Origin of the sequence: Shewanella mangrovi (genome assembly GCF_000753795.1) — a bacterium.
In the GTDB taxonomy this organism is placed as follows: domain Bacteria; phylum Pseudomonadota; class Gammaproteobacteria; order Enterobacterales; family Shewanellaceae; genus Shewanella; species Shewanella mangrovi.
This window is the reverse complement of record NZ_JPEO01000011.1, coordinates 1-57,671: the sequence shown is the minus strand read 5'-3', so window position 1 is coordinate 57,671 and position 57,671 is coordinate 1. Positions and strand designations below refer to the sequence as shown.

The window sequence follows — 57,671 nt, the reverse complement described above, 5'->3', positions numbered from 1 at the left end:
GCGCATGAGCTTGTTGCTTTACTGCAAGATGGTCAGCAAGAACAAGCGGATGAAATGGTGCGTGAGTTAGCACAACCCATTCAAAAAGAACTGTTCGATGAAGTGGGCAAACTCACTCGGCAATTACACAATGCGTTAGTTGACTTTCAAGTGGACAATCGTCTGGTTGAATTGGCGAATAACGATATCCCTGACGCGAAAGAGCGCCTTACCTACGTCATAGACATGACTGAACAAGCAGCCAATAAAACTATGGATGCTGTTGAAGAATGTCTACCTCTTTCTGATGCACTTACCAGCAACCTTGCTGCCGTGAAGCCTAATTGGGAACGTTTGATGCGTCGTGACATCTCCCTCAATGAATTTAAAGGCCTGTGTCACGATGTGCAGCATTTCTTAGGGCAGTGTGATGCGGATGCGAATAGACTGCGTCAGCTACTCAATGAAATTCTAATGGCGCAAGACTTCCAAGACCTCACAGGGCAGATGATTCGACGTGTAATCGATCTGGTCAAAGAGGTCGAAACCAGTCTTGTGTCGTTACTTACGGTATTCGGTGCGCAAGCCGATGAACAATATGAATCATCCGTTAAAGCGAGTATTGAGGCTGAGGGCCCAATCATTAACGCTGATACTCGCCAAGACGTTGTGACTGGACAGGATGAAGTCGATGACCTGTTATCCAGCTTAGGATTCTGATTAGGAGTCAATTTAATGGCCTTTGATGTTGATGAAGAGATTCTTCAGGACTTTTTGATTGAAGCTGGTGAAATTCTTGAATTGCTTCAAGAACAGCTGGTGGCTTTGGAAAATAATCCTGAAGATACCGATTTGCTCAATGCCATCTTTCGAGGCTTCCATACTGTCAAAGGTGGAGCAGGTTTCTTAGGGTTAGCCCCTATGGTGGATGTTTGCCACGAAGCAGAAAACACCTTTGACTTGCTAAGAACGCATAAACGAGCCGTCAGCGCAGAGTTGATGGATATCATTCTGCAAGCGCTAGACGCCATCAATGTCATGTTCTCGCAGACGCAATCTGGTCAAGAACAAGAACCTGCGGATGAATCCTTACTGGCTAAACTGAAACTTTTAAGCTCTGGTGCACCTCTGCCTTCGGAAATGGGCGGTGCGGTGGAAGATGTTGCGGTAGAAGAGACCGTTGAAGCTGACAGTGCCGACGATTTGTTTGATGAAATGCTTGATGTCGTGGCTGCTGAAGTAGAAGAGCAAGTATCGGCGACGGCCGTGTCTGCCAGCTCTGATAGTATTGACGACATTGATGAAGCAGAATTTGAAGCGTTACTGGACGCATTGCATGGGCAAGGCAAAGGGCCTTCTGCGCCAGCTGCCCCGGTCGCTGAAACTAAACCAGCAGTGGCTGCTAACAGTACTGACGATATTACCGATGATGAATTCGAATCTTTGTTAGATGAACTACACGGTAAAGGTAAGTTTTCCGGCAATGCGGAAGCTAAAACGGCGGAAGTAGCGCCATCACCGACCGTTGATGCTGATGAAATCACCGAGGATGAGTTTGAAAAGCTCCTTGATGAATTGCACGGTAAAGGTTCTGCACCAGGTACAAATCCTAACGAAGCTAATAATTCTGCCTCTAGCGCAGCGGCAAAAGCATCACCGGCACCTGCTAAAGCGGCAGCCGCAAAACCAGCGGCGCCAAAAGTCGAGGCTGCTAAGGTCGTACCTAAAACAGCCCCAGCGGAGCATGATGCGCCAGTGCCTGCCAAAGCCGCAGCTAAAGCGCCCGCAACCACCGGTAACAGTGTACCGCAAGGTGAAACTACTGTAAGGGTAGATACTGCGCGTTTAGACCAAATTATGAATATGGTCGGTGAATTGGTACTCGTGCGCAATCGCTTAGTCAGCCTAGGGATCACGCGCGAAGATGAGGAGATGTCTAAGGCACTGTCGAACCTTGACTTGGTGACCTCGGATTTGCAGGGCGCGGTGATGAAAACCCGCATGCAGCCTATCAAAAAGGTATTTGGTCGCTTCCCTCGTGTGGTCAGAGATCTTGCCCGCAGCCTGAATAAAGATATTGATTTAAGAATGATCGGTGAAGAAACCGATCTTGATAAGAACTTAGTCGAGGCGCTCGCCGATCCGCTCGTTCACTTAGTGCGTAACTCCGTCGACCACGGTATTGAAATGCCTGATGTGCGTGAACAGTCAGGTAAAGCGCGCACAGGCGTAATCACCTTATCTGCCAGCCAAGAAGGCGACCATATCCTGTTAAAGATTGAGGATGATGGTGCCGGGATGGATCCGGATAAGCTCAAGCAAATTGCGATTAAGCGCGGTGTGCTGGATGAAGACACGGCTGCCAGAATGTCGGATTCTGAAGCCTATAATCTGATTTTTGCGCCTGGATTTTCTACCAAAACCGAGATCTCAGATATCTCAGGCCGCGGTGTGGGTATGGACGTGGTGAAAACCCGCATTACTCAGCTTAACGGTACGGTGCACATCGACTCCATGAAAGGTCAGGGCACGCGCTTAGAGATCAAAGTGCCGCTGACGCTTGCGATTATGCCGACGCTGATGGTCGAAGTCGCCAAGCAGGTGTTCGCGCTGCCGCTGTCGAGTGTGAATGAAATTTTCCATTTGAATCTGACCAAAACCAATATCGTTGATGGCCAGTTGACCGTAATTGTTCGCGAAAAAGCAATTCCATTATTTTATTTGGAGCATTGGCTTAGTCGCAGTGCAACGCATTTCCGTCATGGCGATAAGAAGTTTGGCCATGTGGTGATTGTACAGCTTGGAACTAAGCATGTAGGTTTCGTGGTGGATGCATTGATTGGACAAGAGGAAGTGGTGATTAAACCTCTAGGCGCATTGCTGCATGGTACTCCTGGAATGGCAGGCGCGACCATCACTTCTGATGGCGGCATAGCGTTGATTCTGGATGTCCCAGGGCTACTAAAGCATTACGCCAGAGCAAAAGCTTAAGCCATGGATAGGGATTTTAATGGGTATTAAAGTATTAGTTGTCGACGACTCCAGTTTTTTTCGTCGTCGTGTAAGTGAAATTGTTAGTCAGGATCCTGATCTTGAAGTAGTGGGCATGGCTGCAAATGGTGCTGAAGCTGTGAAAATGGTGGCTGAGTTACAACCACAGGTCATCACCATGGACATTGAGATGCCTGTGATGGATGGAATTACTGCGGTTAAGCGCATTATGGAAAGCCATCCTACTCCTATCTTAATGTTCTCTTCTTTAACCCACGAAGGGGCAAAGGCAACGCTAGATGCATTGGATGCTGGAGCTCTCGATTTTCTTCCTAAGCGTTTTGAAGATATTGCGACCAATAAAGATGAGGCGATAGCGCTATTACAGCAGCGAGTTAAAGCGTTAGGGCGACGTCGGGTATATCGTCCAGTTAGGCCGTTGTCGTCGAGAACGCCAACAAGTGCCTCGACATCGGTGCAACCACGTCTGCAACGCAGCCAGACGTTGTCATCAAGCAGAGAAGAGCCTCGCGCTGAGAGCCACCGCTCTGTGCCTGCGGCGCCAATTAAAGCGAGTGGTAAACGTTATCGTACCTTACTGATTGGCACCTCAACCGGTGGCCCGGTGGCATTGCAAAAGATTTTGACACAGTTTCCAGCGAATTATCCGCATCCGATTCTGTTAATCCAGCATATGCCTGCGGCATTTACGCCAGCATTTGCAGCGCGTTTAAATGGCTTATGTCAGATAGAAGTTAAAGAAGCGAGTAATGGCGACATGATGCGGCCGGGCTGCGCTTATTTGGCGCCTGGTGGCATGCAGATGATGATTGAGCGCAGTGGTACGACTGGCCGATTAAAAGTCCTCGCTGGTACACCGGATATGAATTACAAACCCTCAGTGGATATTACGTTTGCGTCTGCGTCTAAGATTTTTGGTGGTGATGTACTCGCAGTTGTATTGACGGGGATGGGCGCGGATGGGCGTGAAGGTGCGCGGATGTTGAAATCTGCTGGCGCTACCATCTGGGCCCAAGATGAAGCTTCTTCCGTGGTTTATGGAATGCCACAAGCAGTAACCGCGGCTGGTATCTCAACTCAGTCTATTGCACTGGATAGCATGGCTGAGTCGATCATTCGAGAGTCGGGACGTGGCTGATACATCAGCAAACACTGCTTATAGATTGACGATTTTTTTATTGGTGGTCGCCTCAATGGCGCTTGCCACTGCTGCGTGGCGTTTTTATAGCCAAAATCAGCAACTGCAGCAGCAGGTCGATAAGCTGCAAGATTCTCAAGTGATGTTGATGGTGCCTAAAGAACAGGCGGAGTTGATTGCTAATTGGATGCAACTGCATCCTGAACAGGTTGCGTCGCTACTACAAGCCGTAAAACCGGTTTCTAAAGGGCAAATGACGCAACAACAGGCGTTAGATAGCGATAATCCGGACACTCGTAACAATACAACGCGTGAGCCAATCACAAATCAGTTATCCGAGGCTGAGACCGCAGATAATGAAGCACAAGTTCTAACGGGTGACGCGTTGTCGACGATAGGAAATATTGCACAAGGCGTTAACGTCGTTTCGCTTGAACATGGCGGTATAATAATTACAACGCGAAATATCGATAATCAATAATCGATTGATATTGCTAGACTAACAGCACAAGGGGCCTAGTAGTGAACGTCTGGACCATAGCCAATCAGAAAGGTGGAGTAGGAAAAACCACTACTGTTGCCAGCCTCGCAGGTGTGTTAGCTGCGCGCGGTCAACGTGTATTAATGATTGATACCGATCCGCATGCATCGCTTGGCTATTATCTAGGTATCGACTCTGAAGAGATCCCAGGCTCCTTATACGACGTTTTTTTATCCCATCAACACCTGTCTCGCGAACTCATCAAACAACATATTGTGCCAACGTCTGTTGAAGGTATTGATCTTCTGCCTGCAACAATGGCGTTAGCGACGCTTGATCGCTCTCTAGGACATCAAGAGGGAATGGGATTAGTGCTCAGAAATCTAGTCAAATTGATGACGCAAGATTATGATGTCGCGCTTATCGATTGCCCACCAGTCTTAGGGGTATTGATGGTAAATGCGCTAGCGGCAAGTGATCATATTGTGGTGCCGGTACAAACTGAATTTCTGGCCATTAAAGGGCTAGATCGCATGATAAAAACCATGGAGCTTATGGGCCGTTCAAAAAAAGTGCGTTATAGCTTCTCTATCATCCCGACTATGTATGATCGCCGTACCAAGGCCTCGCCGGCAGCGTTGCAGCATTTAAGTGAGGTCTATGGGGATAAACTATGGCCGGATGTTATTCCTGTCGATACCAAATTTAGGGATGCCAGCTTGGCTCATTTACCAGCATCACATTATTCGCCTCAATCCCGCGGGGTTAAGGCGTATGAACGCTTATTAGAATATTTGCAAAACGGAGACTTCACGCATGTCAAAATCGGTTGATGAGACTGTTTTTGATTACTTTAGCTTGCTGTTGTCTGAGCCTGAAGAGGTTCAGGCTCAACAAGCAGCAGTACAACGCCAAGTCAACGTTGCGGAAGAGATAGATACAGCAGCTATTGCTAAGCGTCATGCTAAACCGGTCAAGCAAGAAGTTGTATCAGCTATACCGCAACCTGAAGTGGTGGCTGAGAAGCAACAAGCAGTAGAAAGAGCCTTGGCTCTTGATAATAAACCTGCTTCTAGCAACTTAGATAAGCAAGCGTTGGAAAAGTTACTCTCCTCTGTGGTGCCTGAGGTGAAAACTGCCAGCATTACAACGGAAAATACCAAGGTTGAAACATCAGCTGATCCACAAGTAGATGCTGTGCCTATCACAAAAGTCGCTGAAAAAATTGCTGAAAAACCGGCGACTGCAATAATTGAAGAGCGTCAGTCCGAGACTGAAGAAGAGACAGCACCAGCAACGCAAGCTTCTGTGGCGCCACCAATAGAGCCGACTGCACTTGATGAGCAGCTGGATGATGAATTTCAGGTACTGTTTTTTAAGGTCGCAGGCTTAACGTTAGCTGTTCCGCTAATCAGTTTGGGTGGCATCGTGCAAGTTGAGCACGTCAATCATATTATCGGACGCCCTAAGTGGTTTTTAGGTGTCCAGCAATATCGTGATTCGCAACTTAACCTTGTAAACACTGCCGCGTGGGTTATGCCAGAAAAATATGATGAGAAACTGGCGCAATCTGTAAATTATCAATATCTTGTAGTATTGGAAAATAGTAATTGGGGGCTCGCCTGCGAATCCCTCATTAATGCAGTAAAAATTGATAAGTCTCAGGTCAATTGGCGTGGTAAAGCGGGTAAGCGCCCATGGCTGGCCGGAGTGGTAAAAGAACAGATGTGTGGCATTTTGCATGTTCAATCGCTAATAGACATGCTCAATGCCGGTTTGGGTTGTCAGGATCCAATAAACTGAGGTAATTATGACTGAATCAAGAAACGTAGCTGCCGTTGCGGCAAAAGATGACGCCGTGCTCCAGTGGGTAACGTTTAAATTGGATAACGAGACCTACGGTATCAACGTGATGCAGGTGCAAGAAGTGCTGCGTCATACTGAGATTGCGCCAGTTCCCGGCGCCCCGCATTATGTACTCGGGATTATTAATCTTCGCGGTAACGTTGTTACGGTAATCGATACTCGTTCACGTTTCGGTTTACCGTCAGCAGAAGTCGATGATTCTACCCGTATTGTGATTATTGAAGCGGAAAAGCAAGTTATTGGTATTTTGGTTGATAGCGTTGCTGAAGTCGTGTACCTACGTCGTTCTGAAATTGATAATGCACCAAACGTTGGCACTGAAGAAAGTGCTAAGTTCATTCAAGGTGTGAGCAATCGTGGTGATGAGCTATTGATCCTCGTTGACTTGGACAAGCTCTTGTCTGATGAAGAGTGGGCTGAGCTATCCCAAATATAATGTGATTGGATGCCAAAGGAGTTGCCGCCAATGATAGGCGATGAGCTGTTAATTGCCTTAGTTGCAGTATTTATTGCCGTTGTGGTGGCACTTGTTTTTTTCCAACGCAAGCTCCGTCGTCAGCTTAGCGCTAAAGTCGATGCATTGACCTTATTGGTTAAAGAGGCCGATAAGCAGCGCGATTCGTTGCGGCAAGAGGTACACGAGTTACGCAACGGTACTATTGGTGTCGGGCGACGAGTGCTAGAACTTGAAAAGCAGTTATCGTCGCAAGATGCGCGACTCGATGAGGCGATTCAGCAAGAGCCGCAAGCACGCATGTATAGCCGTGCAATTAAAATGGTGCAGCTAGGTGCTGGCGTCGATGAGTTAATGCGAGAATGTGAGTTACCGAAGGCCGAGGCAGAATTGTTGCTTCGATTACATAGCAAGTAGCGCGCTTAGGCTTTCATGACGATTTTTTGATGCAAATTGTGCCACTGCTCAGGAAATTTGCCATCAAGCATATAAACAAAGGCGATTAGCTCAGCGATCAGCAAATACAGCTCTTTAGGGATTTCTTCACCGACTTCAAGCATCTGTAAAAAGTTACTTAAATGCTCATCCTCATGTATAAAAACCCCCGCTTCTTTTGCTAACGCAATAATTTCTTCAGCTAATAACGCTTTGCCCTGAGCTGTAATCTGTGGTGCAGACTTACCATCATAGAATAATGCGGTGGCCTGTTTTGCTCGTTTAGAATCCGATTCGTCTGTCATCGTTAAACCTTCACTTTTACTAACACATGATCGCCGGGCAACACGCTCGCTGGCACATTGCCCATGCGCATTTGAATGTTATCTACGTTAAATCCAACCTGAGATAACTTATCATTTAAAAGTGATTCAAAGGTGGTAATACGTTGTAATAACGACTCACTGCTGCTTGTAAGTTCCAATCTAAGTGATTTACCTTGTACAAATGCGTTGACTAGCATTGCACCGTTCGTCAGCGCAAATTTGAGTTGTAAGCGCCAACCTCTGGCCGCTTGCTCGCCAGTATTAGCTTCATCGTACTCAAATTTTCCCTCAAATTGCTCGGTATGATTATCCAGCTGATAAGGTAGAGCAAAATAAAAACCTTGACCGGCAAGCTCTTGGGAAGATTGTTGAAATAGGCGAATGGAGCTAACGAGATGGCTGATACTCTCAAGTCCTCTGCTGCGTTCCAATGCTTCAAGTAACTTTCCGCTTAAACCACTACTGGCCTGTAGCGATTCTAAATATTGTTTCAACCGTTGTGTAATTGGCGCCGAAGCCGTTGGGTTATTCATGCGGGCGCCCAATAGCAGTTGAAACATAAAGGCAATAGAGTCGCTTTGAGAAGGCGGTAAAGTGGTAAAGACACGCGATGCTTGAAAGTTAAGTGATGCAAGCAGCTCTTGTTGTAGCTTTTCTGGCTCAACTAATTCGGTCAATAAACGAGGTGTTAGTTCTGGTAACGCCTTCATCAGCGCTGCCGCTAGGTTGTGCTTGGGCAACGCTACTGCATCGGTTTGTGGTGTCAATCCCATTCTGTAGAGGGCTTTTGTCAGCACGTTATTACTGCCAAACTCAGCTTTCTTTAGCTGAGATGTTAATTCGGAGCTGGCAACATTTTGCTCGGCTGCCGTCTGTCCGGCTTTAGCTGGCGTTAAAATCTCAGTCGGCGCGGCCTTTATGCTAGCCTTTGTTGGCTTATTGGCTGAAATTTGCGGGACTAAACCGTTGTCAGGTTTAATTTGCGCGTCATTACCTTTTTTTGAGACGTTACTGTTAGCAGCAGCTAGGTTATCCTGCAGCTGCGTTGGATTAGGAGTGTTTTTAGGTGCCTGCATCTGACCTTTGTCGGCAGTGGTTGTAGGTGAAGGCGCTGCCGCTTTGATCTCTGCGATGGCGTCAGGCGTCAGTTTTGACGTCGTGCTGGCTGATGGTTCTACGTTGGCGGTGTTCGTCCATGACTGGCGTTCTAAACGATGCATCCAACTGGATGCAACCTGCGCTAAATCGTTTTTTGCCACCACAATTTGCGGCATCGCATCAGCATCTGGTATTGCAGTCGGTGTTTGGGACGTTGGCATAGGCGCAGGTGCTGCTGGCGTAAGCTGAACGAATATCTCACTTTTAATTGGTTGTAATTGCAGCGATAGTATATTGTTTGTTAAAGATATTTTTGCAGTGTAATTGCCATCATTTAACTGCACATTCGCTGGTAGATTAATCGTGTTACTTGCTGGGAAACTGAGTTTATTGCCTGAAATTGTGGCGACGGGTAGCGGATAACCTTGCTCACGTTTTGCGAGCGTTTGTAGTTGTGATAACTCACTATCAGTGAGTTTAGCCGCTGTGAGTAACTCTTTTGGAAGGGATAAAACAATCTTTTCGCCGAGCTGCAGCATTGTCCCTTGTAATATGTGATTTGAAGTCGATGAAATCTTCAATACGTTATCTGAACTGGCCAGTTGTAACCTTGTTAACTCATCGAAAGTCGCGCTGTTGGCAAGGGTGAAGCGCTGACCTTGAATAACGACGTCAATAGAATCATCAGTATATGAGACCAATACCGGAAGCAGCGCTGCATTTTTTATGGTCGCATCGCTACTGATGTTAGCTGTCATTGACAGAGGTATTGTCTCGTTGATTGACTTCATTGTTTCAAATTACCGTTTTAAAAGACCTTTTTGGACCTATTTATTAAAATATAGATTTGACCTTGCCAGCATGCGCAGTATCCTATTAAAGGTGAGCTTAAATAGGGAAATAAAGTTCAACAACCGCTAGGAATACTATCGTCATTATCGACAACATCCTTTAGCTAACTCCAGCATTTTATTTGTAGTAACTTCAATTAAAGAGTGTGATATGAAATTCAATCGGCTATGGCTGATCGCCGCATTATTATCCTGTAATGCTTCAGTGTTTGCTGAAGAGCAGCAGAATGCAGACGAGCAAACGCCTGTCTCGATCACCTATAACGATCCGCGTGACCCATGGGAAGGATTCAACCGGGCAATGTGGAATTTCAACTACAACTATTTGGATAAATACGTCGCACGCCCGGTAGCGCATGGTTATCGTGATTATGTGCCGATGCCAGTTAAATCAGGTTTAGATAACTTTCTGCAAAACCTTGAAGAACCGAGCTCACTAGTGAATAACACCTTGCAAGGTAAATGGCATTGGGCAGCAAACGCCGGTGGTCGTTTTGTCGTGAATACCACTGTGGGGCTATTAGGCCTTATTGATGTCGCAGACATGATGGGAATGCCGCGAAAGCAGGATGAATTTAACGAAGTTTTAGGCTACTACGGCGTGCCCAATGGCCCCTATTTTATGGCGCCGTTTATGGGGCCTTATGTGACGCGTGAAATAACGACGGATTGGGTTGATAGTCTATACTTCCCATTACAAGATCTTAATATGTGGCAAACGATTTTACGCTGGGGACTCAAGGGGCTAAGTGCAAGAGCCGCAGCGATAGATCAAGAACGTTTAGTAGATAATGCACTCGACCCATACAGCTTTGTGAAGGATGCGTATATCCAATATGTGGATTACAAAGTGTATGACGGTAAAATACCATCAAAAAAGGACGATGATGATGAGTTGCTTGACCAGTACATGCAGGAGCTGGAGTAGTTACACAATCGTCGTGCTAGAAGCCTAAGTTTAAGGCGCTATAGTTCTCGTTGTGTGTCACGTCAGCAATGTAGGGAATTGTATGGCGCTTGATGCAATAAAAGTATTATTAGTCGAGGACGATCCTGTCTTTCGTAATATCGTGGCTTCTTTTCTCCGGAGCCGCGGTGCTTCAGTCACAGAGGCTGGCGATGGCGAGATTGCACTGGCACAGTTCTTTTCCGAATCGTTTGATATTCTGTTATCCGACTTAACCATGCCCAATATGACGGGGCTTGAGCTACTGCATGAGCTGGCGCAAGCTGGTGCCTACATTCCCGCTATTGTGATGTCTGGTAATCAGCATATGTCAATTGTGTCAGATGCGCTGCGCTTGGGGGCGTCTGATTACTTGGTAAAACCCATTTCAGATCTCTATCAGATAGAGCACGCCATTAACGAGAGTTTGCGTCATGTTACTCGTGAAGACGGTAACCTAGCTCAAGACTTAGATGAATTATCTTATCAAGAGTTGAATGAGCATCTTGCGCTGTTAGAAAGAAATGCTAACGCAGCCAGAAGTGTTCAACAGCAGTTATTTTCAGCCTCTACGGTAAATTACCAGCAAGCGAACTTTGAATTTAGCTTGTTTACAGGTAATGACGTCTCACCGTACTTTATTGATTCTGAAAGAGTAGGTTGCCAGCATCTCGTCATGTACATGGCTCATTTCTATCCAGAAGATAACAAAGCGGCCTTTGCTAGCGTCTTGCTACGTAACTTTGTTCATCAAAGTGTGCAACAGCTACAAAAGCAAGGCGTCGAATTAGAACCCTGTAAAATGCTTGGGTTTATCAATCAACGTCTTGTTCACTCCGGTATGGGCTTCTATACCGATATGATTTTGGTTGTATATGAATTCTCCTCTCGCACCACTAGAATCGCTCAGGCGGGTAGCGGGTTGAGGTGCTTTTTGCGCCAAGACGAAGATTTTACGCCGCTAATGTTACCCGCGACCATTCAATTGGGACTACTTGAATGGGACGATTGCCAAGGGCATGTCAGGATTCTCGAAAAAGGTGAAAAAATCTGCGTCTTATCGCAAAACCGTACACACAAGGATTTTATTTCAAGAAACTTGTTTTCTGGAGTGGAATATCGCCCTGAACTGCCTGCTGGTGGATATTTTCAATTATCCCCAGAAAATTAAGTTAACGTTGTTAAAAAATCGCCAATCGTTAAATTTGATGGACAAAAAAAAACCATCTTTACTAAAAACAACGACGTAAAGAACTGTAAGTAAATTTCCGACCAACTTTGTCTTTCACTCACTGTTGCAACTTTGCTATGATGCCGGGCACTAGATAGGACATCTACCCCGAAAACATTGAAGTGAGCGTTATATGAAAGGTTGGTATCTACTGTATTGTAAGCCTAAAAGCGAGCAACGAGCTCAGCTTAACCTTGGGCTACAAGGACTAGAAACCTATCTGCCTATGATTAAGGTGGAGAAGAAGGAAAAAGGCCTTTCTACAGTCAAAAAATCCCCGCTTTTCCCCAATTATTTGTTCGTCAATTTTGATCCGACAGAATTTAGCGTGAGCAAAATCCATTCTACTAGAGGCGTTTCTCGGTTGGTTGACTGCTCTGAAAGAATGATTCCTTTAGCAGATATCTTTATCACTCGTCTCAAGCTACAAGAGCTTGAAGCTCCTCTCGTATCTGCACGACAAATCAAGTCGGGCGAACAAGTCAAGTTTACTTCAGGTCCTTTCTGCGAACTATCGGGCATTTTTCATGAAAAATGTGGCGACAGGCGATGTAAGGTGCTGTTTAAGTTTCTGGGCAAGCAGCAAGAGGTTGAGGTTGATGAGTCTGAATTGGAGTTAGTTACTATTTGAGTTGCGGTAGCTACAGCTCCATAGATAATAGAGCGTTATTTAGATAATCATTTGGCTGAGGCTTGTTTCTTCTGAATCAAAGACGTTCAGTATAGATTAGATGGTTATCTAATTAACTACTTGTTAGATATGAAAAAATGGTTGATAAAGGCATTTTGGGAGCCTAAATCCAAGGGCGGTAGCGTGCCTAAATAGCATTAACTACATCAATTTCAATGATGAGTGAAATCGCTATCCTCGTCGTGCTTGAACTGATTCAAAGCTGCGGAGGCAGTTCATTTCGGTTGTCAATCGAGGCTAAAGGTTAAGTATAGTGACTTTTTTTGCGCGTGGACAAAATATTAGTTAGCTCAGGCGGTTAAGTTGTCTTCATATTTATGCGCGCCCTCGCTTTTAAAAAACGCCTGAATTTAGTCGCGTTAGAAAATTAGTTCTAAAAGAAAGGTTGGTTCTGACGGAAATTTGAACGTTTCTGAATGAGATGATCAAAGTTACCTTAGCAATGGAGATTTTTGAGTGTCAGGTCTAATGAAAAAAATAATAATTATGCTGGTCGCATGTATATCGCTAAATGCGGCATATGTGTCTGCAGCATCTATATCACCACAGATGATACAGCAATTTAAAAATCTACCCCGATCTGAACAAGAAAGAATTGCTCGTCAGTATGGCATAGATCCAAGTCAGCTCTCTGCTCAATCAACAGTGTCATCAAGCCAAACCGTGGGTAGCCCGGAAGTTGTGACACCGCGAGACGCAAAACCATCCGCTAAAGATGACGCTAACCAAGAAAAAGCACCTTTAGAAGAAAAAATACAGCTGCAGCGCTTTGGCTATGAGATGTTCGCAGGGGCGCCAACCACCTTTGCGCCAACGTCAGATACGCCGATACCAACCGATTACATGGTTGGTCCCGGTGATACTATTAATGTGCAGTTATTTGGTAAAGAAAGTGCTCAATACAATCTTACCATTACCCGAAATGGCACATTGCAGTTCCCAGAGCTGGGGCCTATCAATGCTGTTGGCTTAACGTTTTCACAGTTAAGAGATGTTATTAGTGAAAAAGTAAAGCAGCAGATGATAGGTGTGCAAGCCAATATTACCATGGGTGATTTGCGCTCAATCAGAGTGTTTATTGCGGGCGATGCATATAAGCCTGGTTCTTATACCATTTCAAGTTTATCGACTATCACTCAAGCGCTCTTTGTCTCTGGCGGCGTAAGCGATATTGGTTCTTTGCGTAATATCCAGCTAAAACGTGCTGGAAAAGTAGTCGCTACGTTTGACCTCTATGATTTGCTCTTGAAAGGGGATTCATCTCACGATGTGCCATTGCGGTCTGGTGATGTAATTTTTATTCCAGCAGTCGGTCCATCGATAAGTGTTGATGGTGATGTTCAACGACCCGCTATCTATGAGTTAAAGCCGAAAGAAACGCTTGCGCAAGTGTTGCAGATGGCGGCAGGCGTTACCGCTGGAGCATATCCAAAATCTAGCACCGTGGAGCGTTATAATAATAATGGACTTAAATCAGTAATCTCAGTGGACTTAACGTCTACTGCTGGCCTGCAATTTGTCGCTCAAGATGGTGATTATTTGAGGGTTAAAAGCGCTTCCTCAGACTACGACAACGCCGTCACTATTATCGGTGCAGTTGTGCGTCCAGGGGCTTATCAATGGCAGCAAGGGCAGAAAATAGCGTCATTACTGCCTTCTATCGGCAGCGATTTACTCACTGGTGCCGATCTTAACTACGGCTTGGTGATACGCGAAACAAATAAATATGGTGATATCGAAGTTCTGCAGTTTTCACCCGCGCAAGCAATCAGTGCCGTCGAAAGTCAGGATAACTTAACGCTTGCTCCTAAAGATAAAATTGTCATTTTCAATGCAGCAGACAATCTGCGTAATCGCTATGAACTGAACAAGCTAGTAAATCAACGCATCAAAGAAATAAAAGTATTTAGTGGTACAACTAACAACGACAAAGCACTGACTGGTGGTGATTTATTTAAGTCAGGATTTGAACTAGCAAGCGGTGTAAGTAAACGTACTGATGTCGCAGGTGTGGTCGTAGAAGAACAACAGACAGATACTGCTGCTAGCGATGCAAAAATCGTTGCTTCGGAAGTTGAAAAAATGCTGATGCATATTTTCGACGACAAGGATTTGATTAAAGTCAGTGCAGAGCTAAACCGCAATGAATTGTTATACCCAATTCTGGCTAAATTAAAACGTCAAACGCGTGCTGGCAACGACATTCAAATCGCAGCTGTTAATGGTCAGGTGCGCTTTAGTGGCCCGTATCCCGTTGCTATCAATGCAACCGTGGCAGACTTAATCACCGCCGCAGGGGGGCTAAGCGAAGGGGCTTACACTAAGCGTGCGGAACTCTCTCGAGTTGTTACTACAGCTGAGGATTCTTCACTTACACATCAGTACGTGAATCTCGAAGACGAAATTTCAGACAAAACTCATGGTAAGAAAATTCAGTCTCGTGACGTAATCACGGTGATGAGAATTCCAGAGTGGCAAGAAAGTCAATCCGTTGAAATCCGTGGAGAAGTCAAATTTCCAGGTGTTTATAGTATCCGCCGCGGTGAAACGCTAGAAGACGTATTGCAGCGGGCTGGAGGATTTACCGACAACGCTTACCTGTCTTCAGCTGTGTTTGTAAGAGATTCTTTGAAAAAACAGGAAGAAATCGAAATTCGCAAGTTTGCTAACCAGTTGCGACGGGAAATAGCAACCAAGGGGCTATCAAGTGAAAATAGCTCAATAAACTATGCCGACGCTCAACAAATGCTGAATGATTTGGAAAGTATTCCAGCAGTCGGCCGTCTAGTCATCGACCTTCCAGCAATTTCTTTGGGAGTTAAGCAGGCTGATCTGCAACTAGAGAACAAAGACATACTCTATGTTCCTTCCAAGAAGGAAACGGTTTCGATTGTCGGTGAAGTGCAACATCCGTCTAGCCACCGATACAAAGATGATTTGACCATTAATCAGTACATTAAATTAGCTGGTGGGATGAGAAAGCGCGCTGATGATGAACGAGTTTATGTGATTAAGGCGGACGGTTCGGTAATGCTGCCTGATCAATCTTCTTGGTTTAGTGAAGATGAAAAGCTCTCTGCTGGCGATACAATTGTGGTGCCATTGGACACAGAATATAAAGACAACCTAACGTTGTGGTCACAGGTCACCGGCATAATATATAACTCAGCCGTTGCGCTGGCTGCTCTTGGTAATCTGTAGCTAATAAAGCAGGTTGGTAATAATACTGACCTGCTTTAATTACTTACATTATTTAATAATCAACACATATTATAAGCGCTTTTTATATGCCTAATACAATTTCAGAAAAAGACGCAGATTTCATCCATCAAACGTCAGTTAATTCAGACGAAATTGATTTAAGAGAGTTATTTTCAGTCTTATGGGCTGGAAAAGTAGTAATAATCGCAATTACATTTTTATTTGCGGTTGGTGCTGTAGGGTTGGCGCTTTGGATGCCAAACATCTACAAATCTGAGGCAACGCTTGCTCCGGCAGAAGAATCTCAAGGAGGCGGGCTCTCTGCTCTAGCTGGCCAGTTTGGTGGATTGGCGAGTCTAGCCGGTGTCAATTTAGGAAAAGGTAACACTGACAAAACTGGACTAGCGATAGAAGTACTGAAATCTCGCAAATTTACTTCTGATTTTATAGCCAATCACAGAATTCTACCTGTGTTAATGGCTGTCAAAAAGTGGGATAGTTCTTCTAACAAGATTTCATTTGACTCCGATATCTATAATTCAGAAGAAAATACTTGGGTTCGTGAAGTTAAACCACCGAAAGCGCCAGAACCATCCATGCAAGAAGCTTACAAGGAGTTCTCGAAAATATTGTCAGTTTCTGAAGATAAAGACTCAGGATTGGTCACAATAGCAGTAGAACATAAATCTCCTTATGTCGCCAAGCAATGGGTTGAATGGTTAATTAATGATATTAATCAGGTTATGAAGGAACGAGACGTCGAAGAAGCTAAACGCAGCACTGTATATTTAGAAAAGCAGATCGAGCAAACTAATGTTGCTGATATTAGGTCTGTACTCTACAAACTTGTCGAAGAACAAGCTAAAACGATAATGTTTGCTGAAGTTCGCAATGAATATATTTTTAAAACTATCGACCCTGCAGTTGTTCCAGAGGAAAAATTTAAACCTAAACGCGCCTTAATTTGTGTTTTAGGTACATTCCTAGGCGGGATGCTAGCAGTGTTTATTGTATTAGTTCGATATTTTTTAAGGAAATAAAAATATACTTGAAAAACTAGGCCTATTGGGGAGGGGCTTCCTTGGTAGGCTAAATCAAGTAATTACAGTGAGTTAGCGATTTTTGAGTGTCTCAAAATGGAAAAAATCTGTCTCAGGCTGGTTTGGCGTGCAGAGACGAAAAAGCATTTTTAAGCAAAGAACTAATAATTGTGGATCTAGAGCAACAGCACAAACAAGTTCGCTCTAAGTACATTTGAAAGATTAACGAATATTGGCCTCTATATGAATATACGAGTTAATAAAACGGTTGATACTCAGGAGTTTCAACGGATTAAGACGGTAGGAAATCGTTTTAAAACTAAGCCGCAAAAACTAAATCAGAAGGTTATTTATGTTTATTGCCCTGAGGATAGAGAATTAGAAATAGGTGAAATTGTTGATGACTATTCGTTTGATATGGTCGTTAATGATTACAGCATCAGCGATCTCAGTTGTAAAGTAATTTGCCATTTCGAAAGCGCTCGGTTAAACAAAGCGCAACGGCAGTTTTTAGTAAAAGCAACAGAGTTAGGTGCTTGGGTAGAGCCCTTAGTTAGCTATTTAGACGGACGACTCGGTTATACCGAAGTACGCTTACTCCATAGTGGTTATTTTTTGCATCAAAAAGCATTTTCAATTTTGTCAACTAGACGTACACAATTAGCTAAACGAATTGTTGATCTATTTGTAGCATTTCTACTCAGTACTCTTGCTATTCCAATAGGATTATTAACAGCCCTAGCTATTAAACTCGAAAGTCCTGGTCCTGTTTTTTATAAACAGCGACGTACAGGCCAATATAATGATGAATTTGAAGTGATAAAATTTCGTTCAATGCGAAATGATGCGGAAAAATCGGGTGCACAGTGGGCAAGCCAAAATGATGCTCGTGTAACAAAAGTAGGTAATTTTATACGTAAGACCCGAATTGATGAGTTGCCACAAATTATTAACATCTTAAAGGGTGAAATGTCTATCGTCGGGCCAAGACCGGAAAGAGAAGTATTTATTGAAAAACTTGAAAATGAGATCCCTTATTATAGATTTAGGCATGCTGTAAAACCGGGGGTGACGGGGTTGGCTCAAGTTAGTTATCCATATGGGGCTTCAATAGAAGACGCAATTTGGAAACATAAATACGATATTTACTATATTAAACATCATAGCACTTTTCTTGATATAAAGATTCTCTTGAAAACGATAAAAGTTGTTTTATTTGGTATGGGTCGATGAAAAAAATAGTCCATTTAATAACAAAGTCTGAAGTTGGTGGCGCTCAAAAATGGATTTTTAATTTAATAAATGCATTTCCTGAGCATAAACATATAGTCATTACTTCTTCGCCCGGTTGGTTGACAAATCATACATCTTTTGAGTGTAAATTTGTACCTGGAATAAGTAACTTCGTTTCGATTAGTGCATATATAGAACTTTATAAGTTAGTTAAGGATATTGATCCCGATTGTGTCATTATAAGTTCGGCAAATGCAGGTATTTATGGACGTGTAGTCTGTCGACTCTTATCAGTGAGTTGTTACTATGTATCTCATGGATGGTCATGTCTTTATCAAAAAAGTGCTTTTAGATTTTTCTTTATATTTCTTGAAAAAATATTTTCATCATTGACAAAAAAAATTATTTGTGTTTCTAGAGTTGATTACGATAAAGCAATAAAAGAAATTGGAATAAATGAAAATAAAGTTGTCTATCTGCCTACTGGTGTTCCATCGACTGAGATCAAGAGAGATACAAGAATAAGAAACGACTCTGGCATTCTTAATGGGGTTTTTGTCGCGCGCTTGAGCTTTCCAAAGAGAATTGATTTATTAGATGAAATAGAAAAATTTAATGATTTAAATATAGAAATAGATGTTTATGGAGATGGTCCTTTAGGAAAAAAGTATCATTCGGGTGATAAAGTAAAATATAAAGGTGAAGTTTATAATTTTTCTGATTACCATAAATATGATTTTTTTATTTTACTCTCTGATAGTGAAGGCCTTCCAATGTCAGGGCTTGAAGCTGCAGTTGTTGGGTTGCCACTAATACTTAGCAATGTCGGCGGTTGTCCTGAATTATTGATAAAAAATAATGGAGTACTTGTACAAAATAATAGTGTAGACGAACTGTACAAAGCTTTAAAAGAATTTACTAGCAACAGTGAAATATATATAGAAAATGCGTTGATTTGTAAAGATGCTTTTTTGATTGATACAGTAATTCAAGATTATAGGCATGTTTTCGAATTATGAAAGATGATATTGCAAAGTTATGTATATTGCTTAATGTTTATAGTTCGTTGATATATACTTTTCCTTTAAATAACTTGTTATCATTTTTTCCTTCAGTTTCGTTTAGTTTTATTGCAAACATCGCGTTATTAGCGTTTATAATTTGTGGTGGGCTTACATCTAAGAGAATTAGTATAGTTGAGTGGATTGTTTTAATATCTATCCTCTCCACAATGTTGATTACTGTCTTGATAAACATCAAAGAGATAAATATTCCTGTTGAGATAAATGTATTCAGGGGAGTGTTAGTCATATTTTTTTGTTTTGTCTTGGTCTCAAAATATAATCTTTTCAGTTTTTTAAAGCGGCATTTTGTTTTGGTTTCCTTATTTGGAGGGATATTAGTAGTACTACAAATAATAAGTATTATTACTTATCATTCCCTTTTTTTTGGGATAGAGTATGGAACTTATTTATCTGCCGCGAAAGGTTATAGCTTTAGCTTTAGAGTTAGTCCATTAAATGGAGACCCTAATTATTTTGCATATACTTTACTTCCAGGTTTATTGATAACTCTTAATCGGATTTTTTCAAGTAGTGTTAATAAAATAGATCTTTTTGTTTTTAGTTTTATATTGTTTGCTTTGATAGCAACTATTTCTAGAGGTGCTTTATTGGCCTTTTTCTTCTCAGCTATCTATTCTCTTTGTTATCTAGTATTTTTCAATAAGAAACATAGAACGAGAAGTTTTATTATGATTATTGTTATAGCTATCTTTGCAGTAATTTCATTTTCATTTATTCAAAGTGAGAGGGAAGGTAATGCTAATTCATCAACCAATGAAAGATTGCAAATAATTGATACCCAATTGGCTAAAGTTAACGATTCACCTATTTTTGGTGATTCCTTTTCAGGTTCAAAAGTGTCCGTAAATGGCCGTATACTTGGTGCTCATAATTTGTATTTGGAAATTTTTAGAAGTTATGGGGTTGTTTTTTTTGCAGGTTTTATATTTTTGATTTTTCATTTATTTATTTCTTCTTGTGGATTGAATAGAACTATTCTAATCGGGTATCTCATCGCGAATCTTTTTTTAGGATTGTTAATCTATCAGCCTTTTTGGATGTTTACAGTATTATGTTTGTGCTTAAAATATGAAAAAAATAATACTTAGTGTTTGGCTATTAAAGATTTTAAATATTTCAATTTCTTTTTTGCTACCAGCTTTATTAGTACGTTGTTATTCTCCTGAAAATTTTGGTTATTTTTCATTTTTAATATCAATTTCTATTTATGCCACTATTTTTCAAAGTGGAATATCTGCGTCCTTTAGAGACGAGTTATCTGGTTCAGGGACGTATAAATCATGTAAGGTATTTCAAGATGGTTTTGTGAGGTTGTTATATTTAGTCACTACTGTATCATTATTATTGCTATCATCTTATTTAATTTACCAAGCGGAAATTATAATTTATTTGTCTGTTTGTTTGTTTTCAGTCATTCCGCCGTTGATTTGTATTTATTTTGATTTCAAAAATTGTAGTATTAAATATAGATTGTTTGAGTTTATTTCTATTTTATTGGTATTAGTCATAATTTCGTTTATGGCTTTTAATAAAACCTCGATTTTAATTATTTCTTGTCTATGGTCCTTAAATAAAATATTTGTTGTGTTATGGTTTTCTCCATTTAAAATTCCAAATGTTTTTCTTTACATAAAAAAATATCTCAATTTTTCATTTTATAGAAAATCTTTCACGATAAGCAGTGTAGATGTACAATATTTTTTTAGTCAATTAGGACAAGTCCTTTTTATGCTATCTTTGAATTATTCAATTTTTAATGTTGGTGGTTCAGAGTTTTTTGGTGAATACACACTTTATCAGAAATTTATTTTTTTTCCGTTGCAATTGTTTTCGGCTGTAGCACCTATACTTTGGATGAAACATTTATCACACAAATCTAACGCACTTGTTTCATCATCGGATATCAGTCGAACATTATCTAAATTATATGGTCTATTTCTTATTGGGGTTATTATCTGGTGCTTTATTATGTATCTGATATCTCCAACTATTGTTAAATATTATTCAGGAAAAGAGGTAGACTTTGGCTATTTGCCTCAAGTTATTTTTGTGTTTTTAATTATACAAATTAGAGATTTGTTGAGCGTCAAGTTAAATGCTTATGCAAAATACTCTGTTCAAATTTCAACATCTATCGCTTCTGCAGTAATTACGTTTCTCTTCGCTTTATCAAGTATAAGTTTATCTAATATTCTTTCACTCTTCATCGTTGTTAACGTTATATTTATTTTTTGTTATATAAATACTTTTATAAAGGTTGGTAAAATTTAATGAATACAGCTATCCTGTATGTATGCACAGGTAATTATATCGATTTTTGGGAGCAGTTTTATACTTCCTGTGAAGAATCATTTCTTCCTAACCACAGTAAGTCATATTTTATATTTACTGACAATAATGATGATGATATATATAATGTTGAAAAAACAAATGTTAATACATATAAAATTGATAACCTATCATGGCCTTTAAATACACTTCTAAGATTTGAATACTTTTATAAAATCAAGGAGGTTTTGAAGGATTTTGATTATATATTTTTTTTCAATGCGAATGCATCCTTTAAGAGAAAAATTTATATTGAAGATATTTTTCCAAACGATGAAAATTTAGTTGGTGTTCAACACCCAGGTTACTATGGGTATAGGTATTTATTTCTCCCCTATGAAAGAAGAATAAAAAAGTCAACGGCATACATAAAAAACATTAAAAAGGGATCTGTGTATTTACAAGGTTGTTTAAGTGGTGGAAAGGCAAATAACTATCTAGAATTAATATACCGTTGTAGAGAAAATATCAATTTGGACTTGTCAAGAAATATTATAGCAAGGGCTCACGACGAATCTCATTTGAACAAGTATCTAAATAGCTTAAGTTACAAAGATACTTCCATATTGTCCGGGGCTTTCTCCTATCCTGAAGATTTTGAAAAGAAAGATGATATCTATATTCTTATGAGGTCTAAGAATAGTTTTAGTTGGTATAAAGATATTAAGAAAGTTAATTGTTCGAGTGATATATATCTTATAAGAGTGATGAAAAAAATAATTAAAAGGTTAATTATTAAAAAATGAAAAGTAGAGTCATATTAAATGGTGGTCTTGGCAATCAACTTTTTCAGCTTACTCATGCATTATATTTACATGAAAGAACTCGTTCTGATATAATAGTTGATACATCTATCGTGGATTCGTCTTTTTTTCAATCAAAGATATTAAAGCAAACTATAGTTGATTTTGAATTGGATAAATTAAAAACTATTGATGGAGTTGTTTTTAAGAGTTCTATTTTTACTTTATTTCTAATTGTATTTCATAAGTTATTAAAAAAAATTTCGTTTAGTAAAGTTTGTATTTTTAGTACCGATTTCGGCAAAGGAATTTTGCCATTTTATTTTGGTTATTTCCAAAATATGAATACAGCCCGGTCATATTCAAAAATGATATCTTTTCGTTCCGAATTTATTGATAACAAAAATTATTTATTAATGAACGAAATAAAAAATAATTTAGGCTTATGTTTACACGTTAGAAGGGGAGATTACCTCAGCGCTAATTCTTATTACGCGGTTTGCTCTTCTTCATATTACAAAAGGGTTTTGGAACGTTCGACGCTCAATAAAGTATATGTGTTTTCCAATGATATTGTTTGGTGTAAAGAATCAGGGATTTTTCCTCAAGACACTGTCTTTGTTGATCATAATAACGGAGATAAATCTTACCTTGATTTATTATTAATATCATGTGGTGAAAATATTTGTGTTGCGAATAGTACCTTCAGTATATGGGCTGCTTTATTGTCATCTGCTACAGATGTTTTTTACCCCGTTAGATATTATACGGATGATGAAAGGAATTTGTCACTTTCAGATTGGACTTCTGTTGAAAATTGATTAGGTTTTATATGAAATTTTTTTTTAAAGTTTATAGAAAGATTGCTAACTTAATTTTAAAGAAGTATAGGATGACTTTTCTAACTGGCGGTAGAATATTGAATAGAGACTTTACAATAATTTCTGATAATTGCCTTGCTGGTTCTATCTATAAAGACTTCAATTTACCATTTAATTCTCCAACTATTGGGCTTTTTTTTTATGGAAGCGATTACATAAAATTTTGTAGTAATTTGAATCATTATCTTGAATTGGATTTGGAGGAAGCTGCTAGTAGTAAATGGGTTGATGATTTTAATTATCCGGTAGGTAAGTTGGGTGATATTGAGTTGCATTTTTTACATTATGACAATTTTGATATTGCAAAGGAGAAATGGGTCAGTAGAATTACGAGAGTCAATTTCGACAATATATATTTCACAATGACTGATCGAGATTTGGTTAGTTATGACGATATGGTTTTATTTGACAGTTTACCATATAAAAATAAGGTTTTATTCTCATCTAAATTACATTCTGATATTAAAAGTCTTGTTTGGTGTCAAAAATATAGTAATCAGGATGCTGTAGGCGTGATAGTTTTGTTTGCAGAATATTTGGAGTATTTTGATTTGGTTGGTTGGATTAATGGGAAATAATGTTCATATCTCTGTTATATTGTGTGCTAACTCAGCTGACTTTTTAAAAGAGGCTGTTGATAGTATATTGTCCCAAACGTTTCATGAATTTGAGTTGATTGTAGTTTTGAATAATGCACCAGAATCTGCTCAATCGTTGATTGCTGATTACTGTAAATTAGATGACAGATTAGTTCTCCTTAACTCTAATATCAGTAATCTCAGCTATAACTTGAACTTAGGAATAGATATCGCTAAAGGCAAGTATATAGCTCGTATGGATGCAGATGATGTTAGTCTCCCTTCACGATTAGCACAACAATACGAGTTTTTAGAGAAAAATAGCGATTACTCTCTTGTAGGTAGTTTTTGTAATGTTATTGACTCTAGTGGAAGTTTTTTAAAAAAAATTACTTACCCTATTGACCATAAATCTATTAGTTATAAACTTGCATTTTCTAATGTTTTTTGTCACCCCGCAGTTATGTTTAGAAAGTCTGTACTCTATAGTACTGGGGGGTATAAGGGATTCAAAAACGCTCAGGATTATGAGTTGTGGACTGATTTAATATTCAATAAAAAAATCAAAGCTTATAATCTACCTCAGTTTCTTATCAACTATAGAGTTCATAAATCTCAAAGTAAAGGGAAGAAGTCTTCTTATGCTGACATGTTAGCTGTGTTATTTAGGCGGACATTGAATAATCCAAAATTAATTATCCCTTTTTCTATCCGTTTTTTTTATTTCTTTTTTAAAAGGTAAATTTTGATATGCGTCGTCATGAAGGAAAAGTTGCTTTAATTACTGGTGTAACCGGTCAAGACGGTTCTTATTTAGCTGAGTTGCTGCTAGAAAAAGGATATGAAGTTCATGGTATAAAGCGTAGATCTTCATCTTTCAATACTGATCGTGTTGACCATATTTATCAAGATCGACATGAAGGCAATGCTAATTTTGTTCTTCACTATGGTGATCTTACTGATACCTCTAACCTTGTCCGCCTTATTCAGGAAATCCAACCTGATGAAGTATATAATCTCGGTGCAATGTCTCACGTGGCTGTTTCTTTCGAATCACCTGAGTACACAGCAGATGTTGATGCGATGGGAACGCTACGTCTCTTAGAAGCGATTCGCATTTGTGGTCTGGAGAAAAAGACTCGTTTTTATCAGGCTTCTACTTCTGAGCTTTATGGTCTAGTTCAGGAAATTCCGCAGAAAGAAACAACTCCTTTCTATCCTCGTTCTCCCTATGCCGTAGCTAAATTATATGCTTATTGGATCACCGTTAACTATCGAGAATCGTATGGTATGTATGCTTGTAACGGAATTCTCTTTAATCACGAATCACCACGCCGTGGTGAGACTTTTGTGACTCGCAAAATTACCCGCGCTTTAGCCAATATTTCGCAAGGTCTAGAAAAATGTTTGTATCTAGGTAACATGGACTCTCTACGTGATTGGGGGCATGCAAAAGATTATGTTCGTATGCAGTGGATGATGCTTCAACAGGATCAACCCGAAGATTTCGTCATTGCAACAGGCAAGCAAATTTCTGTCCGCGAGTTTGTGCGTTTATCGGCAAAAGAACTTGGTATTGAACTTGAATTCAGTGGTTCCGGTGTGGATGAAATAGCTACGGTTATCTCCATCGCCGGTGATAAAGTTATAGGTGTCAACGTCGGGGATGTAATTGTCCGTGTTGATCCTCGATATTTCAGACCTGCAGAAGTTGAAACATTATTAGGAGATCCCTCTAAGGCTAAAGCTAAACTTGGTTGGGTACCTGAAATTACTGTTGAACAAATGTGTTCCGAAATGGTTGCTTCAGATCTTGAAAATGCTAGACGTTATGCGCTTTTGAAATCCCATGGACACGATGTCTCATTGTCATTGGAGGACTAACTTTGAAAAGGGTTTTTGTCGCCGGACATAATGGTATGGTGGGTTCTGCAATTGCTAGGCAATTGTATGCACGATCTGGTATTGAAGTTATCACCAGAAGTAGAAATGAGCTTGATCTCTTGGATCAAGAAGCGGTGAACCGCTTCTTTTGTGATCAAAAAATCGATGAAGTCTATCTTGCTGCGGCTAAGGTTGGCGGAATTGTTGCTAACAATAGTTATCCTGCTGAATTTATTTATAATAATTTAGTAATCCAAACGAATATCATCCAAGCTGCCCATTTACATGGTGTTCAAAAACTGTTGTTTCTAGGTTCCTCCTGTATTTATCCCAAACTCGCCGAGCAACCTATGAAGGAATCTGCCTTGTTGACAGGTGTACTTGAGCCAACAAATGAACCTTACGCTATAGCTAAAATAGCTGGCATTAAGTTATGTGAGTCTTATAACCGTCAATATGGGCGTGACTATCGAAGTGTTATGCCTACCAATCTGTATGGTGTTAACGATAATTTTCATCCACAGAATTCTCATGTAGTCCCCGCTTTGATGCGTCGCTTTCATGAGGCAAAGTTAGCGGATGCTTCTCAAATTTCTGTTTGGGGTTCTGGTACTCCCAAGCGTGAATTCCTTTACGTTGACGATATGGCTGCGGCATCAGTTTTTGTTATGGATCTCGACAAAGAAACATACGAAGCCAACTCTGAGCCTATGCTTTCCCATATCAATGTTGGAACGGGTGAAGATTGTTCAATTAAGGAGTTGGCTGAAACCTTAGCTCGAGTAGTCGGGTTTCAAGGCAATATTGTGTTTGATGCGTCTAAACCTGATGGTACACCGCGTAAACTTATGGATGTATCTCGTTTGCGGCAGATGGGGTGGAGTTACAGCATAAAGCTTGAAGATGGCTTAAAAAGTACCTACCAGTGGTTTTTAAACCATTTGGATGATTTTCGAGGTTGATATTGAAACTGCCAGAGTGTGAATTTATTCAGGTTGTTCGTAGCACGCCTTTGATATCAATAGATTTGGTTGTTAAAGATACAAATGGAAATTATCTACTAGGCCAACGTACCAATCGTCCTGCCCAAGGATATTGGTTTGTTCCTGGGGGACGTATACTTAAGGATGAGAGTATTAAAGAGGCGTTTATCCGTCTGACTATGGAGGAACTAGGCGTCTCTATTCCCGAAAGCCAGGCTAAGTTCATCGGTGTGTTCGAGCATTTCTATCCTGATAATTTTTCTGACTCCGCATTTTCTACGCACTATGTCGTTTTAGGATATGAGTTACTTGCAGACATCAACCTAGATAGTCTGCCAAAAGGACAGCATACTCAATATGGCTGGTTTTCAAAGGACGTACTTACAGTATCCGAAAACGTCCATTTGCATACTAAGTGGTATGTTCAGAAGTAATAAGGGATTTTAAGGAGATTTACATGTTATTGCCCGTCATCATGGCCGGAGGTTCTGGTTCGCGACTGTGGCCGTTATCAAGGCAATTGTTCCCAAAGCAATTCCTAACGCTTCATGGAAACCTGTCAATGCTGCAAGCTACAGCGGCAAGACTAGAGTCTTTAGAGCACCAACCACCATTGATTATTTGTAATCATGAGCACCGTTTTTCTGTGGCTGAACAGTTACGTCTTTCGAATTCAAAGCACAGCGGTATTTTACTCGAACCAATAGGAAAAAATACTGCGCCAGCTATTGCTCTTGCAGCATTTCATTCACTGAAAAAAGGTTATGACCCCCTAATGCTGGTGTTGGCGGCAGACCATGTCATTAAGGATGAAAAGGCTTTTTGCAATACGGTTATTGAAGCCATTGCTAGTGCCGATGCTGGGAAACTGGTTACTTTCGGCATAGTGCCTACATCTGCTGAAACCGGTTATGGGTACATTAAGCGTGGTCATGCCAATGGTGACAATTCCGTATATAAAGTTGATCAGTTTGTGGAAAAGCCTGATTTGTTTACTGCCGAACGTTATCTAGTCAGCGGTGAATTCTACTGGAACAGTGGCATGTTTCTGATAAAAGCGAGTCGTTATCTTGAGGAGCTTAAAAAGTTTTCTTCAGATATCTACAATGCTTGTGAAAGAGCTATTTCCCATATCAATGAAGATGCAGATTTTATTCGAGTTGATGCTGATGCCTTTAGTCAGTGTCCAGAAAATTCTATTGATTATGCAGTAATGGAAAAAACCCAAGATGCCGTAGTTGTGCCAATGGATTGTCAATGGAGTGATGTTGGTAGCTGGGCGGCACTGTGGGAAATAAGTGATAAAGATGAATCCGGCAACGCCTGTAAAGGTGACGTCATTTCCGTTAATTGTGCTAATTCTTATTTCCACTCACAAGAAAAGCTTATTGCGGCTATCGGACTAGATGATGTGGTGGTGGTTGACACAAAGGACGCCACACTTGTTGCTAAAAAGACAGATGTTCAACTGGTTAAGAAGATCGTTGAACAGCTCAAGAGCGAAGGCCGTAGTCAATGGAAGCATCATCGGGAGGTTTATCGTCCTTGGGGGAAATATGACTCAGTCGATAATGGTGAACGCTTCCAAGTGAAACGTATTACGGTTAAGCCGGGAGCAAAGCTGTCTGTTCAAATGCATCATCATCGTGCTGAGCATTGGGTAGTAGTAAGTGGCACAGCAAAGGTCACTATTGATGGTAATGATCAATATCTTACTGAAAATGAATCGGTTTATATTCCGATTACAGCGGTGCATGCATTAGAAAACCCAGGAAAAGTGCCTTTAGAGCTCATAGAGGTTCAGTCAGGTTCATATCTTGGTGAAGATGATATTGTTCGTTTCGAAGATAAGTATGGGCGTTGTTAACTGATGGCTTATTCAAATCACGTAATCTCAAACAGTGATGTTGCTTTCGGTACTAGCGGCGCGAGAGGTCTGGTTGTTGATTTTACACCAGATGTTTGTGCTGCTTTTACTCATGCTTTTCTCGCTGTAGCCCAAGAGTCATTTGAATTTAAAAAGATCGCTATTGCTATAGACAATAGACCTAGCAGCTACAAGATGGCTCAGGCATGTGCTGCTGCAGCGTTGAATGCTGGTATTCAACCTGTTTTCTATGGTGTGGTTCCAACTCCTGCTTTGGCTCATCAATCCATGTCGCTTGGCATTCCTGCCATCATGGTCACTGGTAGCCATATTCCATTCGATCGTAACGGTCTAAAGTTTTATCGTCCTGATGGCGAGATTACTAAAGCTGATGAACAAGCAATACTTAGCTCTGATATTGCTTTCGAAGCCCTTTCGACATTGCCAGAGCTGACGATATCGAATGATGCAAAGTTGGCGTACATTGAGCGTAATAAAGTCTTTGCTAATGCTAATTTGAAAGGCAAGAGAATTGGTATCTATGAGCATTCAAGTGCCGGACGAGATATATATCGTGAGCTATTCACTGATTTAGGCGCAGAGGTTATTACTCTTGGGCGGAGTGAACAGTTTGTGCCTATAGATACTGAAGCGGTATCAGATGAAGATAAGGCTAGAGCCAGAGAATGGGTTAATCGGTATAAACTAGATATACTTTTTTCGACAGATGGTGACGGTGATAGGCCCTTATTGGCAGGTGAAGATGGTGAATGGCTGCGCGGCGATGTGCTTGGGATTTTATGCGCGAAAGCATTAGGTATTCAGGCGCTCTCTGTACCCGTTAGCTGTAACTCAGCTATTGAACAATGTGGCTATTTTGATGAAGTTGAGCGAACTCGCATTGGTTCACCCTATGTGATTGATGCATTTGCTGAATTGAAATCCCGCTTTAACAGAGTTGCGGGATTTGAAGCTAATGGTGGCTTCCTGTTGGGATCTGACATAGAGTTTCAAGGTAAAATGGTTAAAGCTTTACCTACCCGTGATGCATTACTCCCAGTATTAGCAGTACTAAATGTTGCATCTAAAGGTATTGTACCTCTGTTACAACAACTGCCTAATCGCTTTACTGCATCGGACAGAATCAAAGATTTTGCTACCGAGAGAAGCAAAGCTATTTTATCCCAAGCGGTCTTGGCGCCGGATGAGTTTATGTCTAAGCTCGGTTTTACATCTGTTATCATTGAAAGTGTAAATACTGTTGATGGTTTTAGAATCACTTTGGAAAACGGCGATATCGTCCATTTGCGCCCATCCGGTAATGCGCCAGAACTTAGGTGCTACGCTGAATCTGACTCTGTCCAATCTGCTCAAACTTTGGTAGCTGATACGTTAACAAAATTGCAAAACCTGACCTAGTTCAAGTAGTTTATATCTGAGAAATTATGGCCGGTAAGTCGCTCTTGCCGGCCATCTTCATTTCTAGATTGGCATAAGGAATAGCATGGTGATTGATTTTTTGCTTACTGGTGCCGGAGGGCAAATCGGAACATACCTCGAACGTCTATTAAAACAGTCTGGTATGCCATATGTATCATTCACCCATCATCAGTTGGACATCACCGATAGTATTCAATTGAAGGCGCTAATTGCTAAATTCAAGCCGAAATGTGTTATCAATGCGGCGGCATACACTGCTGTAGATGCCGCTGAATCAGATCCCACTTCTGCGTATGCCGTAAATGTTTTGGCTGTTGTCAATCTTGCAAGGATAGTAGAGTCCATAGGGGCTACGTTAATTCATATTTCAACCGATTATGTTTTTGACGGAGCTAAAGTGGGGCCGTACTACGAGGTAGATCACCCAAATCCTTTATCTGCTTACGGACAATCGAAACTTAGAGCAGAGATGGTTATTGCTGAAAACTGTAGTCGTTATTTAGTGTTACGAACTTCGTGGGTCTTCAGTGAGCGAGGCGTAAATTTTGTAAAATCCATGCTCAAATTATCATTAGAGCGAGATGTAATCTGCGTTGTCAATGATCAACTTGGCGGCCCAACGTACGCCAATGATATTGCGACAACCCTAATGACGATGGCAAAACAGACATTGAACCCAGAATTTGATGAATGGGGAATTTTCCATTTTTCTGGATTTCCCTATGTGAATTGGTATGAATTTGCTACTCAAATTTTCGAATCAGCCTTAAATCAAGGTGTCCTTGAGAAGGTTCCCAGACTTTCGCCCATTTCTTCTACTCAGTACTCGTCCAAGGTAAATCGACCTGCTAATTCCTGTTTGGATTGCAGTAAAATTAGAACTACATTCGGCATCTATCCGAGTGATTGGAAGCTAGCGCTTTCAAATTTATCTGGTTATTTACCTAATAGTTAAATTCTATAATTGTAGGATTTGTGGGATGGATGAGTTTTAAAATGAAAGGCATTATTCTTGCGGGGGGCAGTGGAAGTCGTTTGTACCCTGCAACTCTCGGTGTCAACAAGCAACTCCTGCCTGTATATGACAAACCGTTGATTTACTATCCACTCACTACTTTAATGTTAGCGGGCATTCGCGAAATATTACTCATTTGTACCCCATCAGATCTTGCTACTTATAAAGCGATTTTGGCTGATGGGCAGCAGTGGGGTATCCGGCTTGAATATGCGCTGCAGCCAACACCTGATGGCATTGCCCAAGCATTTCTTATTGCTGAGGAGTTTATTGGAGATGATGCAGTCTGTTTGATCCTTGGGGATAATATTTTTCACGGTCACGGTCTGAGCAAAACCTTGCAGCAAGCTGCAAGTCAGCAAGACGGTGCAACTGTCTTTGGTTATTATGTGCAGGACCCTGAGCGCTATGGTGTCGTTGAGTTTGATAACTCAGGTATGGCAGTAGCGATTGAAGAGAAGCCAAAACTTCCAAAGTCCAACTATGCTGTTACTGGCCTATATTTCTACGATAATGACGTTGTGGCGTTAGCGAAGCAGCTTAGTCCCTCTGCCCGAGGTGAGTTGGAAATCAGTGATATTAATAACCTTTACCTTAACCGTGGTAAATTACGCGTAGAGAAGCTTAGTCGCGGTGCTGCTTGGTTAGACACGGGTACTCATGATTCCTTACTAGATGCAGCCGTCTTTATACGAGTTTTAGAAAAGCGGCAAGGACAAAAGGTTGCATCCCCTGAAGAAACGGCATTTCGAATGGGTTTTATTGACAGACTACAACTTGAAGAGTTGGCTCAGCCTTTAATCAAAAGTGGTTATGGTGAGTATCTAATGCGTATAGCTCAAGAAAGTGAATGGGATAGTTAATGAGAGTTATCGCAACCGAAATTCCAGACGTCAAACTCATTGAGCCTACCGTATATGCTGATGCGCGTGGCTTTTTTATGGAGACTTGGCGTGATGACTTGTTTCGTCAACATGTCAGTGAATGCAGCTTTGTTCAGGATAACCATTCTAAATCATGTCAGGGAACACTTCGCGGTTTGCACTATCAGACTGAGAATGTTCAGGGAAAATTAGTACGGGTAACATCTGGTGAGATGTTTGATGTTGCGGTAGATATGCGCCAATCATCGAGTACTTTTGGTCAGTGGGTAGGTGTAATGCTTTCCGCTGAAAATAAACGCCAGCTTTGGGTACCACCAGGTTTTGCTCATGGGTTTTATGTACTTACTGAATATGCTGAATGCGTTTATCGTTGTACTGATTATTATAACCCCAGTGCCGAACATACTGTTAGTTGGGATGACCCAACGCTTGCAATCAATTGGCCTCTCATAGAGGGGAACCCTCCGTTATTGTCTGTTAAAGATCGCATCGCCAAATCGTTTTTTGATGCGGTTGCATTTTCGTAGTTCAATACAGCGGAATTGTTTATGAAAAGATTACTCGTCACTGGTGGCGCTGGGTTTATAGGCACCAATTTTGTGAATTATTGGTTGGCTCAGCATCCAAATGATAGTGTCACAGTCCTCGATGCTTTAACCTATGCGGGCAATGCTGACAATTTGCAGTCGGTAATGAAAAGTCCAAAATTTAGGTTTGTAAAAGGTGATATTTGCGATACAGATTTAGTCGAATCACTCCTTCGTCATGAGCAGATAGATACTCTGGTTCATCTTGCGGCAGAGTCTCATGTTGACCGTTCAATTTCGGGACCAGATAAATTTGTTGAGACCAACATCGTGGGGACTCACAGTTTGCTAAAGGCAGCTAGAAAAGTCTGGCTCGCTGATCCTGCAAATCCAATAGAACATCGTTTCCACCATGTATCCACTGATGAAGTTTATGGTTCTTTGATGCCTAGTGATCAACCTTTCAATGAAAGTACGCCATATGCTCCTAATTCTCCGTACGCGGCGTCAAAGGCTGCTTCAGATCATTTGGTTCGTTCATACCATCAAACTTATGGCCTGCAGATTACGATAAGTAATTGTTCTAACAACTATGGTTACTATCAATTTCCAGAGAAATTAATACCTCTTTGTATAACGAACATTCTTCAAGGTAAACTAATTCCAATATATGGGGATGGTCATCAGATTCGAGATTGGCTTTCCGTGGAAGATCACTGTCGAGGCATTGATCTGATTTTGCAGCGAGGTGAAATAGGTGAGAGTTACAACATTGGTGGCATGGATGAATGGCGTAACATTGATACGGTAACCTTGTTGTGTAAATTGCTGGACGAAGAGTTTGCAGCAGATTCTTTACTCATTAGACGTTTTACAGCTTCACCATATGCGAGGGGACTGTCTGCTAGCAGCCTTATAACCTATGTGACTGATCGAGCAGGGCATGATCGTCGTTATGGTGTCGATTGCCGAAAAATTATCACTGAACTTGGTTTTGCTCCTCGAGTAGGATTTGTGGATGGGTTGAAGCAAACGATTCGTTGGTATTTAAACAATGAGCAATGGGTTGATAGTTTTTCTACAGTGGGATGAATTACTTTTGCTCTCCCATTGAAGGGTTTTTATTTTTTTTAAAGGATGTTTTATGTCAGTGTTAGTCACAGGTGGAGCCGGTTACATCGGTAGCCATACGCTCGTTGAATTACTGTCGATCGATGAGGATGTTGTGGTACTCGATAACTTCAGTAACTCAAGTGTTGAATCGCTGCAGCGCGTTAAACAAATCACGAATAAAGAGGTGACTTTTTACCAAGGGGATATTCGCGATGCAGAGATACTTCAACAAATATTTAGTAAACATGCTATTGAGGCGGTGATCCATTTCGCCGGACTTAAGTCGGTTGGTGAGTCGGTAAGCAAGCCTGTAAAGTATTACCAGAACAATGTAGCTGGCTCTTTAGTCTTAGTTGAGGCAATGACCGCAGCAGGAGTGTTTAATCTAGTATTTAGCTCTTCTGCAACTGTGTACGGTGATCCAGCGTCATTACCAATTAAAGAAGATTTTCCAACTGGACGTGCCACTAACCCTTATGGTGAGTCAAAATTGATGGTGGAGAATATCCTTGAAGATCTCCACAAAGCTGATCCGCGATGGAATATTGCTCGGTTACGTTATTTCAACCCTGTCGGTGCTCATGAGAGTGGTTTGATTGGTGAAGATCCGAGTGATATTCCTAATAACCTTATGCCCTATATCGCACAGGTGGCTGTTGGGAAGCGCGAAAAATTAAGTATTTTTGGAAATGATTACCCCACTCCTGATGGTACTGGCGTTCGCGATTATATACATGTAGTGGATTTGGCTAGAGGGCATTTAAAAGCATTAGATAAGCTGCGGACTAAGCCGGGATTAGTCACCTATAACTTAGGTACTGGCGTTGGGTATAGTGTGCTCGAAATGCTGCATGCTTTTGAAGTCGCTTGTGGTAAATCACTACCATTTGAATTTTCTCCGAGAAGAGATGGCGATATAGCATCTTGTTATGCCGATCCTAATTTGTCGGCGATGGAGCTTGGTTGGAAAGCAGAACACACATTGACAGATATGGTTGAATCCAGCTGGCATTGGCAGTCACTTAATCCCAATGGCTATAAATAGTTTGTGCTTTTTATATTTAACCAGTCGAGATATTGAGGTTTCTATGACTTATTGAAGTGAAGGAATCTTTTTTATAAAGGGATAAACAAGCTTTTGAACACTATCCAAAGAGAAGAATAGTTTATTAAGGGATATTATGAAATATCTGGTTACCGGTGCAGCCGGATTTATAGGTTCAAGTGTTTCTGAACGTCTTTGTAACTTAGGGCATGAAGTCCTTGGTATTGATAACCTCAATGATTACTACGATGTCAGTCTCAAGCAAGACAGACTAAACAAACTCGATGGACAATCGCTGTTTACCTTTAAGCAGCTTGACTTGTCAGATCGTGAAGGGATGGCGTCGCTGTTTGCTGAAGGCCAATTTGAACGGGTGATCCATTTGGGCGCCCAAGCTGGCGTACGTTACTCGATTACCAATCCTTTTGCTTACGCTGACAGCAATTTAATCGGTACACTTTGCGTTCTCGAAGGCTGTCGCCAGCATAAAGTTGGGCATTTAGTGTATGCGTCATCAAGCTCGGTATATGGCTTAAACCGTAAGATGCCGTTTGCGACCAGTGATTCCGTTGACCATCCTGTGTCGTTTTACGCTGCGACTAAAAAAGCCAATGAAGTGATGGCGCATAGTTACTCCCATCTTTACGGATTACCGACCACTGGTTTGCGATTCTTTACCGTATATGGTCCTTGGGGACGTCCAGACATGGCTCCGATGTTGTTTGCTAATGCAATTACGGCAGATAAGCCGATTAAAGTATTCAACCATGGTAACATGAGCCGTGATTTCACCTATATCGACGATATCGTTGAAGGGGTGATCCGTTGCGCCGAGCATATCCCTGAACCTAACAGCGACTGGACTGTTGAATCTGGTTCACCAGCCACCAGTTTGGCACCTTTCCGAGTATACAACATCGGGAATGGCAGTCCGGTTAAGTTGATGGATTTCATCGCAGAACTTGAAGCTGCACTTGGCAAAAAAGCAGAGAAAATCATGATGGGAATGCAGGATGGGGATGTACAAGCCACTAGGGCAGATACCGAAGATCTGTTTAAAGCGATAGGTTATAAGCCGAAAGTTGGTATCAAAGAAGGCGTTCAGGCATTCGCTGAATGGTATAAAAACTATTATTTATAATCAGAAAAACATCAATATTAATTAGGTATAACTAAGTGAAAGAAAGGAAGTTTTTCGGTACTGATGGTATCCGTGGCCGTGTGGGTGGCAGCAATATGACGCCTGAGCTGGCATTGAAGTTGGGATGGGCTGCAGGGCGCGTGTTATCGCGTACAGGAACAAAAAAGGTACTTATTGGTAAGGACACTCGTATCTCTGGCTATATGCTTGAATCCGCTTTGGAAGCTGGATTATGCGCATCTGGTTTGAACGTTATGTTGATGGGACCCATGCCAACCCCAGCTGTCGCGTACCTTACCCGTACATTTAGGGCTGAAGCCGGTATTGTGATTAGTGCTTCTCATAACCCTTACTATGACAACGGCATCAAGTTCTTCTCGTCTAAAGGCACTAAACTTGATGATGCGCTTGAGCTAGAAATTGAAGCTGAGCTTGAACGCCCTCTTGAATGTGTCGAATCCAAACTGTTAGGCAAAGTGTCGCGCATTAACGATGCTGCTGGTCGTTATATTGAATTTTGCAAAGGCAATTTCCCGTCTAATCAATCCTTAGATGGCCTCAAAATCGTTGTTGATTGTGCGCATGGTGCCACGTATCACATTGCGCCGAGTGTTTTCAGAGAACTCGGTGCTGAAGTTGTCGTCATTGGCGCGGAGCCAAATGGCACCAATATCAACGATAAAGTAGGCGCAACCGCTATGGCGGCAATCTCTGCGGCTGTCGTTGCTAACCAAGCTGATTTGGGGATCGCATTGGACGGTGACGGTGACCGTATCATGATGGTGACCAAAGATGGATACGTTATCGATGGTGATCAAATTCTCTATATCTTGGCCAGTGATGCTCATCAACGAGGTGCTTTGGTTGGTGGTGTTGTGGGCACACAGATGTCGAATCTCGGTCTCGAATTGGCGCTTAAAGCATTGGACATTCCATTTGCTCGCTCCAAAGTGGGTGATCGTTACGTGATGGAAATGCTGACTGAAAAAGGTTGGCGTATTGGTGGTGAAAACTCTGGGCACGTGATTAATTTGGATTACTGTACAACGGGTGATGGTATCGTTGCTGGTATCCAGGTGCTTGCAGCCATGCAGCGTCAGCAAAAGTCACTGGAAGAACTGCTTGCGCCGATGACGTTACTTCCTCAAGTACTGCTGAACATTCGTTTCGATGGTGGTAAAGATCCACTGGTCGCGCAAGAAGTGAAATTGGTCGTTGCAGGCGTTGAAGAAGAGCTTGGTGAAACTGGTCGCGTATTACTGCGTAAGTCTGGAACCGAGCCACTGGTACGGGTCATGGTCGAGGGTGAAGATGAAGCTAATGTTCACCTACTCGCTCAGCGGATCGTTGACGTTGTAAAACAAGCGATTTAGTCGGTTGTCGTTTATCTCATCATAGCGATTGAGGTAAAGAATAGAGGCGGGTTAATCCCGCCTCTTGCACATATTCACCTTATACTCGCTCAGCGCTTCGTCCTGATGCCATCAACTTGCTAAATGCCTGTCCATCCTGACGAGAGGCATTCGCTACATAGGGTGCGTATACGTTAAACAGTAGCTTAGTGTCACTGTGTCCCAACATGTGGGAAATGTAGAGTGGATTTTCATGCGCAGCGATATGTAACACCGCAGCGGTATGGCGTGTTTCATATGGGCGCCGCCGAGCAAGCTCTGCTTTCTTTAAGGTTGGAAACCACAGTTTTTTACTGACGAAATGGGTATCTAACGGTTCACCTTGGTGAGTAAACACAAACTGTGAATCGCCCCCACGGCGCAGGTTTCGCTCTTTCAGCCTTGTAAACACATCTAACAGTGTGTCACACATACGCAAATCACGACGAGACTTCGGCGTTTTTACATCACCGAGTTCACCATTGACCCAATTCTGGCGAATATGGATAAGGTGATGGTTAAAGTCGATGTTGTCCCATTGCAGCCCATGCATTTCACAGCTGCGCATGCCCGTCCAAAAGCGCACGATAAAGTAGTCGCGCCATTCAATATCCACCTTATCCAAAAATTTGTGCACCTCTTCCATCGTCATGGGGTGTGAGTCTGCACGCTCTTCTTTTAACGCCTTATAGCGCCTTAGCGGGTAAGTGAATGCAAACTCATCTGCAGCAAGGCTGAGAATAGCTACCAGCGGCCACAGAATACCGTTGATACGGCGATTGGACAGTTTGCGCTCCCCATGTGGATTTTTCTCAGCCATCAAATCATCACGATAGTAATCAACTTGTGCCAAGGTCACTTCCGAAATAAGCGTGTTGCCAAATTTGGGGATGAGGTAACGGTCTAGCGTATTGCGTACCGTGCTGGTGTAGCTGGATTTCCACTTAGCCTTTTGCCGTTCAAACCATTCATTGGCGTAGGTATCAAAGAAGGGGTACAGCCTATCTGGATGCTTTTCACGTTGCAGCGCTTCAAACAGCGCGACCTTTTTGCTTCGTGGGAAGTAATCTCGGTACTGAAAGGTGCCAAGGTCGATTTCCGCGTTCATCTGCTTCAATGTTGCTTTGGCTTGATTGAGATTTTTAGGGGTAGCCATCATTTTCGTGCCTTCACGAAAACGGCGACCATATAAATGAAGATCGAACTGAATACGTCCATTCGGGCGCACGCGAATATGAGCCATAGTGGCCTCCATCAAAATAGATCTGTCCCTATCCGATGGATTTCGCTAACATTGCGCCATCGGCTGGGGTCGCTTTAAGGTCGTCGCAGCCGGTACGGGGTAGGGTGGTTGCCGCCACTCTGCCCCAACTGCATCTCTCGATTTTCTAACAGTTTACCTATTGGTGAAAATCTCACCTACCATATTACTCAATACTGGATATCTGTCCAGTACTTGGTACTAATTTCTTTGTCTAGCGTTTCGACACTTCCGTTACTTATCGCTTTACCAAGCTGGCGATTTCGACATCTGTATAAATTACTTATCAGATGAGTCATCGTCCTTTTTTTCAAAAAACTTACCCGCTAACTCAGCACCAACCACCGCAGCACTAATAATTCCACCCAATGCGGGTGATACGGCAGCGACGCCTAAAAATGCAGCCTTCACTTTTAAATTTGAGGACAAAGATTTATCGAAAGTGTATCCCCATAGAAGCTTGTCATCTTCTCTCTTGGGAAGCGTGCCAACGCTCCATCCAGCTTTAGTCAGCTCCTTGACTCGAAGCTCGGCTAAGTTTATCAGCGAAGAAACATCGATATTAATCTCCTTGAGTTGGCAAAATTTATAAATGTTATCAATAGATAACGTTGCCTGCCCATTCTCGATTTTTCCCCATCCGGCACTCGTCATCCCCATAAGCTCTGCTACTTGAGCTTGAGTGAGTTTTTGTTCCTCTCTTTTCTGTTTGATTGTTAGGGCTAAGACAGTGTTGAACGATGTTTCCATTGGTACCTCCGAAATTTTTTATAGTTTAACTAAAAATACAGTTGACATAAACAAATTTGGTTATATTCTTATCGGCATGTATAAACCAGTAGTTTATTAATCATTTGGTATGTATCAATTGGTGGCTGAAATGGAAATAAGAAATCAAGGTGAGAATAAAGACGTTTTGAGCTTGAAAGCGGGAAGCCTAGAGTTGTCACTTACATCGTCAGATCTGGTAGTTGGCTTGGTTTGTGTTGTTGGTGCAATAGCTGTAGGAGCAGCATTAGCGTCAAACACTGCGGTATGTCAGGAAGCACTTCGTCATGGCGACAGATTTAATCCTAATGCGGGTAATTTTTTGCCCAATGTGGACCAGTGTGGCGGCTCGTTAGATTTGCCTAGTTATGAATGAGCTTTTGTCTTAATGGGCCAAACAGTCGGTTTACTGAGTCGCGGCAATTCAAATAACAAAAGGAATAAAAATTAAATGGCGAACCACATGGGATTTATCAAAAGCGTTTTGAGCAAGGTTTTACCTGAAACGCTACAGAAGAGCATTGTTAAACGTGAAGTCAGGAAATTGGTCGATGAGAAATACGTCTTTCAGGGTGAACTTAGTACGCAAGTAGATGAGCTGATTGACCGTGTGATTGAAAAGATAGGCGTACAAGACATTCTCCTCATTCAAGAGATATACGAAAGCGTGAAGGAAAAAAATTGATGCGCCAGGTTTTTCACAAGCTGTTGATAGTCATTGTAAATAATTGAGTGTCGGATATCTGTGACAGCCAATTGCCACAGGCGGTTTTCTGAGCATATGTCATTAACAAGTAGTTCGAATACTGAACGCTATTTATCAAGGTAAAAAAATGGAATTCAACTTATCTGAAAGCGAGTTGCAAGAGTTAAAAAATGCAAAAATGCTACTCGAAAATCCCGGTATCGCTGCGAAGGCGACTAACTTTATTGGAGAACCAATAGAAAGGGGGTTTGGTCTACTGCCTAACGGTTGGCAAAAGAATATTGGTGAAGTAACAAAATCTTCATTAATGAAGGCGTCAGAAGCTGCAATCTTTACAATGAAAGATCTGCCAGGAAATCAATCTTCAAATAGATGGCACAAGCTGGGCGTGGCAATATCTGGCGGGGTTGGCGGTTTCTTTGGACTAACGGCTCTTGCGGTCGAGTTGCCAATTTCCACCACCATTATGCTCAGATCCATCGCTGACATTGCAAGAAGCCATGGTGAATCAATCTCTCAGAATGAGGTAAAGCTGGCGTGTTTGGAAGTATTCGCTCTTGGTGGGCCGAGTGTTTCTGATGATGGTTCAGAAAGTGGATACTACGCTGTTAGAACCGCACTAGGAAAAGCCGTATCAGATGCCTCAGCGTTTTTAGCTGCCAATGCTCTAACGGCAGATGGATCGCCGGCTTTGGTTAGATTTATCGCGAGTATTGCAGAACGGTTCAGTATCCAAGTAACCGAAAAGGTTGCCGCACAGGCTGTGCCTGCAATTGGGGCAGCAGGTGGCGCTATTATCAACACCTTATTTATGGATCATTTTCAAGATATGGCAACGGGTCATTTCGTTGTACGCAAGTTGGAGCGAAAGCACGGTAAGGAGCGTATCCAGAAGATCTATAACGACCTTAAGTTGATAGATTAAACTCTGAACGCCTTTGAATTGGGTAACGATTTGAACCGTTGTGGTTGCCTTGGCTTTAAGCATTGGCAACCGACAGCGATTTTGGAAACCTTGTAAACGTTATTGTGACGAGGTTTCAGCAAACATAGGTGGTCTTTTGACTTCAACAGAGATATGACTTCATATGAATTTGGTGCGTGGATAATCAGGTGTTTACCACTCTTGCTTATTATTGGGGTGATATTACTTATCTATCTTTCCGACCGTTGACCATCTTGTTAGTTTTACAAACTAGGGAAAATTACCATTTTTAACCGCAGTTAAAAGTAGAGGTTAAGCTGCCATCAATGGTGGCTTTCCACCATTGGCTTTGTGTGGCCATTCATGATTGTAAAACCAAAGCCATTTAGTTGCACCATATTGAATTTCCATAACTTTTCAAGCTACAGCCTACGGTGTAACCACCATAGGCTGGCTATTCTCGAAAGAGTAGATTAATTAAAAACGACTCCAAATTATCACTCACAAATTTAATTCCCATATCTGGAACGGCGATTGTGACGACTTCCCGATTTGCATTGTCATACATGTAGTAGTGCCCGTCACCAATGTCTGAAATGGGGATGAGCGAATGTGGGAAATTAGCAAACGATCTGAAATCGCTCAGCGCAGACACAATATTCAAAAATGAAGTGTCCTTCACGCCCAATCCAAACGTTTCATTTGCGCCAAAGGAGACAACCCCCATACTTTGAAGGTATGAACGGTATTCTGGTGAGAATGTGAGCCCCAATGCCAACTCAGCTCGAGCAATTTGTTCATCCGAAGCTGGTAAGGTATCAGCATCATTTTCTTTGATCAGTGATAGAAGTTTATTCATGATTTACTCTAAATTATGTTTAATGTCTTCGGCGCGAGCCTTCCAGTGCTCTTCTCGCTCTTTTTTAAATTCAGCACGGTCAATTTCTGATTCTTTTAGCTTGTCATGCAGAACTGAATCATTACCGTTTCCCATATGTTCAGCTTTTGTCAGCTCGGCCAGCGGTGCATCTGAAGTTTGTCCAATGTGATGAAGCTCAATTGGCTTGCCATCTTTATCTAACGGTGATTTACCTCGTTCCATTCGCTCAAGGTTTGTATTCCCGAAGTCATCTGTTTTATCGAGGTCAATATCGCTCCTGATCAGCGCATCTTTGCCGTTTACTTCAGAGCATTCCAACTCTGCATCCATGTAGATCTCTGCTTCTTCATTGCTGCCTATGGCATCGATGACAGGCTCTGAATACTCTTTTTCTACAAGAGCATCCTTGAAGTCATCACTCAATGGCTCCAAGCGTTCATGAAGTCTAAGCCTTTCTGTTATTGGACTGTCGAGCGTGCGAAGCTCATCTTCTGATAGCTCTCTTACCGTAAAGGAGTCAAAAATCGCTGGCCGAACATCTGTTACGACGTCTTTGACATCAGAAATATCGAGCATCATGCGACATCCTTAGTTATGTAAGCGTTCCATGCGTTGTATAGATCTAGATAGAGTTTGCCTTTTATCGAGAGGCTCTTTAGAAAACATTGTTCAATGGTTATTGCCATAGCGTCTGAGATCTCACCCATCCTTTTTAGGATGAATTGCTGGAGAGTGTTATGGAGAGTAGGAATGTCTGTGGCCTCTGTTATTAGGACGATGAGTTGCTGTTCACAGCCCCAAATAGCAATCACCAGTTCTGATAGTTTGATGAATTGGTTATCGTCATGAATTGGCAATCGATTGGTTAAGCTCCGCCCACTCAAACAAGTAATGAGTTCTAGTTTTATCTGGGTGGGCAAATTACTCTTATTTAGTTCTTTTGATAAGTCTTGGGAATGTACGTTTAAAGGTTGTTTGCATCTAGGCGAAAGGAGCCATTGTATGCACTGAGTTCGGTAGGTTTCCTCATCCCATTTCGCCGTTTCCTTAGGCCTGTAGGTATATGGTTGTACTTCATAGCTGAAATGGTTCACTTTACAGAGAACTGCCTCTAACCATTCATTTTGATAGACTACGGCGACTCCAGTCGGGAGTTTCGCTAATTCATCTATTTGTTCATTAGATAGCGCTGCTGATTTTCCTGCTAAATAGCGGTCAGCCTCTTCGGGCAATCGCATGATAACTTTTGTATTGGTATTTCGAATAGCTGAGATATGTATAGCGGATGGAGATTGATCCGCGATGATGAATCCTTCGCCATAGGTCCGCATTTCAGCAATGGCGTTCGACAGCATTTCAACAGATTTTTCTGCAACACTTCCCCCGTCAGTTCCATTGCTGGAGATATTTGCGCGGAGAATATGGTGTGCTTCTTCTAACACTGTGACGTGCTGTAGCGGCTGGTTCATTTTCATTAACTCAGCGCGATATTCCCCTAGCTTTATCACCAACAGTCCCATAATCAGCGACTTTGTTTCTTGTGAACCAACTCGGCTAAGATCGACGATGACATTGTGATCAAATAACTCGGTGTTGTTTATCTCGTCCGCCGAAAAAATCAGTCCATTTAGCCCGTTCACCATGGATCGGACTCTGGTAACCAGTGCTCCAGTATAATTACTCTTATTTTCTGCCGAGTAGGCTGATTGTTCGATTACTAACTCGAGCTGAACTAACAAATCTGCAAACGTTGGGAACAGGGAAGGCAAATATGATGTTGTAGAATCATTTAAATTCCAACCACAGGCTTCGTAACTTCTGAGCATGGCATCTTTTAGGATCGCAGGCATAGCAGCATACATTGGCCAGCAAACATTAAAGACTTCTACTAAGCGATCAATGTGTTCATAAACGTGAGTTTGTGGAGGAAATGAAAATGGATTGATCCTCAGTAGCTCGGTAAATTTACTGTTTGTACCCAACACTCTTACATCGGGATGTTGACCAACCACATGTTTATACTCACCTTTTGCTGGCTCAATCACCAAGAAAGGTATACGTTGTTGATGCAATTTATCTAGCAATGAGTAAACCGTATTACTTTTGCCTGACCCCGTTGATCCCGTCACCAGTGTATGACCTGAGAGCTGATCAAGATCTAATTGGACATCTTGAGATAAATCTGTCCATAGATGGCGTATTTTACCCAGCTCTATGGTTCTTCGAATATCATCATGGTGAATTTGTTGATTCAGAGAAAGTACTTTTCGTCCGAACGCCGTGGCGTCTTGAACTACTACAGTTGAGGTTGAACGGCGGGGCAAGCTCAGTTGTATCGCCATCTCTTTGCTGGATACTAAGGTAGCTGGTGTAAGATATGGTATATGTGTACGGCCAGCAAACGCAGGCTCTAGCCTTGGATGCATTAATTGACCTAACCATTGCGTAATTGCGTTTGCCTTACGTCCCGACCAGGTCGTAAGGGCGAAGTCTTCGGTTGATGATTCTTGACCGCGAGTTAATCCAAGGAAAATACTAGCGAGAGCCTCGCTAGATGCGGCACTATCGCTAATAAAGTATGCCGTGTTAAGCCAACCGCCGTGGCTTTTGGCTTCATCAATGCGCTGCAAATGATGGTCAATTTTATCCAGCATGCCCAAGATCCCCTTATCTGCAACTTCGAAGCTGACTTGTCTAGACGCTCCGCGAGTTTGACTGAGCCCTTGGGTATTGGTCGTGCTATTTGTATCTGTATGTGTGGTAGTTTGATTTGTCGCAGTTGAATGGTTCGTTGAATGGCTGGTGCTTTCACTAGTGGCGTGGGATTTCGACGTTCCATGCGTAATTGTTTTTTGGAAAGCTCCTGTAACTTGGCTACCAATAACAGCCCCGATGGGGCCAGCTAACCCAGCGCCAATTGCTACACCACCCAAGCCAATTAATTGTCCCATCAGATCTGGTGAAGACTCGCTTGTATTGGTGCTCTCTGTATCTGAAATGCTGCTTGAAGTGCTTTCACTGCTTCCCGTAGTTTCAGTTAGTCCGAGACTTTTTCCTAGAGATTGGCTCAAACCTTCGCTGATACTGAGACTTATCGCTTCACTGTCCTGAATGCCATAACTGTACTGTCTTTTCGATAATGCTGAAAGTTGTGTGGCGATCTGCTCATAGCCCGTACGCACAGTATTCAATGCCTGCATTGATACAGGCTCAGCTAAAATCATCCCCTCATAAGTTCGATTTTCTGCAGCATCAATAAAACGTTCGAGCCCTTGTACAAAATGCTCTTGGTCTATCGTTGACATAGCCGGAACGCTGCTGACTGCGGTGACAGTTTTGCTGGGGCTTTCGTCACTCATTGCTTTCAGTAATTCATTCACTTCAACAACGTCTAATGAGGAGAGTTTACTTCCAGGGAAATGCCCTTTGAATGTTTCTTCCAACAAGTCCCCCGAGTTTTGCCCCAGCATCTTGCCAGGCTGTCCCCGAGTACCAATGTAGAGAAACGTTTCTTTTCCATTTGATTTTAAGAAGAGAAAAACGGTGTAACCAGCAGCTCCAAGTGCAGTGTAAGCCGCCGTGGTACTTTCGAGTACTGCTTGTTTATTTTCTTGGACAATACGTTCAACACGAAAAATACGTACATCACCACCATAATTGATCTGTACTTCTCGTTGGTCTTCAGCCAACAGAACATCATAGTGTTTAAGTTCCCCTAGATAGCATTTATTGATCAGGGATTGAGCGGTTGACAGCGTACTTAGTGCCTCTTTTTGTGTGGGAAGCAATGCATGTTGTGTTGTAAGGTTTTCGATTTCTGATGTTGATGTACTCATCATATATTTCTCTCAGAGATGACATCGATGACAGCGAGGATAACGAGTGCAACCGCTAGCAAAGCGCCTCCGATCAGTAACAACGAGTTGAGAATGTTGCTGCGTGACTTCGTTGATATATTTTGTTTATCCCCCAAGGGTTCACTGTCTGGATGTTTAGTTTTGGGGATTGGGTTGTTGCGAGACGTAGTTGATACTGTTTGGTTATTCTCTAAGGGGGCTCTGCCAGGAACTGGAGTTTTGGCTAGACTCTTGTTTGTCGGTATTGATGTTGAATTAGTTGAATAACGGGCATTACTTTCTTGAATACCAAAGACACGTTCACGTACAGCGATTATATGACTGATGCGTTCGTGCGAAAAATTCGATGACGCATATACCTCTTGTATGCCGTAGTATTGTGTGTCCCATTTGGAAGTATCAGTCACCATACTTTGTGCATAAGCATTTTCTTCGTAAGCAACAAACAGATTAGGATGTTGAGCGATTGTCCATGCAATGGTTTGACGTAAAACTGCAGTGGAGAGTCGTTTGTCGTTCAACTCCATAAATAGTGCGGCTCTAATTGCGGAAATATCACCACCATCTACGGTTTTACGCAGCGAATGGGATGGAATAAAACCTGCTAAATTGACAGAAGAAAATTCTGTGGTCATAGCGTTGTCCTTAATGCTTGGAGTATTGATACCGTCGGTTATTTTTCCGCGGGGAAGTCGAGAAAAACCAGCAATGCCAGCCTCAATTAAATGGCTTTTCACCTCTATGAGATGCTCAATTCTTTTCAAACAAAAATTTTGTTCTGCCATTTGGGGCTGTCAAAAAAATATCCACCACACACCCATTCGGATTTTTCACTATTAATAGCGTCAGTAATCGTATCCACCCGATAGTTTTCCATTAGTTTGTGCTTGTCATCTGGTAATACCATTAATAGCTGACGTATCAGTTCAGGCTTGAACTCTTTGCTTTTAATAAAGCTAATAACTCGTTTTTTAAATTCTGCAGGAGTCAATTCCGGCGCGACAAGTTCGGTGAGTGTGTTCATTGCTTCGGGCCTCTATGAGCCCACTGAGAGTTATCAGTGGGCTGATGAGTGATTAGAATTGCAGGATATTGTCTAGCTCATGCTTAAGAGCATGGATCTCTTGAAGATCTGCTTTTGCCTGAGCAATGGCTTGTTCTCGTATTGTCTGATTTGTTGCTTTAATGTTTAAATCTTCCAATATTTCATCAAATTTGGTACTGAACTCGCTTTCAAGAAATGCCAAATAGTTATCAATCAGTTTGTCTTTGTCATCTTTAATACGCTGAATGGCGTTGTTCTTAAGAACTTCAAATTCGCTTCGAACAATGGTGACTCTTTCTTTCCAAAGATCCTGAAGGTCAACAAATTCTTCGTTTTCGTATTCGGCAACCAGTTTTTCGTCGAGCCAAGTCCACGGTTTGTAAAATACAGCAGCACTCTCCGTTCTATAACCTGTAACCACTCTTCTTGAAAGCACTTCGTTGCGATTCAATTCAATATTCAGAGATATTGCGGCAATGGAGTTTTTTAGCGATTGAAAAGCAGGTAGCTCTAAAGCGCGGCTTTCTGGAAATAATGACGCTACATGGTGCTGGTATTCTTGGAGTAACCCATTCTTGATAATGACCTGAGAGTGTTCAAAGGCCAGCTCATATTCGTTAATGACTCGATTGAAAGCAAACTGGAGTTCTTTTGATACATTTTCAAGTTTGTCCTTCACTTCATTGGGCGCTGCCTCGCCAACAAACTTGTCACCTAAGTCGCGAATGTGCTCGTAGACACCGCATTCTAGTTCGTTCAGGTCGTTGTGCACTTCTAGCGGTAAGTCTCTGCCTTCTTGCTGAATTTTTTCTTTGTACGCATGGGTACTAAAGCATTGGTCTCTATGTGCTTTTAGGCTTTTGATTTCTGTTTGCAACTGTGAAAGTGCATTTTCGTCAGTTTCGAGTTGCTTCATCAACTCAGCTTCTTGCATACCACGTTCAATGGCGGCAGTCATTGCTAAGTACGCGCGATTTAATCGCATAGGGAAACTGTATTTGCTAATGTACTCATCGATAACGGCTTCAACACCAGGCAAACCGCTATTCAAGAGTGCGCGGCTCATAGTTTTATCCCGTAGAGCTTCATCATGTAGAGCTTTGTCTTGCATGTCTGAACGTACTTTAGTACTAACCGACATATATTGTGAGAAGTCCATGCTAGGTTCTTCTAACAATAAATCAGCAATGCAGTAGCTGTCCTTGTGCTCTGCACGAGTTAAGCCGCCATTTTTGCGTAGCAGATATGCCATACGCGAAGAAACCGGGTAGATATTGGGGTCATGAATACCATTCTCTTGCAAATAGCTTTTCACGCGGCCCAGCGTTTCCTCAATATTCTCGCCACGCTCAGGATCGAACATGTCCATCTTATTTACGACAAACAAAAAGCGGTCCTTACTCTGCTTTCCACCTTTGCTCATGATGTCAGCGACGAGTTTGAGTAAATGACTGTCGTCGTTGGTACCTAATTGTGTCGCATTCAATACATAGATGATAAGCGGGTTGCGTTTCGAATCCTGAATAAAGCCCAATGTGGTTCTCTGATGCTCAGGATCTTGACTATTATTGGGCCCAGGGGTGTCTGTCAGCACCAAACGCACATTGTTGTTCTCTTTAATTGCGCGAATATTTCCCGACAATTTGATTGATTTTGTCTCTGGATCTTTGTTCCAAATTTTCATAGTTTCCAGAACAATGACATCTTGTCTTTCAATAAGATCGTCATTTCGATCAAAGCGCTCGCCATAGAAGTCTGTGTCTTTCGTTTTATCATCGAAGATATGGGCAATGGTCGCAGTAGTGGCTTCGTTAGCGGCAGGAAGTAAGTCTTGTCCCAAGATGGCATTGATGAACGTTGATTTGCCGGATGACATCGTCGCAACAACATATACATCAAAATCATTGTTTAACGCTTCATCATAGTCTTGCTGCGTTCTGATATCGCTGTTGGCAACGTATTCCGAGAATTTCGGAGATTTTTCTTCAACTCTTGCCATCAACGCTTTGATTTTATCTAAGCGCTCTTCAGCCGGTGCAACAGGGTTAAATTTAAGTTCAATGCACATACCGTCTTGGATGGCCTTAGATGCTGCAGCTTCGATATCATTAAAATCAGCCTCGACTCCGGTGAACTCCAGCAGAAAATCACTATGGCCGTTAAATAACTCTTTTAAATCGTAGAAAAATTTTTCAACCCATAGCTGTAAGCGCTTGGTACTGTATGCATTGATATTGGAGCTTTCAGAAGGTACTAGACCATTAATTAAAAAGTCGGTTTCCACTAAAAATGGATTATGTGTAACAGCGATATGATTCATAATAAATTTCTCGAGCTAAGCGACGAAAACGGTAGCAATAAACTGCTTCTAGGCAGCGCCTGTGATGAGGGCCTTGACAGTACTTAAGCCAGTGTAATCTATGAAAATCTTCAATTCTTTTGGACTCATTACTTGTACATTCCCTTTCGAAATTTTTGCGAGTCTTTTTCTCACATTTCGTTTAAAAACATTAGGCACTGTGGCAGCACTATTGAGATGGAATGGGTTTTCGCGGAAACGTGCTAATTCAGCGTTAAGAATGTTTCGCTCGCGACGGCAAATTTCTGTTTGGGAGAGTGTTTTCTTAGCGATCAGAGCTGATTGTGCCATTAGCGGTACGATTGTGGGTTTGATGTAACCAAGTCCTTCTAAGTAATGGCTCGCTTTAACAACATAATCCTTTGCTGTTTCGCCTCGTTCTTCATCCAACTCATCAACTTTGTTCAGTGCAAAAACTACTGATTGTTTGGGATTCATTTCCCTAATGGAGCGAATTATGTTGGCATCATCGGTTGTTGCGAGTTGGGTAGCATTGAGAACGTAAAGAATAAGACTATTGGGATAAGTCTTTACCGTATTGATAAAGATCTCTTTGTGGCTGGTGTTTCTGCTGTTGTTTGATCCTGGAGTATCAATCAATGTGTAGCCAGCAAGCATTGAATGTAATCTGCTACCCGAATGGGGAATTATTACCTCAAAAGCCGTGATTTTGTCCGACGTATTCCATTCTCTAATTTTTTCTGAGTTGATGGTTTTGCTCGACTCAGCAATGGTACCTGATAACGAATAGGCTTTTGCCAATGGACTTTTTTTTGCAGTGACCGTAATTCGAGCAACTTTGGATGAGGTTGCTTCGTTACCTACAGGCAGTATTTCTTTGCCAAGAAGAGCGTTAATCAATGAGGACTTTCCAGCACTCATTGAAGCTGCAACGAGTATTAATTTAGTGTTATTAATCATTCTGTAATGGACTCTGTCACGTTGTTTGTTTGAGTCATCCATCCTGTCAAATTCTTGCGAATGTGTTCATCTAGTTCGAGTGGAGAGATGACTCGAATATTAGGGAGCCAATATTGAACAATGGGAGCTATCTGGTTATAGCTCCATGCTGAGGCCGATACGACCAATGTGCCATCACTACGCTTCTCCAATATTTCTTGTTTAGGGAGGAGTGCTTTGCGTTCAAAATAGAATGCAATGTCCCTTTTGATTTCAAGTGTCACGGAAAAAAGAGGGGTTCCGAACCAAATTGTTTCCTGCTCTTTAATTTGACGCACAACTGATTCATCATATTCAAAGTTTTCTTTTTTCACTGAGGCAAATTTGAGTCGTGCAAGTGAAAACGCTTTCAACATCCCTTCTTCTGTTGCGGCTAAGTACCAACTCCCATGGCTGTAGACCATAAGATAGGGCTGGACGATTCTTGATTTGTCTTTGTATAGGAATTGAACAGCTTGTCTATTGATAATCGCACGTTCAAAAATCGTATGTAATGAAGTTATGAAATCCGCTTCTAACGGTTGTTCCTGAAAATGATAACACTGACTAGTTTGGTCATTGATAAAGCTTCTAAGAAATATCGCTGTTTTTCGGGGAAACGCTTTCTTTAACCCAATATCATCTACGAGTTGAGCCAAATCATTTTCATTGAAAATAGTGCGAGCAGATGGTATCAGTCGATAGCCGCCTGTATGAGGGCAACGTTCAAGTATCTCATTTAAACGTTCAAAATCTCGTTTGATAGTTTTCGTACTGACGGCATATTTTTCCGCCATTTCATCAGCCAAAAGAACTTTGCCTGCATATGCGAGCGATACCAATTCAGCCAAACGGCTTGCAAGCAGTGTATTTCTCATAACATATTGTAAACCGTTGTTTTATTCGTTCCATAAAATATACAACTTGATGTGGACAGGTTGTGTCCAACCACACAAATTTTTAATTAGATATACTGCGTTCAAGCTAAATACACATAAGCTTTACTCAATCTTTAGATTTTTCATTTGGGAATTGAATTACATGATTCCTGTAAATCAGTCTGTTGTTAGTTGCCTTTTCTCCTACACACTGGGAGAGGCAACATATTACTTTTCCTCATTTTTCGTTAGCGTTCCTTTCTCATCAATATGCCGAACGTAAAATTGACCAAGTTTCTCGAATGACGCAATATGCTTAAGAGCGCATTGCAAGGACGAATATATGGGCAATAGAAAAATTGCGGTATTAATTGATTCAGATAACACGCCTTATGCAAAACTGGAGGCTATCCTTAACGAGCTTTCACGTTTTGGACAGATCATCGTTAAAAGAGCATACGGTGATTTTTCGACGGATCATTTAAAAAACTGGAAGCAACCTTTAAATGAACTGGCTATTCAGGCTAAACAACAATTTGCGTTCACAACTGGCAAAAACTCAACAGATTCGATAATGATTATTGATGCTATGGATCTGCTATATAGCAACCGATTCGATGCGTTTGCCCTAATATCCAGTGATAGTGATTTTACTTGCCTAGCTACAAGGCTGAGAGAGTCCGAAGTGTATGTAATCGGTGTGGGTAAAGCGATGACTCCGACATCGTTTAAAAACGCTTGCGACGATTTCGTTGCAATTGAGAATCTAAATGGCGTTGGTGAACAAACTCAAGATCAGCATACTTCTGACCAGGAACAATCGCGAGAGTTGTGGCGCTTGATGCATCAAGCATGGCAAAACTACCGAGATGAATCCGGTTGGGCTAGATTGGGCGAGGTGGGTACCTATTTGAAAAGAGCAAAGCCAGACTTTGATCCGCGGAGCTATGGGCTGAAGAAATTATCAGATTTCTTTGGTCTATATCCTTCAAGATATGTGACTCGTCAATCTAAGCGTTATGGGTTAGAGTTCCAGCTGGTAACTAAAAGTAGTAAGTAGGTGGGTACCATTTTTTATTACCACTGTTCGAATTATTTCCTATAAAGCACTCATCTGACACCATAAACAAACAAAAAGTCAGCTTGGTCATCTTTAATAATATTGATATTAATCATTAGGTTAACTTTGTGAAAACCTTCCTGAAATGTTGACTTTTCAGCTGTTGTGATCCTTCCTACAACCTTCGCTTACCAGTGGTTGCAGTTCGATTAGCGATAAGAATTGAATACACCAATTCTTATCAATAAAAACATGCAGTTAATGTGTGTAATCCTTCCTACAATGTTCGTTTGTCAGCGGTTGTATTTAGTGTAACAACAAGAATTGCAAATGTTATATATTAGTAATAAAAACATATAGTTAATATGTTTATTCCTTCCTGTAGCCTTCGTTTTCCCGTTCGTATGCCAGTTGCTGTGATCCTTCCTACAACGTTCTCAATAGGGGGTTGTGATCCTTCCTACAACGTTCACATTTGAGTAAAAACGACCGATGACTGGCTCATAGTTTCGTGCCTGCATATAGATTAATGGCCATTACGATCTTCTCTTATATAATAGATAGTATCCATGTTAATCCTGACAAAATGTTCCTTGAAAGTCTTTATATACATGGAATAGAATGAACCTACATATTATTAATTTGTCAGGTTTTATGTGTTTTATGTCGGTGGCAGAACTTGTAAGCGCAAGAGTGCAGCGAATGCAGAAAGGCTCCCCCTTTCCTATAGAGAATTTTTATTCTCTAGGCTCTGTCACATCTGTACAAAAAGCACTGAGCCGACTGACACAGAAAGGGATATTGGTTCGGGTTGCTAAAGGCATGTATGCGCGCCCTAAACCTCTGAAAAATTTACCCTCTGTCAAAATGACAGCCAAAGCCGAAGACGTCGCGGTGGTCTGGGCAAAGGTAAAAGGATACAAGCTAGTGCCACAAGGGTTGGAGGCTGCTTATCGGCTTGGGCTCCAAACTCAGGCACCGGTGAAGACCGTATACTGGACTTCAGGCCCAAGCCGTGAATTTAAGATCGGTAACCAGTTAGTGATGGTCATTCATACTTCAGACACAAAACTGCGCTGGGCTAGTCAACCGATCGGGGCTTTTTATCGAGGTCTGCTCACCTTATCGGCAGAACATACGTCGATTGAAAAGCTTAAAACTGCGATTGGTCGGTTAGAGTTGAACGCCTCGCAAGCAATTCCTGTATTACAAAAACTGAAGTTAGTACCGCAGTTGAGACAATGGCAAAATAAGTTGCAACAAGTGCAGCAGGAGCTTCTGTCTTGAATCTGTTTGAATTGTATGCGGAACCAAGTCACCATCAAGAACTATCCGAGCTGTTTAATTATGGGGCCAGTCAACATCCAGCTGGCTTGGCTGCTAATTTTTTGGAGAAAGACATTTGGGTCACCGAAGTGCTGCGACTGTTGTATGACGAGCAATTACTCGGGGCAAAATCTGTTGCCTTTAAAGGTGGAACAGCGCTTAGCAAATGCTGGCAAGTGATCCAGCGTTTTTCCGAAGATATAGATCTATCAGTACATTGGGCTGAACTCTCCAATCTGACAGAAGAGCAAGAACGGGATGTATGGCTGCAAAGTACAAAAAATGGAAGCCAAGCCAGAAAGTTTCGCGAAAAGCAACAGCAATGTTTACTTGAATGGACAGAGCAACTGGTTGAACGGCTTAACCAGCGCTTTGCTACCTATCAAATTGATGGGTTGAAAGCCGTTCTAGAACCAGATTCGTATGGCGAAAAAGTGGACATTCACTATCCGCGGGTAACAAAAAGTACCAAGGATTATCAGCTTGACCACATTTTGCTGGAATTTGGTGGTCGAAATCGAGGGAAACCGACAAAGACCATACTGACTAGTTGTTATCTTGGCGATGTAACTGAGTTGGCCGAAATATCGTTACCGCGAGCAAATGTTCAAGCTTATGATAATGACTTCATTTTCTGGGAAAAAATCTCTGCTTTGCATCAGTTCAGCTCTCAAACAAATGAACCTAATCCTGATCGGTTAGCCCGCCATTGGTATGATGTTGCTTGCCTGCTGTGTTCAAATTTCGCCGATGCCTTTGACAGCAATGAGGCCATGCAGGCGGTGGTTGAAATGAAAAAACACCGTTGGCCTGTTCCAGGTGTCGACTATGAAGCCATTTTACGTGGGCAGTTATCTATTGTGCCAAAAGGCACACGGCTGGAAACCATTGCTGCTGACCATAAGGCCGCTGTCGCTGGTCAAATGTTTTTCACGCCACCGGACTCTTTTGAACAAATCATCCAGCAGTTGGCCGACTTTCAGCAGCAGTTTAATCAATATATGCGGCTCTCACCTAGCATAACCCCAAGTTGATGCCGCGCTCTTTACTCTCATTTAAACAGTGGCCTGAGCTAAGCCAAAGCACCTTATTTGTGCTTTGCCATCCATACGGCGTATTCGTTAGGATAATGATATACATTCAAGATTAGTGAGGAAATGTTGGAATGGCGCCGGAATTGACATTCAATGAACTCAAAGCGCAATTGGACAACAAAATACATCATCACAATAAAACACCTGTTGCTGATTTTTGTGGCCTATCGCCAGAGCAATTAGCTAATTGGCTTTATGCTCCGTTTCATGAATTGCAGTCGGTAACGGTTGATACACCTCAAGAACTATCTACTAGCCCTGTAATGCGCTATTTAGCTCTCATCCTTGACGAAGCCATGTCGAATGGCGGGTCATTTAAAGCAACTAGTAAAGGTAATTTACCGGCGAAATTGGTAAAACAAGCCTGCGATTTATTGCCAGAGTTTGCGGTTGCTGAATTACACATCCCACCAAGTATTAATGAATATATGGGAAGTAATGAGGATAAGTTTAATGCCTTGCACTATGCCCGTGTGCTAGCTGAGCTTGCAGGTGTCATTTATCGTCGGGCAGGTCGTTTCCATGTGAAGAAACAAGTGCAGAAGCAGTATCAAGCACACGGTGTTCAGGCTTTTTTCAAGCCGATGTTAGAGGCCGCCATCAGCAAATATAATTGGGGGTATTTCGACCTTTTTGAGTACGATATTGATTTAAGCCCACTTTGGTTATTGATGTTATGGCGTTTACAACACCATGCCAGCGTCACAAGGTTAGTCGAAGAGCTCATCTCCGCATTTCCTGAACTGCTATGCGCTCAGCCAACTGAAGATTACTTTTCGCCTAAAAAGAAGCTAAGCCTACTGATTGAAACTCGTTTTATTGAGCGGTGCCTTCAGTTTTGGGGATTCGTCATTTTAGACCCAAGGGGACGTTTTGACGAGCAGGCGGCACCGCGCGGTGTACAAGTTCAGCAATTGTTTACAGACGCCTTTAGATTTACCAATTTTCTCGTTTGATATCCAAGAAATCGTACGATTTCTATGTGAACTAAGATCGCTAAGGTTTGATTTCAGCAAGTCTAGTGGGGTTATAGTATTTGTGATAATTTAAACACCTGGCTCGTCATCAAGGGGATGCTGTAATGTCTTCTATTATGTTAATCGGTTTAGCCGCTTTTATGTTGTTAGCTGGCGCAGGCAGTATAGGCTTGCTCTACGTTGAAGCGCAGAAACAATACAAGCGTATTGATAAGATGAACGAAGGCAAGAAAGAAAACGGCCGCAGCTGCAATGCAGAGTAACAGCATGAAAAATTTAATGATGATTAACGGTGTAAAAGCCTTTATTGATTATGAGCCTGATGATGAAACATTCCGCGGTGAGTTTGTTGGCTTAAACGGCGGCGCGGATTTCTGCGGTGAAAGCATCGCTAAGTTGAAAGCCGAGGGCGCGAAGTCATTAAGCGTCTTTCTAGATATGTGTCAGGAGCGGGGCATTGAGCCTTATAAGAACTTCTCTGGCAAATTCAACGTTCAGATCTCGCCAGATGTTCATGCTCGACTTAATGAAATCGCGTTATCGCAAAGTATTAGTTTGAATGCCGCGGTAGAAAAAGTAGTCAATGACTACATCGAACATTCAGCGTAGAAATGCCGCCAGTTTTCCGGCGGCATTGTTTACATTGAATGGCAAACTCGTTTTCAGGTGTCACACACAAGTCCTAGTTCCCATAGCCAAACATATCCTGCGGGGCTTCGTGGGTTACTCTAGCTTTAGGGGCATTGCCAATTCCTAGTAATCCATTGTTGATTATTACACCCGCTTAGTGTACATTGTACACCTTGGGTTGTATAAGGATTTGAATTAGTGAGTCATGCTATTGAGTTCATTGAGACCTCGATCTTTACCAAGCAGATCAAGGAACTTGCAACAGATGATGAACTGAAGGATTTGCAGGCTGAACTCATTGCCCAGCCAGATAAAGGCGATCTTATCAAAGGAACGGGTGGTCTTCGGAAGGTTAGAATGGCAGTAGGAAACACCGGAAAAAGTGGCAGTGTGCGGGTTCTGTATGTTCTTTCTCATGCCGACAAGATCTACTTTGTGTTAGCTTATCCTAAATCAGTTAAGGAAAGTTTGACTGATGAAGAAAAGTCCAAGTTAAAACAATTGGTTCAATTACTCAAAGGAGAGGACAAATGAGCATTTTTAACGAACTACAAGCCTCCCTCGAGGAAGCCGTTGAAATTCAACATGGTCGCCAAAAGCCCGCTCGAGCAACCCGTTATGAGGTTGCTGATGTAAAGAGCATTCGTGAAGATCTCCTTAAAGTAACTCAGGCCGAGTTTGCTGAAACGATGGGTGTTAGTATTGACACCATCAAAAGTTGGGAGGGTAAACGCCGCAACCCAGCAGGGTTAGCAGCAAAAGTACTTGCTACTATCCAGGATGATCCCAAAATCTACACGGCTCTTGCTGCCCACTAAAATTCAAACAAGGCCCTTCTTGGGCCTTTTCGATCTAACGGCACTAATGCCATTACGAAAATTAGGCCAACTAGACACCGGTGAACTACTTAGCACTAAAGTACCGAGCTTCGGATAGATGCTAAGCAGCTATCGTCTTTTTTTGATAAGCAATTCGTAGCGTAGTCTGCGCTAGCAGACTACGTCTTACGCGAATTAACACTTACCCTTGGTTGAAGTACATTTTTATCTGCACTAACCAACTCTGTCCCAGAGTGTAAAATTAAGTTTATTGCTCGTTTGCGGATAACTGACGCCGCATTATGAAATGTCTTCTACTCTGTTTATCGGTTTAGCCGCTTTTATGTTGTTAGCTGGCGCAGGCAGTATAGGCTTGCTCTACGTTGAAGCGCAGAAACAATACAAGCGTATTGATAAGATGAACTAAGGCAAGAAAGCGGCTGTAGTTGATAGTCGCGATGCCGAATGACGAACGCTTTTTTGCCACAGCTCAATTTACTGTACCCAATCCTCAAAAACGAGTCCGTCTACACGTTGGAACTTGCGCACATTGTTTGTCACAACAACACAGCCAGTAGAGAGAGCGTGTCCAGCTATGGCCGCATCGTTATTGCCGATCGGCGTCCCCTTGGCTGCGAGGTTAATTCTTATCGCTGTAACAGCATCTACAGCTGCTTTGTCCCACGGTAAGATCTCATCAATACGCTTTAGGAACTCTGCGACCAATACAGCATGTTTCGGTGACGCCTTTTTACCAATCAGACCAAACTGCATTTCTTGGTATGTGATAGTCGAGATCACAACACGATGTTGCTTATTCACAGCCTCTTGCAGCTTAAGCAACACAGATACGGGCTGTTCGCGCATAATGAATGAGCAAATACACGTATCGAGCATGTAAGTAATTTTTTTACTCAAAATTAAAGCGTCCTTCATCAGTGACTACGTCCTGACGCTCGTTCATAAAGTCATCATCCGCTTTTTCCTGACCTGCAAACGAAAGCCAATCAGGGCGAATTGGACGCAAGGTAATAACATCACCATCTTTATGGATTTCAAGTTCGTTAACGCCATCAAAGGCCATATCTTTTGGCAATCGAACCGCTTGGTTCTGACCATTTTTAAAAATTGATACTGTTCTCATCGCTACCACCAATTAGGCATATGTTTACCATATGCAAAGTATATAAAGCTGGAAGCATATGTCAACCATATGCGAACATCTAAATCCTGATCTGATCCAGTAATAGTGGACACTTTG

The 57,671-nt window shown here is 41.9% G+C and carries 58 protein-coding genes (1 of these 58 running past the window's edge); 44 read left to right on the top strand and 14 right to left on the bottom strand.

Translation table 11 applies throughout. The annotated features are described in order from the left end of the window. The 8 genes in view from HR45_RS13525 to HR45_RS13490 are tightly spaced (at most 41 nt apart) and all read left to right on the top strand, a layout consistent with a single transcriptional unit that may run on beyond the window. On the top strand, nt 1-699 hold the 3' portion of the coding sequence (locus tag HR45_RS13525; RefSeq protein WP_037443842.1) for a protein phosphatase CheZ. It extends 39 nt beyond the left edge of the window; the window shows 699 of its 738 coding nt (coding positions 40-738); its start codon lies off the left edge, out of view; the stop codon is at nt 697-699. A gap of 15 nt (nt 700-714) precedes the next feature. Then, nucleotides 715-2,970 carry a chemotaxis protein CheA gene (locus tag HR45_RS13520; RefSeq protein WP_037443840.1) on the top strand — a complete coding sequence of 752 codons (2,256 nt, stop codon included), beginning with the start codon at nt 715-717 and terminating at the stop codon, nt 2,968-2,970. Nucleotides 2,971-2,989: 19 nt separating this feature from the next. Further along, nucleotides 2,990-4,129: a protein-glutamate methylesterase/protein-glutamine glutaminase gene (locus HR45_RS13515; protein WP_037443839.1), complete on the top strand. Its 1,140-nt coding sequence runs from the start codon at nt 2,990-2,992 to the stop codon at nt 4,127-4,129. Next, a complete protein-coding gene (locus HR45_RS13510; RefSeq protein ID WP_037443837.1) occupies nt 4,122-4,610 on the top strand; it encodes a hypothetical protein in 489 nt (162 codons plus the stop codon). The genes HR45_RS13515 and HR45_RS13510 overlap by 8 nt, the downstream gene beginning before the upstream one ends. 41 nt (nt 4,611-4,651) lie before the next feature. Further along, a complete protein-coding gene (locus HR45_RS13505) occupies nt 4,652-5,443 on the top strand; it encodes a ParA family protein (protein ID WP_037443835.1) in 792 nt (263 codons plus the stop codon). Further along, nucleotides 5,427-6,413: a chemotaxis protein CheW gene (locus HR45_RS13500; protein ID WP_037443833.1), complete on the top strand. Its 987-nt coding sequence runs from the start codon at nt 5,427-5,429 to the stop codon at nt 6,411-6,413. Before HR45_RS13505 ends, HR45_RS13500 begins: the two co-directional genes overlap by 17 nt. 7 nt (nt 6,414-6,420) lie before the next feature. Beyond that, nucleotides 6,421-6,912 (top strand): chemotaxis protein CheW, encoded by a 492-nt coding sequence (locus HR45_RS13495; RefSeq protein WP_037443831.1) that lies wholly within the window; start codon nt 6,421-6,423, stop codon nt 6,910-6,912. 30 nt (nt 6,913-6,942) lie between these two features. Further along, complete coding sequence (locus HR45_RS13490; protein WP_037443828.1) at nt 6,943-7,347, top strand: DUF2802 domain-containing protein; 405 nt, start codon at nt 6,943-6,945, stop codon at nt 7,345-7,347. Between the two features lie 5 nt (nt 7,348-7,352). On the opposite strand, the gene HR45_RS13485 is transcribed toward HR45_RS13490, so the two are convergent. Together HR45_RS13485 and HR45_RS13480 are read right to left on the bottom strand one after the other, a co-directional pair. Next, nucleotides 7,353-7,670, bottom strand: a complete 318-nt coding sequence (locus HR45_RS13485) for an EscU/YscU/HrcU family type III secretion system export apparatus switch protein (protein ID WP_037443826.1) — start codon at nt 7,668-7,670, stop codon at nt 7,353-7,355. Nucleotides 7,671-7,672: 2 nt separating this feature from the next. Then, complete coding sequence (locus HR45_RS13480) at nt 7,673-9,580, bottom strand: hypothetical protein (RefSeq protein ID WP_156104077.1); 1,908 nt, start codon at nt 9,578-9,580, stop codon at nt 7,673-7,675. Nucleotides 9,581-9,791: 211 nt separating this feature from the next. Between HR45_RS13480 and HR45_RS13475 the strand changes: the two genes are divergently transcribed. From HR45_RS13475 to glmM, 25 genes are all read left to right on the top strand, one after another. After that, entirely contained in the window at nt 9,792-10,568 is a 777-nt protein-coding gene (locus HR45_RS13475; RefSeq protein ID WP_037443823.1) for an MlaA family lipoprotein, read from the top strand. 82 nt (nt 10,569-10,650) lie between these two features. After that, nucleotides 10,651-11,757 (top strand): response regulator, encoded by a 1,107-nt coding sequence (locus tag HR45_RS13470; RefSeq protein WP_037443821.1) that lies wholly within the window; start codon nt 10,651-10,653, stop codon nt 11,755-11,757. Nucleotides 11,758-11,950: 193 nt separating this feature from the next. Beyond that, the gene (gene rfaH, locus HR45_RS13465; protein WP_037443819.1) at nt 11,951-12,448 is read left to right on the top strand and encodes a transcription/translation regulatory transformer protein RfaH; all 498 of its coding nucleotides are present in this window, start codon (nt 11,951-11,953) and stop codon (nt 12,446-12,448) included. A 528-nt stretch (nt 12,449-12,976) separates the two neighbouring features. After that, nucleotides 12,977-15,709: an SLBB domain-containing protein gene (locus tag HR45_RS13460; protein WP_037443818.1), complete on the top strand. Its 2,733-nt coding sequence runs from the start codon at nt 12,977-12,979 to the stop codon at nt 15,707-15,709. Nucleotides 15,710-15,795: 86 nt separating this feature from the next. Then, complete coding sequence (locus HR45_RS13455; protein ID WP_037443816.1) at nt 15,796-16,749, top strand: Wzz/FepE/Etk N-terminal domain-containing protein; 954 nt, start codon at nt 15,796-15,798, stop codon at nt 16,747-16,749. Nucleotides 16,750-16,992: 243 nt separating this feature from the next. Beyond that, on the top strand, nt 16,993-17,982 hold the full coding sequence (locus HR45_RS13450) for an exopolysaccharide biosynthesis polyprenyl glycosylphosphotransferase (RefSeq protein ID WP_052074737.1): 990 nt from the start codon (nt 16,993-16,995) through the stop codon (nt 17,980-17,982). Then, complete coding sequence (locus HR45_RS13445) at nt 17,979-19,001, top strand: glycosyltransferase (protein ID WP_037443812.1); 1,023 nt, start codon at nt 17,979-17,981, stop codon at nt 18,999-19,001. Before HR45_RS13450 ends, HR45_RS13445 begins: the two co-directional genes overlap by 4 nt. After that, nucleotides 18,998-20,155 carry an O-antigen ligase family protein gene (locus tag HR45_RS13440; RefSeq protein ID WP_037443810.1) on the top strand — a complete coding sequence of 386 codons (1,158 nt, stop codon included), beginning with the start codon at nt 18,998-19,000 and terminating at the stop codon, nt 20,153-20,155. Before HR45_RS13445 ends, HR45_RS13440 begins: the two co-directional genes overlap by 4 nt. Beyond that, nucleotides 20,136-21,338, top strand: a complete 1,203-nt coding sequence (locus HR45_RS19450; protein WP_156104075.1) for a hypothetical protein — start codon at nt 20,136-20,138, stop codon at nt 21,336-21,338. Before HR45_RS13440 ends, HR45_RS19450 begins: the two co-directional genes overlap by 20 nt. Beyond that, entirely contained in the window at nt 21,338-22,141 is an 804-nt protein-coding gene (locus HR45_RS13430; RefSeq protein ID WP_052074736.1) for a family 6 glucosyltransferase, read from the top strand. The genes HR45_RS19450 and HR45_RS13430 overlap by 1 nt, the downstream gene beginning before the upstream one ends. Beyond that, a complete protein-coding gene (locus HR45_RS13425; RefSeq protein ID WP_037443805.1) occupies nt 22,138-22,959 on the top strand; it encodes an alpha-1,2-fucosyltransferase in 822 nt (273 codons plus the stop codon). The genes HR45_RS13430 and HR45_RS13425 overlap by 4 nt, the downstream gene beginning before the upstream one ends. 71 nt (nt 22,960-23,030) lie before the next feature. Continuing rightward, nucleotides 23,031-23,597: a DUF1919 domain-containing protein gene (locus HR45_RS13420; RefSeq protein ID WP_162180658.1), complete on the top strand. Its 567-nt coding sequence runs from the start codon at nt 23,031-23,033 to the stop codon at nt 23,595-23,597. Next, nucleotides 23,566-24,339: a glycosyltransferase gene (locus HR45_RS13415; protein WP_162180657.1), complete on the top strand. Its 774-nt coding sequence runs from the start codon at nt 23,566-23,568 to the stop codon at nt 24,337-24,339. Before HR45_RS13420 ends, HR45_RS13415 begins: the two co-directional genes overlap by 32 nt. 8 nt (nt 24,340-24,347) lie before the next feature. After that, on the top strand, nt 24,348-25,481 hold the full coding sequence (gene gmd / locus HR45_RS13410; RefSeq protein WP_037443802.1) for a GDP-mannose 4,6-dehydratase: 1,134 nt from the start codon (nt 24,348-24,350) through the stop codon (nt 25,479-25,481). Nucleotides 25,482-25,483: 2 nt separating this feature from the next. Beyond that, complete coding sequence (gene fcl / locus HR45_RS13405) at nt 25,484-26,443, top strand: GDP-L-fucose synthase (RefSeq protein ID WP_037443800.1); 960 nt, start codon at nt 25,484-25,486, stop codon at nt 26,441-26,443. Nucleotides 26,444-26,445: 2 nt separating this feature from the next. Beyond that, nucleotides 26,446-26,898, top strand: coding sequence for a GDP-mannose mannosyl hydrolase (locus HR45_RS13400; protein WP_037443938.1), 453 nt, complete (start codon nt 26,446-26,448; stop codon nt 26,896-26,898). A gap of 23 nt (nt 26,899-26,921) precedes the next feature. Further along, nucleotides 26,922-28,331, top strand: coding sequence for a mannose-1-phosphate guanylyltransferase/mannose-6-phosphate isomerase (locus HR45_RS13395; protein WP_037443797.1), 1,410 nt, complete (start codon nt 26,922-26,924; stop codon nt 28,329-28,331). Nucleotides 28,332-28,334: 3 nt separating this feature from the next. Beyond that, a complete protein-coding gene (locus HR45_RS13390) occupies nt 28,335-29,750 on the top strand; it encodes a phosphomannomutase (RefSeq protein WP_037443794.1) in 1,416 nt (471 codons plus the stop codon). Between the two features lie 85 nt (nt 29,751-29,835). Then, the gene (gene rfbD / locus HR45_RS13385) at nt 29,836-30,726 is read left to right on the top strand and encodes a dTDP-4-dehydrorhamnose reductase (protein WP_037443791.1); all 891 of its coding nucleotides are present in this window, start codon (nt 29,836-29,838) and stop codon (nt 30,724-30,726) included. A 29-nt stretch (nt 30,727-30,755) separates the two neighbouring features. After that, entirely contained in the window at nt 30,756-31,649 is an 894-nt protein-coding gene (rfbA, locus tag HR45_RS13380) for a glucose-1-phosphate thymidylyltransferase RfbA (protein ID WP_241461127.1), read from the top strand. Then, complete coding sequence (gene rfbC / locus HR45_RS13375; RefSeq protein WP_037443789.1) at nt 31,649-32,197, top strand: dTDP-4-dehydrorhamnose 3,5-epimerase; 549 nt, start codon at nt 31,649-31,651, stop codon at nt 32,195-32,197. Before rfbA ends, rfbC begins: the two co-directional genes overlap by 1 nt. 21 nt (nt 32,198-32,218) lie before the next feature. Beyond that, the gene (rfbB, locus tag HR45_RS13370) at nt 32,219-33,289 is read left to right on the top strand and encodes a dTDP-glucose 4,6-dehydratase (protein WP_037443786.1); all 1,071 of its coding nucleotides are present in this window, start codon (nt 32,219-32,221) and stop codon (nt 33,287-33,289) included. 52 nt (nt 33,290-33,341) lie between these two features. After that, a complete protein-coding gene (gene galE, locus HR45_RS13365) occupies nt 33,342-34,355 on the top strand; it encodes a UDP-glucose 4-epimerase GalE (RefSeq protein ID WP_037443781.1) in 1,014 nt (337 codons plus the stop codon). A 136-nt stretch (nt 34,356-34,491) separates the two neighbouring features. Further along, the gene (locus HR45_RS13360) at nt 34,492-35,496 is read left to right on the top strand and encodes an NAD-dependent epimerase (RefSeq protein ID WP_037443778.1); all 1,005 of its coding nucleotides are present in this window, start codon (nt 34,492-34,494) and stop codon (nt 35,494-35,496) included. Between the two features lie 35 nt (nt 35,497-35,531). Beyond that, nucleotides 35,532-36,869, top strand: coding sequence for a phosphoglucosamine mutase (gene glmM / locus HR45_RS13355; RefSeq protein ID WP_037443774.1), 1,338 nt, complete (start codon nt 35,532-35,534; stop codon nt 36,867-36,869). A 79-nt stretch (nt 36,870-36,948) separates the two neighbouring features. Here glmM and HR45_RS13350 read toward each other — a convergent pair whose 3' ends face one another. Both HR45_RS13350 and HR45_RS13345 read right to left on the bottom strand, forming a co-directional pair. Beyond that, nucleotides 36,949-38,130: a tyrosine-type recombinase/integrase gene (locus HR45_RS13350; protein WP_037443771.1), complete on the bottom strand. Its 1,182-nt coding sequence runs from the start codon at nt 38,128-38,130 to the stop codon at nt 36,949-36,951. A 297-nt stretch (nt 38,131-38,427) separates the two neighbouring features. Continuing rightward, nucleotides 38,428-38,898 (bottom strand): helix-turn-helix domain-containing protein, encoded by a 471-nt coding sequence (locus HR45_RS13345; protein ID WP_052074733.1) that lies wholly within the window; start codon nt 38,896-38,898, stop codon nt 38,428-38,430. A gap of 130 nt (nt 38,899-39,028) precedes the next feature. Between HR45_RS13345 and HR45_RS13340 the strand changes: the two genes are divergently transcribed. The 3 genes from HR45_RS13340 to HR45_RS13330 all read left to right on the top strand — a co-directional run bounded on the left by HR45_RS13340 (nt 39,029) and on the right by HR45_RS13330 (nt 40,547). Next, nucleotides 39,029-39,292, top strand: a complete 264-nt coding sequence (locus tag HR45_RS13340) for a hypothetical protein (protein WP_156104074.1) — start codon at nt 39,029-39,031, stop codon at nt 39,290-39,292. Nucleotides 39,293-39,367: 75 nt separating this feature from the next. Beyond that, entirely contained in the window at nt 39,368-39,601 is a 234-nt protein-coding gene (locus HR45_RS13335; protein ID WP_037443765.1) for a hypothetical protein, read from the top strand. Nucleotides 39,602-39,749: 148 nt separating this feature from the next. After that, entirely contained in the window at nt 39,750-40,547 is a 798-nt protein-coding gene (locus HR45_RS13330) for an EcsC family protein (RefSeq protein ID WP_037443762.1), read from the top strand. Nucleotides 40,548-41,001: 454 nt separating this feature from the next. On the opposite strand, the gene HR45_RS13325 is transcribed toward HR45_RS13330, so the two are convergent. From HR45_RS13325 to HR45_RS13290, 8 genes are read right to left on the bottom strand one after another with little or no spacing between them, the layout of a single operon-like run. Then, a complete protein-coding gene (locus HR45_RS13325) occupies nt 41,002-41,406 on the bottom strand; it encodes an SMI1/KNR4 family protein (protein WP_037443760.1) in 405 nt (134 codons plus the stop codon). A gap of 3 nt (nt 41,407-41,409) precedes the next feature. Then, nucleotides 41,410-42,006: an HNH/ENDO VII family nuclease gene (locus HR45_RS13320; protein ID WP_206537908.1), complete on the bottom strand. Its 597-nt coding sequence runs from the start codon at nt 42,004-42,006 to the stop codon at nt 41,410-41,412. After that, entirely contained in the window at nt 42,003-45,266 is a 3,264-nt protein-coding gene (locus tag HR45_RS13315; RefSeq protein ID WP_241461126.1) for an ATP-binding protein, read from the bottom strand. The genes HR45_RS13320 and HR45_RS13315 overlap by 4 nt, the downstream gene beginning before the upstream one ends. After that, nucleotides 45,263-46,069 (bottom strand): hypothetical protein, encoded by an 807-nt coding sequence (locus HR45_RS13310; protein ID WP_037443758.1) that lies wholly within the window; start codon nt 46,067-46,069, stop codon nt 45,263-45,265. Before HR45_RS13310 ends, HR45_RS13315 begins: the two co-directional genes overlap by 4 nt. Next, entirely contained in the window at nt 46,045-46,308 is a 264-nt protein-coding gene (locus HR45_RS13305) for a hypothetical protein (protein WP_037443756.1), read from the bottom strand. The genes HR45_RS13310 and HR45_RS13305 overlap by 25 nt, the downstream gene beginning before the upstream one ends. Nucleotides 46,309-46,360: 52 nt before the next feature. After that, nucleotides 46,361-48,649 carry a dynamin family protein gene (locus tag HR45_RS13300; RefSeq protein ID WP_037443754.1) on the bottom strand — a complete coding sequence of 763 codons (2,289 nt, stop codon included), beginning with the start codon at nt 48,647-48,649 and terminating at the stop codon, nt 46,361-46,363. Between the two features lie 48 nt (nt 48,650-48,697). Then, entirely contained in the window at nt 48,698-49,609 is a 912-nt protein-coding gene (locus HR45_RS13295) for a dynamin family protein (RefSeq protein WP_052074732.1), read from the bottom strand. Next, nucleotides 49,606-50,505 carry a helix-turn-helix transcriptional regulator gene (locus HR45_RS13290; RefSeq protein WP_037443751.1) on the bottom strand — a complete coding sequence of 300 codons (900 nt, stop codon included), beginning with the start codon at nt 50,503-50,505 and terminating at the stop codon, nt 49,606-49,608. Before HR45_RS13290 ends, HR45_RS13295 begins: the two co-directional genes overlap by 4 nt. A 343-nt stretch (nt 50,506-50,848) precedes the next feature. Between HR45_RS13290 and HR45_RS13285 the strand changes: the two genes are divergently transcribed. The 8 genes from HR45_RS13285 (at nt 50,849) to nadS (ending at nt 56,410) form a co-directional block, all read left to right on the top strand. After that, the gene (locus HR45_RS13285) at nt 50,849-51,565 is read left to right on the top strand and encodes an NYN domain-containing protein (protein WP_037443748.1); all 717 of its coding nucleotides are present in this window, start codon (nt 50,849-50,851) and stop codon (nt 51,563-51,565) included. 621 nt (nt 51,566-52,186) lie between these two features. Beyond that, the gene (locus tag HR45_RS13280; RefSeq protein ID WP_241461125.1) at nt 52,187-52,852 is read left to right on the top strand and encodes a DUF6088 family protein; all 666 of its coding nucleotides are present in this window, start codon (nt 52,187-52,189) and stop codon (nt 52,850-52,852) included. Further along, complete coding sequence (locus tag HR45_RS13275) at nt 52,849-53,925, top strand: nucleotidyl transferase AbiEii/AbiGii toxin family protein (protein WP_037443746.1); 1,077 nt, start codon at nt 52,849-52,851, stop codon at nt 53,923-53,925. The genes HR45_RS13280 and HR45_RS13275 overlap by 4 nt, the downstream gene beginning before the upstream one ends. Nucleotides 53,926-54,056: 131 nt before the next feature. Next, a complete protein-coding gene (locus tag HR45_RS13270) occupies nt 54,057-54,941 on the top strand; it encodes a hypothetical protein (protein WP_037443743.1) in 885 nt (294 codons plus the stop codon). Between the two features lie 125 nt (nt 54,942-55,066). Next, nucleotides 55,067-55,225 (top strand): hypothetical protein, encoded by a 159-nt coding sequence (locus HR45_RS19445; RefSeq protein WP_156104073.1) that lies wholly within the window; start codon nt 55,067-55,069, stop codon nt 55,223-55,225. 4 nt (nt 55,226-55,229) lie between these two features. Beyond that, nucleotides 55,230-55,571 (top strand): type II toxin-antitoxin system HicB family antitoxin, encoded by a 342-nt coding sequence (locus HR45_RS13265; protein WP_037443924.1) that lies wholly within the window; start codon nt 55,230-55,232, stop codon nt 55,569-55,571. 219 nt (nt 55,572-55,790) lie between these two features. Next, nucleotides 55,791-56,126, top strand: a complete 336-nt coding sequence (locus HR45_RS13260; protein WP_037443740.1) for a type II toxin-antitoxin system RelE/ParE family toxin — start codon at nt 55,791-55,793, stop codon at nt 56,124-56,126. Then, nucleotides 56,123-56,410, top strand: coding sequence for a NadS family protein (gene nadS, locus HR45_RS13255; protein WP_037443737.1), 288 nt, complete (start codon nt 56,123-56,125; stop codon nt 56,408-56,410). Before HR45_RS13260 ends, nadS begins: the two co-directional genes overlap by 4 nt. A 495-nt stretch (nt 56,411-56,905) precedes the next feature. On the opposite strand, the gene HR45_RS13250 is transcribed toward nadS, so the two are convergent. Continuing rightward, entirely contained in the window at nt 56,906-57,346 is a 441-nt protein-coding gene (locus tag HR45_RS13250; RefSeq protein WP_052074731.1) for a type II toxin-antitoxin system VapC family toxin, read from the bottom strand. Then, entirely contained in the window at nt 57,321-57,554 is a 234-nt protein-coding gene (gene vapB / locus HR45_RS13245; RefSeq protein WP_037443735.1) for a type II toxin-antitoxin system VapB family antitoxin, read from the bottom strand. Before vapB ends, HR45_RS13250 begins: the two co-directional genes overlap by 26 nt. Nucleotides 57,555-57,671: the final 117 nt, after the last annotated feature.

Coding starts and splice junctions, on each gene's coding strand:
- HR45_RS13520 (WP_037443840.1), top strand. CDS start 715: ATGGCCTTTGATGTTGATGAAGAGATTCTTCAGGACTTTTTGATTGAA.
- HR45_RS13515 (WP_037443839.1), top strand. CDS start 2,990: ATGGGTATTAAAGTATTAGTTGTCGACGACTCCAGTTTTTTTCGTCGT.
- HR45_RS13500 (WP_037443833.1), top strand. CDS start 5,427: ATGTCAAAATCGGTTGATGAGACTGTTTTTGATTACTTTAGCTTGCTG.
- HR45_RS13495 (WP_037443831.1), top strand. CDS start 6,421: ATGACTGAATCAAGAAACGTAGCTGCCGTTGCGGCAAAAGATGACGCC.
- HR45_RS13490 (WP_037443828.1), top strand. CDS start 6,943: ATGATAGGCGATGAGCTGTTAATTGCCTTAGTTGCAGTATTTATTGCC.
- HR45_RS13485 (WP_037443826.1), bottom strand. CDS start 7,670: ATGACAGACGAATCGGATTCTAAACGAGCAAAACAGGCCACCGCATTA.
- HR45_RS13480 (WP_156104077.1), bottom strand. CDS start 9,580: ATGAAGTCAATCAACGAGACAATACCTCTGTCAATGACAGCTAACATC.
- HR45_RS13475 (WP_037443823.1), top strand. CDS start 9,792: ATGAAATTCAATCGGCTATGGCTGATCGCCGCATTATTATCCTGTAAT.
- HR45_RS13470 (WP_037443821.1), top strand. CDS start 10,651: ATGGCGCTTGATGCAATAAAAGTATTATTAGTCGAGGACGATCCTGTC.
- rfaH (WP_037443819.1), top strand. CDS start 11,951: ATGAAAGGTTGGTATCTACTGTATTGTAAGCCTAAAAGCGAGCAACGA.
- HR45_RS13460 (WP_037443818.1), top strand. CDS start 12,977: ATGAAAAAAATAATAATTATGCTGGTCGCATGTATATCGCTAAATGCG.
- HR45_RS13455 (WP_037443816.1), top strand. CDS start 15,796: ATGCCTAATACAATTTCAGAAAAAGACGCAGATTTCATCCATCAAACG.
- HR45_RS13450 (WP_052074737.1), top strand. CDS start 16,993: ATGAATATACGAGTTAATAAAACGGTTGATACTCAGGAGTTTCAACGG.
- HR45_RS13445 (WP_037443812.1), top strand. CDS start 17,979: ATGAAAAAAATAGTCCATTTAATAACAAAGTCTGAAGTTGGTGGCGCT.
- HR45_RS13440 (WP_037443810.1), top strand. CDS start 18,998: ATGAAAGATGATATTGCAAAGTTATGTATATTGCTTAATGTTTATAGT.
- HR45_RS19450 (WP_156104075.1), top strand. CDS start 20,136: ATGAAAAAAATAATACTTAGTGTTTGGCTATTAAAGATTTTAAATATT.
- HR45_RS13430 (WP_052074736.1), top strand. CDS start 21,338: ATGAATACAGCTATCCTGTATGTATGCACAGGTAATTATATCGATTTT.
- HR45_RS13425 (WP_037443805.1), top strand. CDS start 22,138: ATGAAAAGTAGAGTCATATTAAATGGTGGTCTTGGCAATCAACTTTTT.
- HR45_RS13420 (WP_162180658.1), top strand. CDS start 23,031: ATGACTTTTCTAACTGGCGGTAGAATATTGAATAGAGACTTTACAATA.
- gmd (WP_037443802.1), top strand. CDS start 24,348: ATGCGTCGTCATGAAGGAAAAGTTGCTTTAATTACTGGTGTAACCGGT.
- HR45_RS13395 (WP_037443797.1), top strand. CDS start 26,922: ATGTTATTGCCCGTCATCATGGCCGGAGGTTCTGGTTCGCGACTGTGG.
- HR45_RS13390 (WP_037443794.1), top strand. CDS start 28,335: ATGGCTTATTCAAATCACGTAATCTCAAACAGTGATGTTGCTTTCGGT.
- rfbD (WP_037443791.1), top strand. CDS start 29,836: ATGGTGATTGATTTTTTGCTTACTGGTGCCGGAGGGCAAATCGGAACA.
- rfbA (WP_241461127.1), top strand. CDS start 30,756: ATGAGTTTTAAAATGAAAGGCATTATTCTTGCGGGGGGCAGTGGAAGT.
- rfbC (WP_037443789.1), top strand. CDS start 31,649: ATGAGAGTTATCGCAACCGAAATTCCAGACGTCAAACTCATTGAGCCT.
- rfbB (WP_037443786.1), top strand. CDS start 32,219: ATGAAAAGATTACTCGTCACTGGTGGCGCTGGGTTTATAGGCACCAAT.
- galE (WP_037443781.1), top strand. CDS start 33,342: ATGTCAGTGTTAGTCACAGGTGGAGCCGGTTACATCGGTAGCCATACG.
- HR45_RS13360 (WP_037443778.1), top strand. CDS start 34,492: ATGAAATATCTGGTTACCGGTGCAGCCGGATTTATAGGTTCAAGTGTT.
- HR45_RS13350 (WP_037443771.1), bottom strand. CDS start 38,130: ATGGCTCATATTCGCGTGCGCCCGAATGGACGTATTCAGTTCGATCTT.
- HR45_RS13345 (WP_052074733.1), bottom strand. CDS start 38,898: ATGGAAACATCGTTCAACACTGTCTTAGCCCTAACAATCAAACAGAAA.
- HR45_RS13340 (WP_156104074.1), top strand. CDS start 39,029: ATGGAAATAAGAAATCAAGGTGAGAATAAAGACGTTTTGAGCTTGAAA.
- HR45_RS13335 (WP_037443765.1), top strand. CDS start 39,368: ATGGCGAACCACATGGGATTTATCAAAAGCGTTTTGAGCAAGGTTTTA.
- HR45_RS13330 (WP_037443762.1), top strand. CDS start 39,750: ATGGAATTCAACTTATCTGAAAGCGAGTTGCAAGAGTTAAAAAATGCA.
- HR45_RS13325 (WP_037443760.1), bottom strand. CDS start 41,406: ATGAATAAACTTCTATCACTGATCAAAGAAAATGATGCTGATACCTTA.
- HR45_RS13320 (WP_206537908.1), bottom strand. CDS start 42,006: ATGATGCTCGATATTTCTGATGTCAAAGACGTCGTAACAGATGTTCGG.
- HR45_RS13315 (WP_241461126.1), bottom strand. CDS start 45,266: ATGATGAGTACATCAACATCAGAAATCGAAAACCTTACAACACAACAT.
- HR45_RS13310 (WP_037443758.1), bottom strand. CDS start 46,069: ATGGCAGAACAAAATTTTTGTTTGAAAAGAATTGAGCATCTCATAGAG.
- HR45_RS13305 (WP_037443756.1), bottom strand. CDS start 46,308: ATGAACACACTCACCGAACTTGTCGCGCCGGAATTGACTCCTGCAGAA.
- HR45_RS13300 (WP_037443754.1), bottom strand. CDS start 48,649: ATGAATCATATCGCTGTTACACATAATCCATTTTTAGTGGAAACCGAC.
- HR45_RS13295 (WP_052074732.1), bottom strand. CDS start 49,609: ATGATTAATAACACTAAATTAATACTCGTTGCAGCTTCAATGAGTGCT.
- HR45_RS13290 (WP_037443751.1), bottom strand. CDS start 50,505: ATGAGAAATACACTGCTTGCAAGCCGTTTGGCTGAATTGGTATCGCTC.
- HR45_RS13285 (WP_037443748.1), top strand. CDS start 50,849: ATGGGCAATAGAAAAATTGCGGTATTAATTGATTCAGATAACACGCCT.
- HR45_RS13280 (WP_241461125.1), top strand. CDS start 52,187: ATGAACCTACATATTATTAATTTGTCAGGTTTTATGTGTTTTATGTCG.
- HR45_RS13270 (WP_037443743.1), top strand. CDS start 54,057: ATGGCGCCGGAATTGACATTCAATGAACTCAAAGCGCAATTGGACAAC.
- HR45_RS19445 (WP_156104073.1), top strand. CDS start 55,067: ATGTCTTCTATTATGTTAATCGGTTTAGCCGCTTTTATGTTGTTAGCT.
- HR45_RS13265 (WP_037443924.1), top strand. CDS start 55,230: ATGAAAAATTTAATGATGATTAACGGTGTAAAAGCCTTTATTGATTAT.
- nadS (WP_037443737.1), top strand. CDS start 56,123: ATGAGCATTTTTAACGAACTACAAGCCTCCCTCGAGGAAGCCGTTGAA.
- HR45_RS13250 (WP_052074731.1), bottom strand. CDS start 57,346: ATGAAGGACGCTTTAATTTTGAGTAAAAAAATTACTTACATGCTCGAT.
- vapB (WP_037443735.1), bottom strand. CDS start 57,554: ATGAGAACAGTATCAATTTTTAAAAATGGTCAGAACCAAGCGGTTCGA.